General features: G+C 35.7%; 37 protein-coding genes. 23 read left to right on the forward strand and 14 right to left on the reverse strand.

Annotated features, from left to right (window positions below; all coding sequences use genetic code 11):
* The coding region (locus tag ACOVO2_RS00125; RefSeq protein WP_421768022.1) for a hypothetical protein at positions 1-941 on the forward strand (941 nt) is incomplete at its 5' end.
* A gap of 74 nt (positions 942-1,015) precedes the next feature.
* A complete protein-coding gene (locus ACOVO2_RS00130) occupies positions 1,016-3,121 on the forward strand; it encodes a PQQ-binding-like beta-propeller repeat protein (protein ID WP_421768023.1) in 2,106 nt (701 codons plus the stop codon).
* Between the two features lie 126 nt (positions 3,122-3,247).
* On the opposite strand, the gene ACOVO2_RS00135 is transcribed toward ACOVO2_RS00130, so the two are convergent.
* The 4 genes from ACOVO2_RS00135 to ACOVO2_RS00150 all read right to left on the reverse strand — a co-directional run bounded on the left by ACOVO2_RS00135 (position 3,248) and on the right by ACOVO2_RS00150 (position 6,378).
* On the reverse strand, positions 3,248-3,574 hold the full coding sequence (locus tag ACOVO2_RS00135) for a hypothetical protein (RefSeq protein ID WP_421768024.1): 327 nt from the start codon (positions 3,572-3,574) through the stop codon (positions 3,248-3,250).
* A 92-nt stretch (positions 3,575-3,666) separates the two neighbouring features.
* Positions 3,667-4,788 carry a flavin-containing monooxygenase gene (locus ACOVO2_RS00140; RefSeq protein ID WP_421768025.1) on the reverse strand — a complete coding sequence of 374 codons (1,122 nt, stop codon included), beginning with the start codon at positions 4,786-4,788 and terminating at the stop codon, positions 3,667-3,669.
* Positions 4,785-5,393: an aminotransferase class IV gene (locus tag ACOVO2_RS00145; RefSeq protein WP_421768026.1), complete on the reverse strand. Its 609-nt coding sequence runs from the start codon at positions 5,391-5,393 to the stop codon at positions 4,785-4,787. Before ACOVO2_RS00145 ends, ACOVO2_RS00140 begins: the two co-directional genes overlap by 4 nt.
* On the reverse strand, positions 5,377-6,378 hold the full coding sequence (locus ACOVO2_RS00150) for an aminodeoxychorismate synthase component I (protein WP_421768027.1): 1,002 nt from the start codon (positions 6,376-6,378) through the stop codon (positions 5,377-5,379). The genes ACOVO2_RS00145 and ACOVO2_RS00150 overlap by 17 nt, the downstream gene beginning before the upstream one ends.
* A 237-nt stretch (positions 6,379-6,615) precedes the next feature.
* Here ACOVO2_RS00150 and ACOVO2_RS00155 point away from each other — a divergent pair, with 237 nt between their 5' ends.
* A complete protein-coding gene (locus ACOVO2_RS00155; RefSeq protein WP_421768028.1) occupies positions 6,616-9,696 on the forward strand; it encodes an amidohydrolase family protein in 3,081 nt (1,026 codons plus the stop codon).
* 305 nt (positions 9,697-10,001) lie between these two features.
* Positions 10,002-12,710: a TonB-dependent receptor gene (locus ACOVO2_RS00160; protein ID WP_421768029.1), complete on the forward strand. Its 2,709-nt coding sequence runs from the start codon at positions 10,002-10,004 to the stop codon at positions 12,708-12,710.
* A gap of 70 nt (positions 12,711-12,780) precedes the next feature.
* Here the strand turns inward: ACOVO2_RS00160 and ACOVO2_RS00165 are convergent, their stop codons facing one another.
* Both ACOVO2_RS00165 and ACOVO2_RS00170 read right to left on the reverse strand, forming a co-directional pair.
* The gene (locus ACOVO2_RS00165; RefSeq protein WP_421768030.1) at positions 12,781-13,266 is read right to left on the reverse strand and encodes a GNAT family N-acetyltransferase; all 486 of its coding nucleotides are present in this window, start codon (positions 13,264-13,266) and stop codon (positions 12,781-12,783) included.
* Positions 13,263-14,009, reverse strand: a complete 747-nt coding sequence (locus ACOVO2_RS00170; protein WP_421768031.1) for a class I SAM-dependent DNA methyltransferase — start codon at positions 14,007-14,009, stop codon at positions 13,263-13,265. Before ACOVO2_RS00170 ends, ACOVO2_RS00165 begins: the two co-directional genes overlap by 4 nt.
* Positions 14,010-14,173: 164 nt before the next feature.
* On the opposite strand from ACOVO2_RS00170, the gene ACOVO2_RS00175 reads away from it, so the two are divergent.
* The 5 genes from ACOVO2_RS00175 (at position 14,174) to ACOVO2_RS00195 (ending at position 21,573) form a co-directional block, all read left to right on the forward strand.
* Positions 14,174-15,478 (forward strand): amidohydrolase family protein, encoded by a 1,305-nt coding sequence (locus ACOVO2_RS00175; RefSeq protein ID WP_421768032.1) that lies wholly within the window; start codon positions 14,174-14,176, stop codon positions 15,476-15,478.
* Positions 15,479-16,118: 640 nt separating this feature from the next.
* On the forward strand, positions 16,119-16,364 hold the full coding sequence (locus ACOVO2_RS00180) for a hypothetical protein (RefSeq protein ID WP_421768033.1): 246 nt from the start codon (positions 16,119-16,121) through the stop codon (positions 16,362-16,364).
* A gap of 323 nt (positions 16,365-16,687) precedes the next feature.
* Positions 16,688-18,880, forward strand: a complete 2,193-nt coding sequence (locus ACOVO2_RS00185; RefSeq protein ID WP_421768034.1) for a peptidase domain-containing ABC transporter — start codon at positions 16,688-16,690, stop codon at positions 18,878-18,880.
* A gap of 9 nt (positions 18,881-18,889) precedes the next feature.
* On the forward strand, positions 18,890-20,188 hold the full coding sequence (locus ACOVO2_RS00190; protein ID WP_421768035.1) for a TolC family protein: 1,299 nt from the start codon (positions 18,890-18,892) through the stop codon (positions 20,186-20,188).
* Between the two features lie 8 nt (positions 20,189-20,196).
* Positions 20,197-21,573 (forward strand): HlyD family efflux transporter periplasmic adaptor subunit, encoded by a 1,377-nt coding sequence (locus tag ACOVO2_RS00195; protein WP_421768036.1) that lies wholly within the window; start codon positions 20,197-20,199, stop codon positions 21,571-21,573.
* Position 21,574: 1 nt separating this feature from the next.
* Here ACOVO2_RS00195 and ACOVO2_RS00200 read toward each other — a convergent pair whose 3' ends face one another.
* Positions 21,575-21,901, reverse strand: coding sequence for a DMT family protein (locus tag ACOVO2_RS00200; protein ID WP_421768037.1), 327 nt, complete (start codon positions 21,899-21,901; stop codon positions 21,575-21,577).
* Between the two features lie 157 nt (positions 21,902-22,058).
* Here ACOVO2_RS00200 and ACOVO2_RS00205 point away from each other — a divergent pair, with 157 nt between their 5' ends.
* The 3 genes from ACOVO2_RS00205 (at position 22,059) to ACOVO2_RS00215 (ending at position 25,221) form a co-directional block, all read left to right on the forward strand.
* Entirely contained in the window at positions 22,059-23,315 is a 1,257-nt protein-coding gene (locus tag ACOVO2_RS00205; protein ID WP_421768038.1) for an NAD(P)-binding domain-containing protein, read from the forward strand.
* 50 nt (positions 23,316-23,365) lie between these two features.
* The gene (locus tag ACOVO2_RS00210) at positions 23,366-23,932 is read left to right on the forward strand and encodes a WcaF family extracellular polysaccharide biosynthesis acetyltransferase (protein WP_421768039.1); all 567 of its coding nucleotides are present in this window, start codon (positions 23,366-23,368) and stop codon (positions 23,930-23,932) included.
* 104 nt (positions 23,933-24,036) lie between these two features.
* Positions 24,037-25,221, forward strand: a complete 1,185-nt coding sequence (locus ACOVO2_RS00215) for a glycosyltransferase family 4 protein (RefSeq protein WP_421768040.1) — start codon at positions 24,037-24,039, stop codon at positions 25,219-25,221.
* An 806-nt stretch (positions 25,222-26,027) separates the two neighbouring features.
* Here ACOVO2_RS00215 and ACOVO2_RS00220 read toward each other — a convergent pair.
* Positions 26,028-27,377 carry a hypothetical protein gene (locus ACOVO2_RS00220; protein ID WP_421768041.1) on the reverse strand — a complete coding sequence of 450 codons (1,350 nt, stop codon included), beginning with the start codon at positions 27,375-27,377 and terminating at the stop codon, positions 26,028-26,030.
* A 269-nt stretch (positions 27,378-27,646) separates the two neighbouring features.
* On the opposite strand from ACOVO2_RS00220, the gene rbfA reads away from it, so the two are divergent.
* The 7 genes from rbfA (at position 27,647) to ACOVO2_RS00255 (ending at position 36,348) form a co-directional block, all read left to right on the forward strand.
* Complete coding sequence (rbfA, locus tag ACOVO2_RS00225; protein ID WP_421768059.1) at positions 27,647-28,021, forward strand: 30S ribosome-binding factor RbfA; 375 nt, start codon at positions 27,647-27,649, stop codon at positions 28,019-28,021.
* Between the two features lie 29 nt (positions 28,022-28,050).
* Positions 28,051-29,256, forward strand: a complete 1,206-nt coding sequence (locus tag ACOVO2_RS00230) for an ABC transporter permease (protein ID WP_421768042.1) — start codon at positions 28,051-28,053, stop codon at positions 29,254-29,256.
* 99 nt (positions 29,257-29,355) lie between these two features.
* Complete coding sequence (locus tag ACOVO2_RS00235; protein WP_421768043.1) at positions 29,356-30,528, forward strand: hypothetical protein; 1,173 nt, start codon at positions 29,356-29,358, stop codon at positions 30,526-30,528.
* Between the two features lie 22 nt (positions 30,529-30,550).
* Positions 30,551-33,049 (forward strand): M1 family aminopeptidase, encoded by a 2,499-nt coding sequence (locus ACOVO2_RS00240; RefSeq protein ID WP_421768044.1) that lies wholly within the window; start codon positions 30,551-30,553, stop codon positions 33,047-33,049.
* 38 nt (positions 33,050-33,087) lie between these two features.
* A complete protein-coding gene (locus tag ACOVO2_RS00245; protein WP_421768045.1) occupies positions 33,088-34,110 on the forward strand; it encodes an SPASM domain-containing protein in 1,023 nt (340 codons plus the stop codon).
* 12 nt (positions 34,111-34,122) lie between these two features.
* On the forward strand, positions 34,123-35,112 hold the full coding sequence (locus ACOVO2_RS00250; protein WP_421768046.1) for a Gfo/Idh/MocA family protein: 990 nt from the start codon (positions 34,123-34,125) through the stop codon (positions 35,110-35,112).
* 33 nt (positions 35,113-35,145) lie between these two features.
* Entirely contained in the window at positions 35,146-36,348 is a 1,203-nt protein-coding gene (locus ACOVO2_RS00255) for a nucleoside permease (RefSeq protein ID WP_421768047.1), read from the forward strand.
* Between the two features lie 92 nt (positions 36,349-36,440).
* Here the strand turns inward: ACOVO2_RS00255 and ACOVO2_RS00260 are convergent, their stop codons facing one another.
* Positions 36,441-37,661: an ABC transporter permease gene (locus tag ACOVO2_RS00260; protein ID WP_421768048.1), complete on the reverse strand. Its 1,221-nt coding sequence runs from the start codon at positions 37,659-37,661 to the stop codon at positions 36,441-36,443.
* Between the two features lie 114 nt (positions 37,662-37,775).
* Between ACOVO2_RS00260 and ACOVO2_RS00265 the strand changes: the two genes are divergently transcribed.
* The 3 genes from ACOVO2_RS00265 to guaA all read left to right on the forward strand — a co-directional run bounded on the left by ACOVO2_RS00265 (position 37,776) and on the right by guaA (position 41,961).
* Positions 37,776-38,729 (forward strand): hypothetical protein, encoded by a 954-nt coding sequence (locus tag ACOVO2_RS00265; protein ID WP_421768049.1) that lies wholly within the window; start codon positions 37,776-37,778, stop codon positions 38,727-38,729.
* A 449-nt stretch (positions 38,730-39,178) separates the two neighbouring features.
* Complete coding sequence (locus tag ACOVO2_RS00270) at positions 39,179-40,264, forward strand: MBOAT family O-acyltransferase (protein WP_421768050.1); 1,086 nt, start codon at positions 39,179-39,181, stop codon at positions 40,262-40,264.
* 167 nt (positions 40,265-40,431) lie between these two features.
* Positions 40,432-41,961: a glutamine-hydrolyzing GMP synthase gene (gene guaA, locus ACOVO2_RS00275; RefSeq protein ID WP_421768051.1), complete on the forward strand. Its 1,530-nt coding sequence runs from the start codon at positions 40,432-40,434 to the stop codon at positions 41,959-41,961.
* A gap of 374 nt (positions 41,962-42,335) precedes the next feature.
* On the opposite strand, the gene rpiB is transcribed toward guaA, so the two are convergent.
* Positions 42,336-42,764: a ribose 5-phosphate isomerase B gene (gene rpiB, locus ACOVO2_RS00280; RefSeq protein ID WP_421768052.1), complete on the reverse strand. Its 429-nt coding sequence runs from the start codon at positions 42,762-42,764 to the stop codon at positions 42,336-42,338.
* Between the two features lie 223 nt (positions 42,765-42,987).
* Here rpiB and ACOVO2_RS00285 point away from each other — a divergent pair, with 223 nt between their 5' ends.
* Entirely contained in the window at positions 42,988-43,716 is a 729-nt protein-coding gene (locus ACOVO2_RS00285; RefSeq protein WP_421768053.1) for a TIGR00730 family Rossman fold protein, read from the forward strand.
* Between the two features lie 93 nt (positions 43,717-43,809).
* On the opposite strand, the gene ACOVO2_RS00290 is transcribed toward ACOVO2_RS00285, so the two are convergent.
* From ACOVO2_RS00290 to ACOVO2_RS00305, 4 genes are all read right to left on the reverse strand, one after another.
* Positions 43,810-44,235, reverse strand: a complete 426-nt coding sequence (locus ACOVO2_RS00290) for a BrxA/BrxB family bacilliredoxin (protein ID WP_188766062.1) — start codon at positions 44,233-44,235, stop codon at positions 43,810-43,812.
* A gap of 125 nt (positions 44,236-44,360) precedes the next feature.
* Positions 44,361-44,675 (reverse strand): iron-sulfur cluster assembly protein, encoded by a 315-nt coding sequence (locus tag ACOVO2_RS00295; RefSeq protein WP_421768054.1) that lies wholly within the window; start codon positions 44,673-44,675, stop codon positions 44,361-44,363.
* A gap of 20 nt (positions 44,676-44,695) precedes the next feature.
* Positions 44,696-45,343: a Uma2 family endonuclease gene (locus ACOVO2_RS00300; protein WP_421768055.1), complete on the reverse strand. Its 648-nt coding sequence runs from the start codon at positions 45,341-45,343 to the stop codon at positions 44,696-44,698.
* Between the two features lie 12 nt (positions 45,344-45,355).
* Positions 45,356-45,772, reverse strand: coding sequence for a SufE family protein (locus ACOVO2_RS00305; protein ID WP_421768056.1), 417 nt, complete (start codon positions 45,770-45,772; stop codon positions 45,356-45,358).
* Positions 45,773-45,874: the final 102 nt, after the last annotated feature.

The raw sequence follows: 45,874 nt of genomic DNA on the forward strand, positions 1-45,874 counted from the left end.
TTTATAAACAAACACTTTTTGTTTCTCTGCAAAAAACGATTCGTAATAATTTGGATTCACTCAAAAAGCCAAATTCGAGTTATTTCCCATCAATCGGCGAAAACCAGTTTAAGATTGTCAACGACTATTTGACCGATATTTCTTCACCGTATCGCTTAGTAATTGTTTGTGATTACCGAAGTCCAAAGCTTTCTTATGTTCTTTTTGATAGTACCCAAGCCACAATTGTCGAAGAAACGCTCCCTAATAATTACGTTGATTTTACCATGTATGACCGAGCCTTCAGCCGAGATAGCCTTAGTCATCAACTCGATGAGTTTGCTCAACTGGCTATCATAGACCCAATGTCGAATACTGAAAAAGAAGATTTCATTGTAAATCTCCGAAAATTTTCAGTAAATGGTTTATCGGTTCTTGAAAATCTCAAAAACGTAATTGTCCAGTGCAATATTTGGGATGTAGCATCTTATAAAAATGTCTATCAATCAACCATTGATTCCTTAACTAAAATCTCAAAAAACCTATTTAAACCCACTCAATTGGTTGATAATTTCAAAAAAACGCTCAAAAAGAGCAACTACTCCGACCGCACATTCACTTACAGTTTCGTAATGCCCAATGGCAAAAAGTATGAAGAAAAGCAGTTTGTAAAAGCCCTATCGAAACCAAAAAACAAAAAAGATAAGATTGAATATGAGCTGTTTGACTTTGATACGGCTAAATTAACCGACCTCATCAACACTGCACTTAATGAAAATAATGTTGAGGGAATGTTCTATCAAATTTATTCCGATGCAGATGTCGAAGAATCAGTAGGTCCAAGGTTTATTTTCTTAAATTCTAAACAATATCGTTGGTTGAAAAACAAATATCCCGAAATCTTTGATTCGTACGACAACGAACAAGCTACCGATATCGACGAACGTAAGGAAGAAAAATGAAAATAAAATAAAGAATACACTCCGTTTCTCACAAAATGTTTCTTTAAATGAACTCTATTCAAACCCCTTAACTCATGAAACTAAAATCATTTATTGGCTTTTTAGCAATATTATTATTTGTTGGTGCATCAGCCTTACAAAGTAATTCTGAGGATGTTGATTGGGCTGAATATTTAGGTGGTGCCGATAGAAACCATTATTCAAAACTCACGCAAATTAACCCTGAGAATGTTAGTAAACTTCAAGTCGCTTGGACTTACTCAACGCCAGATTCAGGACAAATGCAGGTCAATCCAATCATTGTTGGTGGGGTGCTTTATGGAGTTACTTCTGCTGTTCAGGCATTTGCCTTGGATGCTAGCACAGGAAAGGAAATTTGGCGTTTTGGCGACCCACTCAAAAATTGGGCAAGCACCAGCCGTGGTGTAACTTATTGGCAACAAGGAGAAGATAAACGAATACTCTACACGGTCGGGCCAAATCTTTGGGCTTTAGATGCCAAAACAGGACAACCAATCGAAAGTTTTGGTGATAAAGGCAAAATTGATTTACACACTGGTTTGCCCGAGATTGCACAAAATAAATTCATCATTTCAAACACACCAGGCACTTTATTTGAAGATTTAATCGTAATGCCGCTCCGTTTATCAGAAGGTGCAGATGCTGCCCCCGGCGATATTAGAGCATTTAATGTGAAAACAGGAAAATTAGCTTGGACTTTCCATACGATTCCCTACCCCGGCGAGTTTGGATATGAAACTTTTCCTAAAGATGCTTACAAGAATACCTACACAGGTGCCGCCAACAACTGGGCGGGAATGTCAGTTGACCGCAAAAGAGGAATTATTTACGTACCAACTGGTTCGGCTGGCTATGATTTTTACGGAGGTAATCGCAAAGGCCAAAATCTTTTTGCGAATTGTCTTTTGGCCCTTGATGCCCGCACAGGTAAACGTTTGTGGCACTTTCAAACTACCCATCACGATATTTGGGATAGAGATTTACCAGCTCCACCTAATTTAATGACAATTACTCGATATGGTAAGAAGATTGATGTTGTGGCCCAAGTAACAAAGCAAGGCTATGTTTTTGTTTTTGATAGAGTTTCGGGAAAACCAATTTTTCCGATTAAAGAAATGCCAGTTCCACAATCGGCAGTAGCGGGCGAAACTACTTGGCCAACCCAGCCAATACCGACCAAACCTGCTCCATTTGCACGCCAGTCGAATAGTTTGACCGAAAACGATATTAGCCCTTATGCAGAAAATCGACAAGAACTCTTACAGAATTTTAGGAAATATAAGACTGCACTCTATCACCCAGGCACAAAAGAAGGAACAGTAATTCTTCCAGGCTATGATGGTGGTGCCGAGTGGGGAGGTGCTGCCGCTGACCCCGAAGGTGTTCTTTATGTAAATGCGAATGAAATGGCGTGGATTCAGACAATGGTTGAAACGCCAAAAGAAGATAAAACGGCCAATTTGAGTAATGGAGAAAAACTCTACCAATCGTATTGTACGACTTGCCATGGCACTGACCGAAAAGGAAATCCAAAATCAAATTACCCATCATTGATTGATATTCATAAAAAAAGAGATAAAGCATTCTTATCAAATATCATAAGTAATGGCAAAGGAATGATGCCAGGTTTTACGACACTTTCCTCTGCCGAAAAGCAAGCGATTGTATCATTTTTGCACGGTGATGAAAAAAAAGAAGTAGGATCAAGCACAACTGTTTCAAAACCCGTATATTTACGTTTCAAAAGCACTGGTTATAATAAATTTTTAGATAATAGAGGACTACCAGCCATTTCGCCACCATGGGGAACAATGAGTGCGATTAATTTAAATACTGGAGAATTTTTGTGGAAAATCCCGTTTGGTTATGAGGAGAAGTTAAAAGAAAAAGGAATTGACAATACTGGCGTTGAAAATTACGGTGGCCCGGTAGTAACAGCAAGCGGCTTACTTTTTATTGCAGCAACTAAAGACGGGATGTTTAGAGCTTTTGATAAAAAAACTGGGAAGATACTGTGGGAGACCCAACTTCCCGCCGCTGGATTTGCTACTCCATCTACCTATCAAGTAAATGGCAAACAATATGTTGTAATTGCGTGCGGAGGTACTAAACTCGCGACAAAAAAAGGCAATCAATACGTTGCGTTCTCGTTGCCTTAAAAAATCTTTTTTTTCATCATAGGTTAAATCAATAAACCCTTCATGTAATACGTGAGGGGTTTTTAATTAATAACAAAAAAATAAGGCCGAAAATTTTCATTTTGGGCCTTATCATCTATCAAAATCCTAGATATTTCTACGTTTTACTTTAATTACATCTTGATAAACACTCCCATCTGATACAATTTTCACAAAATACTTACCTTTCGGTAATTGACTAATGTTATATATTTTTTCGAAGTTACTTACATTATAATACCTTGTTCCATAAACCAAATTATCGTGTACATCTCTGATTTCAACTTCTAAAGTCTTAACTTTTTTCTCAGGTACTTTTACTTCAAATCTTTTATTAGAATATTTAATTTCTGGACGGTCAGCATCACGTGCGAAAGTAGATTGGCCAATCATGGCTGTTAATATCAGGGCAGGTAAAAGATTCTTCAATTGCATAATCGTGCTAGTTTTATAAGATGATATCGTTTTAGTAAAAACTAAAGCCAATATCATGCCAATGAAAACCTAATTACAAGATTTATTTTTAATCAAGAAATTGCCAGTTTTTCGGCAATTTTAGCCGAACTCAAATTAATATCTCTTAAAATACCAGTTAGTGGTAAATTGAATCCTAAAAAATATAAGCCCCGATACGGCTCCGAATCATTCCACATATCTTTCGGATAAGCTCGCTCGTTGAGTAGTGGGCCGACGTTCTTTATAAATGTTTCCAAATGTGCATGGTAACCCGTTGCTAACAAAACTACATCTATCTGGATACTTTGCCCATCTCTAAAAATCACAGAGTCGCTCGTAAACTCCTGTATATCAGGCAATACCAAAATATTTTTGTCTTTGATTTGCTGTAATGTTCCAACATCAATTACGGGTACTTTACCTTGCTTACGTAGTTGTTCGGAAGGTGCAAGCGGAGAAATAGGAATACCAGTATCTTTTAACGAACCCGTTGATATTCGCTTGAATATTTTTGAGATAAAGTCATAAAATGAATTACCAAATTTTGACAAAAAAATTGCCATCCCCTGCGTTGAACGACCTAAAAACTCTCGGTTTACGATATTCACTGGATTACGAATCGAAACAAAAGTATTTGCTCCACTTTCGTATAAATCAAGTGCTATTTCAGCTCCAGAATTTCCATAACCCACAACCAAAACATTTTTTCCTGCATAACATTTTCCGTTTTTATACTGATTGGAATGAATGATTTCGCCAGTAAATAAGGCATCATTGATAAAATGTGGAATCTTCGGTACACGATTATAACCGGTCGAAACTATTACGTTTTCAGCCAAAAACTCATTGGTTTGGGTCTGTACGTGCCAAATTTTTTCTTTTTTCTGAATATCAATTACTTCTTGCTTATATATTGGTTGTATTTTGAAATGCTCAATATAATTTTCAAGGTATTGAATATATTGCTCTTTCGGCACAAATGTTGGGTAGTCAGCAGGAAATGGCCAATGCGGCAATGCCGAATGAGCCTTGTCGGTATGTAAGCGAAGTCGGTCGTAATGATTTCTCCATTCGTTACCTACATTCTCTGATTTTTCTAAAAGAATAAACGGAATTTTCAACTGACTTAATCGTCCTGCAATTGAGAGTCCAGACGGCCCAGCACCGATGATGATATTTTTATGAATCGTCATTTTATCAGAATAATATTATTGTTCACTTCAAATTCATAACTCAAATCTAAATCTCGCATGGCGTTGATGAGTGCAATTCTTTTAAATTTTTTCAAATCTTTGACTGCAATCGCCTCTTCTGTAAGCAACTGATTATCAAGCAAATATGCTCGTTTAGTACCCAAAAGCAGATATGTGTTAGGAGTAAACCATTTTGTGCCATCAAAGAAAGCTAAATTGGCATAAGTCGCATCAGTAAGTAGGCCATTCTGTGCGATAATCACATCATCAGCTTGCGGATGAAGTTTTAGCAAATTCTGAAATCCGTTTCTATCTTCGTATTTAAAATCGTACTTAAAAGACTGATAATTATCTATTTGAATAACTTTCGGATGTTTGAATTCGTACTCAAAAAACTCAACTTTACTAATCTTTTCGCCGTAACTTACTCGACAACGATACAGCCCCTCGCCTACCCAATCTGGAATTTCGATAGTATTTTCAAAATCAAAATCATCTGTAATACCCAGCAAATTTTCGAGCGACCACCTCACACGATAATTGTGGTAGTGTAAATTGTGTAACTGCCGATTTTGGCATTTGATGGTCTCAAACAATAGGGACATATATTTTTTGAATCATTTCTTGGTATTCACTTTCGGCATGGCTTCTCGCCGTAATTCCACCACCACTTTTGTAAACTAAGCCTTTCTCTGTCTTTTGAATAAATCGAATCATTACACCCGAATCGAATGTTTTTCCATCAAATAGACCACAAATTCCTGTGTAGTAACCTCGTCCAGATTTAGTTAAATAGGTGTACTTTTCAGCAGCATTAATAATCTGTAAAGTTTTGTCTTTCGGGGCTCCCGAAATCGACCCAGCAGGTAAAAGTGAGAAAATAACATCACCTAAACAATCCCTCCAATTACCTGATAATAAGCCACTTACTTCTGAACTCACCTGTAATAAATCTCGATTCTCGCTTGTCTGAATCTTATCAATGTACCTAAATTTTTCGACCCAAACTTTGTTTGCAACTTTACTGATATCGTTTCTGATTAAATCAACGATTGTGGTATGCTCATAAAATTCTTTCTTATCAGCTAAGATAATTTCTTCGGCATTTTCAATACTTGCATCAATCGTTCCTTTCATTGGAAATGAGGAGATTCTGCCCACCTCATCAATTTTAACAAAAATTTCGGGTGAAAAACACACAAACTGTTCTTTCAAATAAATCTTATATCGGGCATCGCTTCGCTCAAAAACTTCTAACAAACTTAGCGTCAACTCGATTGGTGTTTCGCAGGTAAGATTTGTCAGAAAGCTATTTCCGAGTAAAATATTTTGTTGAACCCAATCAAATGCTACCTTATATCTTTCAAATGCAATTGGCATTCTTGAGAGCCGAACTGCATTGACTTCGGTTTGGGTATTTGAATGGTTTGTTTTACCATTTATACAATATTTCAATGCATCACTATCTAATTCGTTGAGTGGTTGCACGATCGCATTTTTCCCTTCAAAATCGCTAATAAGCAAAAATGGAACACCATTTACTGCATATTCATTGACTTTTTTTATACTCTCAGCTCTATTCGATTTCACTTGCATACAATTATTTCCCTCTATCCTAACCTACTAACCAAAACTTGTTTTAGTTCATTCAGTTCGGTTCAAACTTCAAAATATACTTAAACTTTTGTCGATTAAAATCCGTCTTATGCTATTGCATTTAGTTAATTCGGCTATTCTCAACACAAAAATACCAATAGTTTTGTTTATTGGGTAAAAATTGTCAATTTCGCAATATCATTCATTCATCAAACATCTTAAACCTACTCCATGAGAAAACTTCTTACTTTATTTATTGTATTATTTATCTCTGGCTCTGTTTTTTCGCAAGTCACATTCCAACGAAATGGAGTGTACGATGAGCGTCCTGGTCAATATGCCTTCAAAAATGCCACAATCGTAGTCGATGCACAGACTGTGCTTGATAATGCCATGATTTACATCAAAAATGGTTATATCGAATCAGTCGGCAAAGACCTACAAGTACCAGCCGGAACAGTTGTATATGACCTCAAAGGCAAAAGAATTTATCCTTCGTTGATTGATATCTACTCTGACTACGGAATGCCAGAAATCCAACGCCCTGCTGGTGGTCGTGGTTTTGGTGGAGCTCCTCAGCTTGAAAGTAATAAGAAAGGTGCTTTCGATTGGAATCAAGCAGTAAAACCAGAAGTAGATGCTACTGCCGAGTTTAAAGTAAACACAGCTAAAGCCGAAGAAATGCGAAAAATTGGCTTCGGAAGTGCAGCAGTTCACATCGCCGACGGTATCGTGCGTGGAACTTCGGCATTTGTATCGTTCGCATCCGAAAAAGAAAACGATGTATTATTGAAAGGAAAGGCATCTGCTCATTACTCACTCAATAAAGGTTCTTCAACCCAAACCTACCCTGTTTCGTTGATGGGTTCGGTGGCATTGCTTCGCCAAACTTACTACGATGCCGAATGGTATAAAAAAGGCGGCAAAGCACAAGAGCGTAATCTTTCGTTAGATGCTTTCAACGAAATGCAGTCTTTGCCACAAATTTATGAAGCAACTGATAAACTGGCGGTTTTACGTGCTGACAAAATAGGCAAAGAGTTTGGCGTTCAATACATAATAAAAGGTGCGGGCGATGAGTATCAAAGAATCGATGAAATCAAGGCTATTAATAGCTCGTTGATTTTACCACTAAATTTCCCAACTGCTTATGATGTGGAAGACCCTTTCGATGCGTCGATGGTTGCTCTCAACGAAATGAAGCACTGGGAAATGGCTCCAGCTAACGCAGGTTTGTTATCTAAAGCTGGAATTAACTTCGCTTTGACTACTTCGGGTTTGAGAAATAAAACTGAATTTTGGGCAAATATCCGTAAAGCAATCGAATACGGCTTGCCAGAAAACAAAGCACTAGAAGCCCTCACTTCAACACCTGCAAAATTATTGAAAGTTGATAACATGGTGGGAAGTTTGAAAAAAGGAATGTTAGCCAATTTTATCATTACTTCTGAAAGCCTTTTCAATAAAGATAATGTAATCTACGAAAACTGGATTCAAGGAAAACGTTATATTCTAAGTGATATGAACGTAACCGATATTAGAGGAAATTATGACTTGAAAATTGATGATAAAACTAATTTTAAATTCAATATCACAGGAAAGATAGATAAACCTGATTATCAGTTTGTTGCCAACGATACCGTAAAAACAACTCCAAAAGTTAGCCGTATCAGTGATTTATTGACAATTACAACAAAGCTTGATAAAAAAGATGCCAACGAGGCTCGATTAAGCGGATATTATGATGGAAAAAACTTCAAAGGTGAAGCAATTTTAGGTGATGGAAAACAAGTGAAATGGGAGGCAATCTTCAAAGAAGCTCCAAAAGCCGAAGTTGCCAAAAAAGATACAGCAAAAGCAAAAATTCCACAATTTGGAAAAGTTTTGTATCCCTTCACAGCATACGGAAGCGAACAAAAACCTCAGCAAGAAACCATGCTGATTAAAAACGCTACTGTTTGGACCAACGAAAAAGAAGGAATCGTGGCAAATACTGATGTTTTATTACAAAACGGTAAAATTGCACAAGTTGGTAAAAACCTTACAGCTCCAGCGGGTGCAAAAACAATTGATGGAACAGGCAAACATCTAACCAATGGTATTTTTGACGAACACTCGCACATTGCATTATTTTCAATCAATGAAGTACAAACCGTTTCATCGGAAGTTCGTCAAGAAGATGCTGTAAACTCAGAAGACATCAATATTTATCGACAATTGGCTGGAGGTGTTACCTCTTCACAATTATTACACGGTTCTGCTGACTGTATCGGCGGTCAGTCAGCCTTGATTAAATTAAAATGGGGCGAAAATCCGAATAACTTACTCATCAAAGGTGCCGATGGTTTTATTAAATTCGCTTTAGGTGAAAACGTAAAAAATGGCAATAACCCATCTCCGTCTGGTCGTTTCCCGCAAACACGTATGGGTGTAGAACAAGTTTACACAGATGCCTTCCAACGTGCAAAAGAATACGAAAAAGCATGGAAAGATTACAATGCCCTTGCCAACAAAACGGGTGTAACTCCTCCCCGCCGTGATATTGAATTAGATGCTTTGGTAGAGATTCTTAATAAAAAGCGTTTCATCACTTGTCACTCATACGTGCAGTCTGAAATCAATATGTTGATGAAAGTAGCAGAATCTTTCAACTTCAATATTAACACCTACACCCATATTTTGGAAGGCTACAAAGTTGCCGATAAGATGAAAACTCATGGTGTAAATGCCTCAACATTCTCTGACTGGTGGGCCTATAAAATGGAAGTTAAAGAAGCGATTCCTCATAATGCTGCTATCTTAACGAAAGTTGGTGTAACAACCGCGATTAACTCAGATGATGCCGAAATGGCACGTCGTTTGAATCAAGAAGCAGCAAAAACTGTACTTTATGGAGGAATGTCTGAAGAAGAAGCCTGGAAAATGGTAACATTAAACCCAGCCAAAATGCTTCATTTGGACAACCGTCTTGGAAGTATCAAAGTAGGTAAAGATGCCGATGTGGTTTTATGGAATAATAATCCACTTTCAATTTATGCTCGTCCTGAAAAAACAATCATTGACGGAACAGTTTATTTCGACATTGAAAAAGACGAACAAATGCGTGAAAGTGTGGCTAAAGAACGTAACAGAATCATGTTGAAAATGCTTGCCGAAAAAGCCTCTGGCAACCCAACTCAAAGAGCTATGCCAAGAAGAAATCAGCACATTCACTGCGATACAATTCTTGAAATGGGCGATACCGAAGAATGTAGCCGTTGTGCTTCTGGAGGGCGTGTATTTGGAGCTAATTTATTTCATGGTACTGAGTAATTTTTGCCATATCAAATTAAAGGTCTTGAAATTTTCAAGGCCTTTTTTTTTGCTTAATCACTCACAACATATTCAAAATTTCAATACCTCATTTTTTAAATTTTAACCAATCGTAAGGAGATATTTATTAATTAAATTTAAAATAACATCCACTTTAATAAAGTATCTATTCAAATGACAGTAGTTTTATTTTGCACTTTTTAATTTATGTAAAATTTTATTCCGAATATTTGCATTTTAAAATACTTTGAGGTTAACTTCGCGACTGTTAATCTAAACAAAAACCAAATAAACACTTTTAATTTATGATGAATCGTTTCACTTACTCAGTGTTAGTGAGCTTGCTTTTCCTAAGCACAACACTCTACGCACAAACTCGGACGGTTAATGGGTCCGTAAAAGATGCCTCAGGCTCTGGTATTCCGGGAGCTGGTGTAAAAATCAAAGGCACTACTAAAGGTACTTCAACAGATGGCAATGGAGCTTTTAAGCTTGACGCAGTTGCCGTAGATGCCATGCTTGAAATAACGGCTATTGGCTATGAAACTCAAAGTGTCGCTGTACCAGCATCAGGAGATGTAAATGTAACATTGAAAGATGCAGCAACCTCACTTGATGAAGTTGTTATTTCGGTAGGTAGCAGAAATTCAAAACGAACATTAACTGATACTCCTCTTCCGATCGATATTGTTTCAACCAACGATTTGAGAAGTACTGGTCAGCCAACGTTCGATAAAGCTTTGCAGTACCGCGTACCTTCATTTAATACAGTGCAAACACCAGTAAATGACGCAACATCTTTACTTGACCCTTATGAAATCAGAAATATGGGACCAAGCCGTACTTTGATTCTCATCAATGGCAAACGCAAAAACTCAAGTGCATTAACATATATTCAGACATCACCAGGACGCGGAGAAAGTGGTGCAGATATCTCGGCCATTCCAACTGAGGCTATCAAAAGAGTGGAGATCCTTCGTGATGGTGCTTCGGCTCAATATGGCTCAGATGCGATTGCCGGGGTAATGAACATTATCTTAAAAGACAAATTTGAATATGGCTCAGTAACATTAAATACCGGAATCACACACAAAGGTGATGGCGGAGTTGTAGGTCTTACTCTCAATAATGGTGCTAACTTTGGTAAAAATAGCTATATCAATTATACTGTAGCATTATCACATGTTGGACAAGCAAATCGACCTGGTATAGTAAGTGCCGAAGCAGAAGCTGATGATAATTTAGGGTTTGGTGCTCCGCTTTCACAGGTACAAGCATTTTTAAAATTAAAGCCGGATGCTGGCAATATTAATGGTGCTCCCGAAACTGCAGCTGCCAAATTTGCAGTGAATGGTGGTTTTGGTCTGACTGAAAACACTGAATTATATTACACTGGTGCATATGTATTCAAAAAAGTAAATAGTTTTGCTAACTATCGTACACCATATTGGAGACCAACCGATTTTGGCTTATTAACGCCAGCAGGTAGCCCATACCTAGGCTATGTACCTACTTTCGAAGGTGATCTAAATGATTACAATGCAACCTTGGGTGTACGTTCTGAAAAAAATGGTTGGAAATCCGATGTTAGTTTTACAACTGGTGGAAACAAGCAAGTTTATACTGTAAGTAACTCAGTAAACCGTGGATTAGGTAAAAATAGTCCAATCCAATTTAAGCCGGGTGGTTATTCTTTCAGCCACAATGTTGGAAATATCGACTTATCAAAATCATTAAGTGAAAGAGTTAATCTTTCTCTCGGTACTGAATTTAGAGCAGAAAACTTCACGATTATCGCAGGCGACACAGCTTCGTATGCTACTGCCCCTGGTGCAGATTCATTCCCAGGTACTAGTGCTGCCAATGCTAAAACATCAACTAGATATAACTTCGGAGGATACGTTGGTTTGGGATTTGATATCACAAAAGACTTTTTAATTGATGGAACTGCACGTGTTGAGAAATATAGCGATTTCGGAAATGCATTCGTGTGGAAAATAAGTTCTCGCTATAAATTCGCTGACGATAAAGTTACGCTTAGAGCATCAATATCTACAGGTTTCAGAGCCCCATCAATGGCTCAAAGTAATTTACAACTCGCACAAGCAAGTTTTGTACCTGGCCAAGGTATTCAGACAAAAGGTATCGTAAACAATTATAGCCCTCAAGCTTTTTTGTTGGGAGTTCCAAAATTAAAAGCTGAGAATTCTGTAAACTTTACTGCCGGTTTGGGACTAAATCCGAATAAAAACTTTAGTGCTACATTAGACTTTTATAGTATTAGAGTAGACAATAGAATCATTCTAAGCTCTGAAATTGCAGCCGGAAGTGGCCCACAGGCGGCAGCTTTAAACAAAATCTTAGCTGATAACGGAATCGTGGCTGTAAGTTTCTTTGTTAATGGTATGAATACCATCACACAAGGTTTAGATTTTGTAGCCAACTACAAAAATGTAGTATTAGGAAAAGGTAAGTTAGCTTTTAACCTGGCTGGAAATTACACGATAAAAAATGAAAAGGTTGGAGAAGCTTTGACCCCTTCTCTTATTAAATCTGCTGGACAATCAATCATTGATGCTACACAAGAAGCTTTATTGCTTACCTCACGCCCTAGATACAAAGCAATTTTAGGTGTTGATTATGTAGTTGGCAAAATGAATTTTAATCTAAATAACACTTTATTTGGCCCAACAACATTTCGTCAAAATGGTTTGAATTCAAACTTAAAGACGGTATTCGAACCGAAGGTTGTAACAGATTTAGGAGCCAACTTCCAAATTGGTAAGAGTGTAACATTAGGTTTAAATATCAATAACATACTAAATGTGATGCCTAAATGGAATTTAGTGGCTCTAAATGCAGCTGGTGAGGCCGTATTGAAGGATGCAAAACAAGTCTTTAATAATATAAACTTAATTACTTTCAACGGACGCTACTCAAATGTTACGTATGATGGCTCTCATTTTAGCCAATTAGGAACAACCTTTGCAGCTAACTTGAATTTTAGATTCTAAATTTTCTTTCTTTTGCAAACGCCACTGAAATTTCATATTCAGTGGCGTTTGCGTTTAAAATTGGTTCAAATTACAGCCACTGGTACATTACTAATGCATCTACCAATCCGAATTCTTGGTGTTTAAAAGCTTTCGAAAGCCTACCAACAATCTCAAAACCACATTTTTGCCAAACCCGTACAGCTACCTCATTTGTGCTAATTACGATATTAAACTGCATAGCCAAAAAACCTAACCCACGAGCTTCTTCTAACGAATATCGACACATAAACTCCGCAATTCCTTTTTTTCGATGATTTGGATGTACTAAATACCCAGCATTTGCCACATGTGCTCCTAAATCTGGTTGATTTTGTTTAATATAAAATATACCCACAATCTGATTTTCAATTTCGCAAACATAAGTGTACTTATCAGTATCATTCCAATATTTCATCATTTTTTCTTGAGATGAATCAGGAAAAAAAACCAAAGTATCACCTTTAGAAATAACTAGATTAATTATCTCCCAAACAAATTCAGCATCGGTGCTATTTTCAAATTTTCTAATTTTCATCTCCATATTTTTCTTGCAATATAAAAGTTATCATCCCATGCATAAGATTTCTTTGGTAATATTTCGACTAATTCAAAACCAGCTAATCTTAAAAATAGAGACAATTCTTCTTTAAGAAATGCCCTTAAGGTTGAAAAATCTTCTCCAATTTTTTGATAAATCTCTAATTCATTTTTTATAAAATATTCAGATTCCCAATCCCAGGTCCAGCCATAAGTAAGATTTTTTTTACTTTTACTTAATCTTTTATAGTGATTATTCCCAAAGCTTGCAGTTAATGTATCTAGTTTATCTGATTCAAAATCGTTAAACAACCTAAATGCATCAATCGCATCAAACATTAAAATTCCATTGGTGTTCAATGATTGATTGAGACAAATCAAAGCACTTTGAATATCCTCATTTTTAATAAGATAGCTAATCGTTCGCCCCGTTATTATGGCACAATCAAACTTTTTGTCAAAACTAAGATCTCTTACATCAGCTCGACAAAATTTAGCCGTTGGAGCGGTGATGCGTGCAATCGTTAGCATTTCATCAAATAAATCAACACCTAAATAATCATATCCTGCTGCAACAATCTTTTTTGCCAAATTTCCGGTTCCACAGCCTATCTCCAAAACTGATCTAATTTGGTTTGCCTGTAAATGTTTATCATAAAACTTGAACTCTTGGTCGTAATCAAATAGGGTTTGATATATTTCATGATAAACATTTGCTAAATTTGTGTATAATTTGCTCATAATTTCAATTTCAAATATCTAAATTACAAAGAAAGACTAAAAATAAGTTTTTTTAATAATTATCCGATCATTGCACTTGTAAAGAATAATTTGCTATTTGAAAATGAGATTTGGAATTAATTTTATTTTTGACAAAATTTGTTCATCAAACTAAAACCTACCGAATGAAAAAACAATTATCACTTCTCAGCATTTTACTAATTTGTATTAATGTTTTTGCTCAAAATCCGGCACCTGCACCTGCTCAATCAAAACCAATTGCTTTGGTTGGTGGAACAATTCACGTTGGTGATGGTAAAATTATTCAAAATGGAGTGGTTGTGTTTGACAAAGGCATTATTACTGCCATAGGCGACGCTAATACCAGCTTTGATAAAAACACAACCGAGGTTATAAATATCGCGGGAAAATCGGTCTATCCCGGTATAATTGCTCCTGCCGCTTTGTTAGGTTTAATTGAAATCGGATCAGTTCGATCTACTTTTGATCAAGCCGAAACTGGTCAGTTCAATCCAAATATACGCTCATTGATTGCACATAACACTGACTCGGAGGTTATTCCAACAGTACGTGGTAATGGTGTATTGATTGGACAAACAACACCTGAAGGAGGAATCATTTCTGGTACTTCATCGATCATGGAATATGACGGATGGAACTGGGAAGATGCAGCTTTGAAAAAAGATGATGGCGTTTGGCTCACCTACCCTACACTAATCGCACGTCAGTTTAGTGCTGAAGAAGCAAAGTTTGTGGTGAAAAAGAACGAAAAATACATTGAGCAAAAAAACGAATTACAAAGTTTTATAGCCGATGCATTAGCATACAGCGAAATAAATAACCCTAATCCTAAAAATGCAAAGTTGGAAGCAATGAAAGGATTATTTGATGGTTCAAAAAAACTTTATATTCGAACAAATTATGGTAAGGAAATCATCGAAGCATGCCAGTTGGCTCAAAAGTTTAAAATAAAAAATATTGTAATTGTTGGCGGAGAAGAAGCAGATTTAGCATTAGACTTCCTTAAGACCAACAATATCCCTGTAATTGTTTCGCCGACCCACCGTTTACCTAATACAACAGACGAGGACGTTTGGAATCCATACAAACTTCCAAATCGATTAATGAAAGCTGGAATTTTAACGGGAATGTTCTATACCGAAGAATTTTACAAAACTCGTAATCTTCCATTTGTAGCAGGCACTAGTGCTGCATTCGGCATGGATAAAGAAGACGCTTTGAAAATGATTACACTCAACAATGCGAAAATTTTGGGTATTGACAAACAAGTAGGCACAATCGAAATTGGTAAACTTGCTACTATTGCTGTTTCAGAAGGCGATATTTTAGATATGCGAACTAACAAAGTTGTTTATGCATTTATCAGAGGGAAGAAAATTGACCTCGATGATAAACAAAAAAGACTTTATAAAAAATACGCTGAAAAATATGGAATTAGCGAAAAATAGTTCTCACTTATTTAATAAAAAAGGGTTTGCTGATAGCAAACCCTTTTTTATTAAATCGAAGTGAATATCGTACTAATAGTCGAATAAAATAAATTTAGACAAAAAAACTTGCAAAAATGATTAAATGGTACCATTTTTGCACTATATATAAATATATAAGTTCATTTAATTAAAATCTTTTAAAAATTTTAATTAAATGAACAAATTAGAGCAATATCTATTATACTTACTAATCTAGCAAGTATTGTGCCAAAAGAGATAAGAATTAATACTATTTTTCACAGTAAACTATTTCGACCTTTTCTTTTAAATTGCAAATATTGTGCCAAGAACACACAACACATATAATCTATACTATTGAGTGATATAATTATTGAGTGAACCTTAAAAGTAAAAATGAGCAACTCATAATCCTAAAAGATTATGTTGTTTGAGTTGAATCTGATGACAAGTATGAATTTCTATATATATGGAAATTCATACTTTCTATGACTTCATATTTTGCCTATCAAGTTTCCTTCATTTTAACTATGCAATTTTTGTGCCATAGTACCTCTCAAATAGTTCTAAGCGATAAAAATTAGTTTATTTTTATTACATATAGTGAAATCTTTTTTTATAACCTTTAATTTCAAATTTAATGAAAAATTTTGACCAATTCGAAATGTCGAACAGTGAAATGAATAGTGTTGATGGTGGTACTTTTTTATTCGGCTTTAGCTTGAATTTCTGTGCTCCGAAACTTATTTCTTACGCTCCGAAGCCACTTTATTGTGCTCCAAAGCCAACTTACTGTGCCCCAAAGCCAACCTATTGCCCACCAACATCATACACAACTCCTGTAAAAAACTGTGTACCACAAGTTGGAAATTCGACAAACATTTAATGCAAGCATTAATCAATTTAGTAGATATAACAGGCAGTTTAGTAAAATTTATTCGGTTAATTGCCATCTATTAAAAGTTTGATTTCAAAGATATTTTTTTTTAATAAGTATAGTAATAAAAGCATTTTCAACTTTGAAGGTGCTTTTTTTTATTAGCTGTAATTTATTGTGCATTTAACTAACTTGCAATCTGTTTCAGATTTCATGTGGATCATCTTGGCTTAGTTTTTGTTTTTATATGATACAGATACATTTTTAGGTCAATGTAACCTTCATGCCTTTTATAATACGGTATCAATCCAAATCATTAAAATGTTTACTGAGTGAAAAAAGTTTTCCCACATTACCGTCAGCTTGATGCAGTCGATTGCGGCCCCACTTGCCTGCGAATGATTGCCAAGTTTTATGGTAAAAATTTTACCTTAGAATTTCTTAGAGATAAAACATTTATAACACAAACAGGAGTTTCATTAGCTGGTATCAGCGATGGAGCAAAGGCTATTGGATTTCGTACAAAAGCAGTTAAAATTCCTTTCAATATACTATTAGAAGATGCTCCAAAACCATGTATTGTATTTTGGCGTCAGCGACATTTTGTGGTTGTCTACGAAGTTACCAAAACCCATGTGATGGTAGCCGACCCTGCTCTAGGATTGGAAAAATATACTCACAAAGATTTTCTAGAAGCATGGCACAGTGGTGTTTATCCTGCTGATACGCCAGGAATTGCACTCTTACTCGAGCCCACACAAAAGTTCTATGAAAATGAAGATGATAAACAAGAAGGCCTCACTTTAAATTATTTTTGGAGTTATTTACGCCCATATAAGCGTTTTTTTATTCAAATAGGAATAGGAATGATATTGGGAGCTATCCTATCTTTCATTTTTCCATTTTTAACACAGGCCGTCGTTGACCGAGGCATTGAGTATCAGGATATGAATTTCATATACTTGATTTTATTCGGACAACTAGCTTTGTTTTTTGGCCAAATGGTATCAAACTTTATCCAAAACTGGATTTTGATGCTAATCAGTAATCGTGTAAATATTTCGCTGATATCTGATTTTCTGGCAAAGCTCATGCGTCTTCCGATTTCATTTTTTGAAACCCGAAATCAAGGAGATATTCTCCAAAGAATCAATGATCATACTATCATCCAAGACTTTCTGACGAGTTCTTCGCTGAGTGTTATATTCTCGATATTCAACATGCTGATATTCAGCATATTACTCGCTATTTTCAGTTTACCAATTTTTCTTATTTTTGTAGTTAGTATGATCCTGTACTTTGCGTGGATATATATATTCCTGAAATATCGCAAACGTATAAATCTACGAAGATTTGACAGGCTTGCCGATAATCAAAGTGCTTTGGTAGAATTAGTAACGGGAATCAATGAAATTAAACTTCAAAATATTGAGGACCAAAAGCGATGGCGATGGGAGAATATTCAGGCAAGATTATTTAAAATTGGCATTGAAGACCTCAAGTTAAGTCAATACCAAGAAACAGGAGCTTTTTTTATTACTCATCTCAAAGACATACTCATCACCTTTTTAGCAGCGAAAGGTGTTGTTGAGGGCGATATTACATTCGGAACAATGTTATCAATACAAGGTATTGTTGGTCAGGCTAATGCACCACTGGGCACATTACTCAATTTTGTTCATTCGGCACAAGATGCACGAATAAGCCTTGATCGATTGAATGAGATACATAAGAAAGAAGATGAAAATCCGGATGATGTTCAAAGAACTGCTCAGTTTTCCTACTACCGCGATATCATATTCCAAAACCTTAGTTTCAGCTATGGCGGTCCATCTTCACCACAAATTCTGAAAAATATAAATTTAGTACTCTCTGAGGGAAAAGTTACGGCTCTTGTGGGTAGCAGCGGAAGTGGAAAAACCACAATCATGAAATTATTACTAAAATTTTATGAGCCCACTGGTGGAAATATTTTTATCGGAAATCGTAAACTCCAAGATTATCATACCAGCTGGTGGCGAAAACAATGTGGTGTGGTTATGCAAGATGGATTTATTTTTTCGGATACGATTGAAAAGAATATCGTCGGTAGTGATGAAATAACTGACCCAGATCGGCTTAATTATGCCGTGTATGCGTCGAATATTTTTGATATAATTGAATCTTCACCACTTGGTTTAGCAACCAAGATTGGTGGTGAGGGCAAAGGATTGAGCGTTGGTCAGAAGCAAAGAATTTTAATTGCTCGCTCGATATATAAAAATCCACCATTTTTATTTTTTGACGAAGCAACTAGTGCACTAGATGCCAACAATGAAAAATTTATTATGGAAAACTTAAATCAATTTTATGCAGGAAGAACTGTTTTGGTAATTGCTCATCGACTAAGTACTGTGCGAAATGCAGATAATATTGTTGTGCTTCACAATGGCGAAATTGTAGAAGAAGGAAAACATCAAGATTTAGTTGAGCGAAAGGGGTTTTATTATGAGTTAGTAAAAAATCAATTGGAATTAGGAAATTAAAACCATTAAATGAACAAATTAATTGTAATACTATTAATTATGAGCCATTCGGTCTTGGCTCAAACTCAACTAACACTCGAAGAGGCAATCAGGATAGGCTTGCAGAATAATTTCCAAGTACAGATCTCAAAAAAACAATTAGAAATTGCTAGACTAAATCAACGTGTGGGAGTTACCGAACGTTTTCCAAATGTAAGCTTTGATCTTGGTCAAAATAATCTATATAGTAATAACAATTCTCCAATAAATTTCATTAGAGGCATCTACGGAGATAACAGCCTTAATGCTGATTTTAATGCAAACTATACTCTATACAACGGTAATCAACGAAATATAAAGACCAATCAGTTGAAATATATAAGTCAAGAAAACGAGCAACAATTAAAAAATACAAAAGCCAATATTATAAAAGAAATCATCGAATCATATTTTAAAGCCCTCATAGAAAAAGAAAAAAGTCAAGTATTGAGAGAAACCAAGAATTTATCAAAACTTCGTTTAATCGATACAAAATTGCAGCTTAGCTTGGGTAAAGCAAGTAATTTTGAGGTTCTAAGAGCCGAAAACTCGTTTTTAATTGATTCCTCTTCATACCTCCAGCAAGACAATACCTATCAAGTGGCACTCAATAAATTAAATATGGCTTTAGGTGCGGATAAAACCAAACCTTATATACTGACCGAAAAATTAGATATAGCAAAAGATGAGTTTAATATTGAGACACTACGCAATAAAATGATGAGTCAAAATAACGAAATCTTGGCAAAGCAGGTAGAAACAATATTGAATCAAAGCAAAATTGATTTGGTTAAAAGTCAGCGTTATCCAACCATTGGTCTGAATAGTAGATTTGGAAAAAGTTATTCAAGCACACGATTCGAAGGGAATACGCCGATCAGAGGAAACATCTCTAACTTCACGATTGGGCTGCGAGCTTCGATTCCCATTTACAACGGTGGTGAATTAAAGAGAGCAACCAATGAAGCCATTATTTTGAACAAAATTGGAGAATTACAATTGGGAGCTTTAAAACAAGAACTTTCAATTGACCTCATCAGTGCCTTCACAGCCTATCAGAATCAGTTGAAGGCGGTTAAACTTAATCAACAATTGGTAAAAAATTTAAATAGTAGTCTGCAACTCGTAAAAGGGAGATTAGAAAACGGTTTCTCTAATGCATTAGAGTATCGAACCATACAACTAGAATATGTTCAATCAAATTTTAACTATTTAGAATCAATGTATTCTCTAAAAAGTTATGAAATCGAACTTTACAGACTAACTGGAGAATTAGAAAAAAAATATTGAAGATAATTATGCCAAACGAAATTCAACCTTCCGGCCCCTCTCCTGTTCGTGTCTTGAATATGCCACGCCGCAGCGAGGAAGTAGATGAAATACTTTCCGAAATGCCAAGCTGGACTCTCCGCTGGGGGCTAACTGTTATCTTTGGTATTGTGGCAACTATCTTGATACTGAGCTATTTTGTAAAATATCCTGACGTAATAAAAGGAAAAATCAATATAACATCCAACAACCCACCCGTACCCCTTGTGACTCGAACAAGTGGAAATATTGTACTAATTGTGCCAGATAAGTCGATAGTCAAAGAGGATGAAGTGTTAGGGTATCTGAAAAGTGCTACTAAATTTAATGATTTTTTAAAATTAAAACAAAAACTAAATTTCATAAAAAGTAGCTCCACAAATTCCTTTAATCCAGACTCTCTTAGACAATTTACAGATGATTTACAATTAGGCGAACTTCAAGTTCCTTACAACAATTTTTTACTGAAAATTAAAGAAATCGGATCACTCAATATCAGACAACAAAATACTGGGCTACGTAAATTGAGCATCAATCAACAAATTGAAGAATATAGTCAGATTTCAGAACGCTTAAAGAGACAAGTACAGCTCTTGGAGAGTGAATATAATCTTCAGAAAAAAAATTATGAAAATCGATATAAAGCATTGCACAAAGCTGGTAGTATCTCAACCGAACAATTAGAACAAAAACAAGATGAGGTTTTTCAAAAATTAAAAGCGGTGGAGGCAGCAAAATCAAGCTACGATGAAAATCAGAACCGAATAATCACCTTACAAAGTCAAAAAATTGAGGTTGATTTCGAGCAAAAAGACCGACAATTAAATTCAAACAATCTACTGCTTGATGCTTATACAAATTTACTTAATCAATTGAATATTTGGGAACAAACGTACCTACTGAAAGCCACAATTGGAGGAAAAGTCAACTACCTTAGTTTTATCAAACAAAATTCTTATATCAACGAAAATCAAGAAGTAGCTAACATCATACCACCAACAGCAAATACCAACGCTTCTCTTTCGAGTTCTTATGTGGGAGAACTATTTTTAGAGGCATCTGGCTCAGGAAAAATCGCTGAAGGCCAGGATGTAAACATCATACTGGATAATTTTAGCAAAAAGGAGTTCGGTATTTTAAAAGGAAAAGTAGCCTCAATTGCCGATGTATCGTCCACGATAACATCCAATTCCGGTAGTCAGAGTGTCTACAAAGTTTATGTAAATTTACCGAACGGACTGACCACCTCATCTAAAAAGAAATTATCTTTTCGTCATGGAATGCAAGGTAATGCCGAAGTTATCACAAAAGACATTAGTATCTTAGGTAGAATTTTTGACACGATCAGAGCTGCTTTCGAACAATAAATTATTTCTTAAAAACAACCCAAACTGCCAAGAATATCAAACCAAAACCCAATAAATAATTCCATTTAAGAGGTTCTTTAAGATATAAAACCGCAAAAACCACAAAAACAATCAAGGTGATGGCTTCTTGAATTGTCTTCAGCTGAAAGGCATTAAATTGTCCATAGCCAAGTCGATTGGCTGGTACCATAAATATGTACTCAAAAAAAGCAATTCCCCAACTTATGAGTATCGCTTTCCAAATCGGAAGTTCGGGTCTTTTCAGATGCCCATACCAAGCAAATGTCATGAATGTATTCGAAATGAGCAGCAACAATATAGTACGCATAAAATAATTTAAGACTAGTGAATGAGCAAACGAGCTATTTTTTGTTATTTTGTAAATTACAAATTAAATAATTAATGTCTAATTTTTTAATTCTTCAGCTAATTATTCAATCTAGTAGAAACAAAAGATGAGCGGAAATCCGCTTTAAAATTCGTGTATGAAAATAGGTGTCATTGGTTTAGGCGATATGGGCAAAATGTTTGCTCGAATTTGGGCAAAGGCAGGATTCGAAGTATATGGATGTGACCTTCCACAAAATCGAGACATTATTGAAAAAGAACTAAGCAGTGATGGTATCCATATTCTTGCCGATGGAGTCGCTATTTCTCGTTTGTGCGATTTTATTCTCTACTCAGTAGAAGCAGAAAACATCGAAAAAGTAGTTGCCCAATGTGGTCCATCAACCAAATACGGTGCAATTGTGGCTGGGCAAACCTCAGTCAAAACGCCAGAAATCGCGGCGTTCGAAAAACATTTACCAAAAGATGCACAAATCATTACTTGTCATGCACTTTATGGTCCGGCCGTAAATCCCGTTGGGCAAACACTTATTCTCATTAATCATCGGGCCAGCGATGCGTCATTTTCTGATGCAACAAAAATTCTCAGCAAAATAGGTTCAACAATCCACCAGCTCGAAGATTACCATGCCCATGACCGTATGATGGCCGATATTCAAGCCGTTACACACATAGGCTTTGAAAGCATCGGGACGGCCTTCATGCATCGTAAAGTTTATCCTTGGGAAGACACCTCCCAACCAAATGGGCTTGACAATGTAAAACTTTTAATGACCCTACGTATTTACAGCTATAAGTTTCATGTTTACTCAGGTTTAGCATTACAAAATCCTTATGCTAAAAGAGACGTGCGAAATTATGCAAAAGCTGAAAGTGACCTTTTCGAGTTGATGATTGAGGAAAACGAAAAAAAGTTCAGAAAACGGATTTACACTGCTCGAGATAATGTATTTAAGGATAAGAATGAAAGGCTAATGCTAGACGACAAAATCATGAGTGAATTTAGCCTCAACCAAGATTTTGGACATAAACCAAATTCACATTTAAGTTTACTGGCAATGGTTGATACTTGGTATAGACTAGGCACTAATCCTTATAAAAGCCTTATTTGTCAGACTCCACCCTTCAAATTACGAGTTGGCATGGCTGAATATTTGTTCATGAACGAAGATTTATTGGAGGAGACCATTAACGCAGCCTTATTCGATAAAAGTATTAGGGGCGAAGATTTGGCATTTCATACCGCCGTACATGAATGGGCAAATATCGTTGAAATGGGAGATAAAGAGAGTTATCGCAAGCACTTTGAAGCCACAAAAGCCTATTTGTCAGAAAGATTAGAAGAAGGCAGAGCCAAAAGTAGTTTATTAATTGCAAAACTACAGCATTCCTGATATCATTAAACAGCTATAAGCATTGAATACCGCAAAATAAAAATTATCAAATGCAAAAAACGGATTTAACGAAATACAATAATGATTGGTACAAAGACTCAAATTTGACTAGAGGCTTCATAATATCTGCACTTTGGTATGTAGTTAATGCTTTGTTTATAAACTCGTATTTACTAATTCCAGCTTCCATAAAAATAAGTTTATTGCGTATTTTTGGTGCAAAAATTGGTAATAACGTAACGCTGAAACCCAATATTAATATCAAATATCCATGGAATTTGGAAATCGGTAATAATGTATGGTTGGGAGAAGAATTATGGATAGATAACCTAGGAAAAGTAAAAATAGGAGATAATTGTTGCTTATCACAAGGAGCCATGCTATTATCCGGAAATCATGATTATAAAAAAACAACATTTGATTTGATCATCAAAGATATAGTTCTTGAAGAAGGAGTTTGGATTGGAGCAAAATCAATTGTTTGTGGAGGTGTAACTTGTTATTCACATTCTATTTTATCGGTTAACTCGGTTGCTAATAAGTCATTAGACGCCTATTGTATTTATCAAGGAAATCCAGCACAACTTATAAGAAACAGAGAAATTACCTTTAGATAAATAAATCTCTAAAAAGATTTCTCTTTTTAAATTTTACATCGAAAAAAGTATTTATTTTGTATACTAATTACTAACAAAGTAAAATATCATTAAACTAAGTTCTGATGTTTCCAACATTTGAATCACTTATCCCAGATAAGCAAATCCAAATCTTAATTTCAGCAATAATCGCAATGTTAATCAACTTGCGTTCAATTCCTGTGATTATAAATATTAGCGGACTTCGAGGATTGATGGATAATCCTGTCAAACGGAGTTCGCACAAAACCCCAACTCCAACATTCGGAGGGGTAGCAATTTTTGCTGGGGTTTTAATCGGATACATGATTTGGAATTTTGGTGACGAAGGTATTTTAATCCATAAGGTATTTGCCGGAACAGTTATATTATTCTTCCTAGGTATTAAAGATGACCTCTATGCCCTCTCTCCTACCAAGAAAATGATTGTCCAAGTTTTGGCTTCAGCAATTGTTGTTATCGGTAGCGATTTACGTATTTCCGATCTATTTGGTATATTTGGTATCAATCATATTCCATACATCATAAGTATTTTACTCACAGTTTTTATCTTCGTTGCTATGATCAATGCATTCAATCTGATTGATGGAATTGATGGCCTCGCTGGTGGCATCGCGATGATAGCAAGTACTGGTTTTGGATTATGGTTTTTAGTAAACCACCACTATTCTTTGGCATGTTTGGCATTGTGCTTGGCTGGGTCGCTGATAGGTTTTCTTCGATTCAACTTCTCCCAAACACAAAAAATATTTATGGGTGATACAGGCTCATTAATTATAGGCTACATTATCACTGTATTAGCCGTTAAATTCATTCATTTAAACGTCATGCATGCATGGGAAGCTGACAGTTCATTTGTGAGTGCTCCAATCATCGCAATTGTTATCTTGATTATTCCAATATTTGATACAATCAGGGTGTTTTCGATTCGAATCTTACGTGGAAAATCTCCGTTCAAAGCTGACCGCTTGCACATGCATCACTTACTGATTGATAACAATTTATCACATATATATGCATCATTTGCACTCTATTTCACCACGGTTTTTCTGACAGGAATTACATATTTTGCAAGAAGTTACTTCAGTAACACCCAACTCTGCTTTTTTATTTTATTTTTGTTAATTTGCTATTTTGTTGTTGGAAATCTTTTAGAAATTAGAAGATTAAAATTAAAAAAAGAGGAATACAATACAAACGATAATGTATCCTCCACATCTTCCAATAACAATACAAAAGATAAACTGAGGCTAAGTGAAATAAGTAATTAAAGTCTCAACAAGAATGGTGAAAGGTTAGAACTATATAAAAGTTAATTATAGTTTTAACCTTTTTCTATTTCAACAGAATTTTAAATCTTAGAAAGCTCAATTTTGACATATTTTTATTTAAATATGACTTAATTTATCGCCAACCTCAATAGTACATTGTAATTTAAGTAAGTACAACATTTTTTTCGTGGCCCTCCCTCCCCGATGGGGAGTGTACTAAATCAAAACTTATACTTATTTAGTTTACAGTGTAATTAGTTTTCAAGCTAATCATATCAATGGTAGAGAGGATATTATTAAATTAAGCAGCTAGTGTTTTTAACTAACTTAACTTTATCAACAGAAGTGACACAGTAAATGTCCCCACCCAGCTAGCAGTCGTTTGGCCCGATTTTTATTCTATACAAAATAATTTTTCCGATTACCAAGCAGCTTCCTAGTCTTCCTTCATGAAAATAATGGAAGGATAGTCATTAAATCTATGCAACTCTCTTCTGCCTTAGAGGTTTAACTTCGCGAACTCAACAAATTTGCTTTTTTTCCCTCTAACCGCTGTTCATTCAAATTGCTAGCGGACAAATCAAACTAAATCTGAAAATATCTCTCGTTCTAATGCTTGACAAGCAGACTTCCACAACTTTGAAACTCCAAACCTTTTGGCATTTACAAAGAATATTTTAAATAAAAATACCCCAAATATTCCGGTATGTTGGAGTATTTGGGGCCTTACTGAAAAATCTCAATATTTAAAGTAATGTTAGTTCGGGACTTTGTATTTGACTCATGTACTAATTATAAGACCCTTTTTAAAACTTCCTCTGATAAATACCTTTTTCTTTAGTTACTTGATAATCAGAAGCTAAGGCTGGAATTCTCTTGAAAATCTTTGGAATCACATTCTGTTTATCAATAATAATTGTAGGCGGATCTTTCTTGAAATTATCGAAAATATTAATGATACTTTCGTAGTTATCAGGGTTTTCTAAATCAATTTTTGAGAGTTCCCAGTTTAGGTAGCAAGTTGCTGACTCACCATACGAATATTCATCAATCCTTTCGCCAATCACGAGCATTTTCTGGCCTTTCATTCTCTCTGGTATCTCTTTTGGTTTCACTCTCATATCGGCGAGTTGTTCAAAACCATTGCCCACAAATGGTGTAACTCCTTGATATTGAACAAATACTATAAAAAGAAACAGAGTTGTGAAAAGTAATTCAGGCAAAAAAGCCCCTTTCAAATGGAAGAAAAATCCTGTAATAAAATAGGCAAAAAACGGCACAAAAATAATGAATTGCATCGGTGCAACATTAGGAGATAAAAACAAGGCCAATAATGAAGCAATACCCCAAATGAGCATGATTTGTTGTGTGCGTTGCTGATAACTATTATAACGGCTTACTTGTGTTTGTCTCAGAAAACCAAAAACTGCCAAAGCCGAAGGAATGGTAATCGCAATAAAGGCACTTTTGAAGTCCTCTAAACTATATTGTTTGATTTTGAAAATACCATTAAACCAATTGTACTTAAATTCGTCGAGACTATCATAAAAGTAAAAATAAAGTCCGGCCAAAAATAGTGGCAATACAAAGCCTAAAATTGCCAAAAAGTGCTGACGTAGGTTGGCATTTGTAAAGAAAACAAGGCTGGCAATGCTCCAAAAAATAAAGACCATCGTTGGTTGGTGAAACAAAGAAGCTATACCAATGTAAAGTCCAACTTCAAATACTTCATCCGAAACCCCTTCGCGGCGTTCCATTTGTTTGACGAGCTTATTGAATGCAAAAAGCAAGAATGTTGTTGAGAGTAATATCGGAGAAAGTTTACTCATATCAAACGAAAGACTCATCAAAAGCACATAGATGAGACCAGGAGCGTAATTTTTTTCGAGATAAGTTTGGCGAGTATTACAAACAAAAGTAAAATATAGTGCCTGAAAATAAGTTATAAGAATAGCAATAAACTCATAAACAAATTGCGAACGTCCAAACGAAACATCAATCGCCCAATAAAGAAACGATGCCAAAGGCCCAACATTGGTCCAAACTTCTTTATATAAGAATTTACCATCATGAATTTTTTCACCGACCAACATCCATTCAAGTTCGGGAAGGAGCATCGGGAGTTTCTGCCCTAAAAATGGCAACTTGATTATCACGACCAGCAAAAGCAGTGAAAAAATATGAAAAAGAGAATTTAACCTAAAAAATGTTAACAAGGCTTTGAAAGATTAGTTTACAACACAAAGTTATGAAAAAAGTAGTTGATGTATGAAACTTTACTTTATTTAACCCGAAAATTTGCGGATATTTGCATAAAATTAATGATAGAATGATAGAATGGTAGAATGAAAGAATGAATTTCGAGCGTATTCATTTTTTCTATTCACTCATTCACTCATTCCATCACTCAAAATTATTAGTAATGATGGAATCGAAAAGACAAAGACAAGTAGCAAAGCAGATACAAAAAGATTTAGGAGAGATTTTTCAACGAGATTTGAAGCAATTATTCGATGGTGCATTTGTTACGATTACAGATGTGAAAACCACACCAGACTTGGCTATTGCAAGGGTTTATTTGAGCTTTCTGTTGGCAAAAGACCGGGAAGGTGTTTTGCAGATTGTTCGTGAAAATACAAAAGTTATTAGAAACTTATTGGGAGAAAGAGTTCGTCATCAATTAAGAATTGTGCCAAATCTCCAATTTTATATTGATGATACGGCCGAATACGCTCAAAAAATGGATGCTCTTTTTGCGGGAATTGTCATTCCGCCAGCTCCAGTTGAAGGTGAGGAATAAAATTAAAATCCACTAATATTCGTTAGTTCGTGAATCTTTCATTGCTAATTGCCAAAAGATATTTTTTTTCAAAGAAGAAAAAGAGTTTCATTAATTTTATTTCTATTATTTCGATGCTCGGAATTGGCATCGGAACAATGGCATTGGTAATTGTTTTGTCAGTTTTCAACGGCTTGGAGGATTTAAATCGTAAAATTTTTAAATCTTTTGATGCTGACATAAAAGTTTCGCCTAAAAACGGGAAAAGCTTTTTGATTGATCAAGGAAAGCTTACAAAGATAAAAGCTTTAAAAGATGTCTGGTACGTGACCGAGGTGATTCAAGATAATGCTTTGGTAAAGTATGAAAACTCTCAAATGGTTGTTACGCTAAAAGGCGTTGATGAAACCTTTCAAGCTCATAGTCCATTAAAGAAATCGTTGGTTGAAGGTAATTTTGTACTTTCCAAAGATAGCGTTGATTATGCTTTTATCGGTGGCAACGTTTATGCCGCATTGAATATTTCGTTGCAAAATATCATTGAACCAATAGAATTATGGTACCCTCGCAATCGAAATTCATACTCGTTAAATCCTGATGATAATATCAATCGTGAGATACTGAATATTTCTGGTGTGTATTCGTTAGAACAATTGCAACATGATAGTTTTGTTTATATTCCGCTTGAAGTTGCTAAACAGCTCACTGAATATGGCGATAAAAGAAGTGCAATTGAGATTCAGGCTAAACCAGAAGCAGATATTGCTCAAATACAAGCAGCAGTAAAGAATATTTTAGGAGAAAATTTCTTGGTGCAAAATCAAGATGAGCAAAATGCTTCATTGTTTAGAGCAATCAAAATCGAGAAGCTGTTTATTTTTATTGCATTGATGTTTATTATTGGTATTGCATCATTTAACATTTTCTTCTCTCTTACAATGCTCGTCATTGACAAACAGCAAGATTTAAAAACGCTTTTTGCAATGGGAGCAAATGAAAGTTTGGTAAAGCGTATCTTTTATTCAGAAGGAGCCTTAGTTTCGTTTATTGGAGCAATTGTGGGGCTTGTTGTAGGGGGAGTGATTTGTTTTCTCCAAGAACAATTCGGCATCATAAAAATTGGAATTGAAAGTTCATTTATTGATGCTTATCCTGTCAAAATGCAACTAAGCGATTTTGTACTGACCGCCATTTCAATTATCATCATCACACTTTTGGCTTCGTATTTGCCCGCAAAACGTGCTGCGAAGAATTGATACCAACGTCGGGCTTCATGCCTTGCCTACGTTAAAGTCTTATATAATTAGATTTCTATTGAGAATAATTCGCTATACCCGAATTTTGAATAACCCAAAATGAATAAACTTATTATAACTGCTGTTTTCTTACTGACGTTTCTTGAAGTTATTGCTCAACAAAACCCGCTCTTGGAAGCCTCTAATCGTTGGATTTTGGTCAATAACAAAATTGAAAAAAATGAAGTTTTCTTGACTTCCTATAAAAAGACAAAAGTTAAGTTGAATACTTTAGTGTTGTCTTTCAGTGAAAATGGAAAAATTGTTTACGATTACGAAACCAATTCAAAATACGCCGAAAATCCTACTATTAAGTATCTTGATATCAACACCAAAGAAAGTTCATGGGCGTATGATACGCTTACTAAAATACTTACGTTGACCATACAAGCTGGATACATCACACTCGATGATTTTAAGTTTCAACGTGAATATAAAATAGACGAAGTGCATGATGGCTATATTTTAATGAAATCCAAGCAGTTTTTTTATGAGGATTTAAGAAAAAAGCCAGTAGTTGTAAATCAAGTAAATAAAACAGCCACTCACCCAATTGCAATAACAACGAACGTTACAAGTGCTGATAAGGATGTTGCTGAAAATAAAATTGTGGTCGAAAGTCCAAAAGTTAATGTTGATACTACAAAAATTTTGGTTGCCACAAGCTCAATAGAGTCGGTAGAAACAGATTCGGTAGTGAAAAATACGTCTATTACCGAAGCAAAAATAACAGCCTCTGCTGAAAACACTAAAAGTATTGAAGTGGCAGTTACACCGCCTGTTAAAATTAATTATTTAGAACTCCATAAAGCTTTATTTGATAAAACTAAACGTTGGATTTTGGTCAGAAATAAGATAGAAAGAGGCGATATTTATCTAACACCTTACCATGAATCTAAATTGACTATCAATAACTTAGTGTTAAACTTATCGGATAATGGTACGATTGAGTATGACTACGAAAGTGATCCAAAGATAAAATTTTGTGCAGGTGTTGACTTCCTAGACATCGATACCGAAGAAACTTCATGGATTTTTGATGCTGATAGCAATATTTTTACCCTTACACTTAAAGGAGGCTATGCAAGTTTAGATGACTTTAAGTTTAAGAGAGACTACACCATTGAGGCCTTCGATGATGGCTTTGCTTTAAGAAGAGTAAAAGAACATTATTTCAATGATTTTCGAAAACCCGTAAAAACTTCGGGCAATTATCAAAAAAGACGAAAGTAATTTTTAAGCCCTACTTTATTCAATGAAATCTCTTCAAACAGCTATATTTTTCTTTTTCACTCTTTGCGTTTTTGCTCAAGAAAACATTGTTGTGGTTCCCGCACAGGGGCCGTACAACGCTTCAAGATCAATCGAACACGATTTGATTCATACAAAACTTGAAATCAGTCCAGATTGGAAAAAGCAGTATCTCTACGGAAAAGCAACACTAACTTTTAAACCTCATTTTTATTCTCAAAATTCGATTAGTCTTGATGCAAAAAGCTTTGATATTCAAGAAGTTACATCAAAAGGAAATTCGTTGAAATATGACTACGATAAAAATACCTTGAAAATATATTTAGGCCAAACTTATACTCGAAAGGATACCGTAACGATTCAGATTCAATATACTGCCAAACCTAATGAAAGAATAGCGGGTGGTAGTGATGCAATTACAGCCGACAAAGGGCTTTATTTTATTAATCCACTCGGCAACGAAACAGATAAACCTCAACAAATTTGGACTCAAGGCGAAACCGAGGCAAATTCTTGTTGGTTTCCAACAATAGATTCGCCAAATCAGAAAATGACCCAAGAGATTTTTCTGACGGTTGATTCAAAATTTACCACCCTTTCAAACGGCAAACTTATTGCTTCAAAACAAAATTCTGACGGAACACGCACCGATTATTGGAAACAAACTAAACCTGCTGCTCCGTATTTATCAATGATTGCAGTTGGAGACTTCAAAAAAGTAGTTGACCCAAATTTTAAAGATTTTGAGGTGAGTTATTACATCGAACCCAAATTCGAGAAATATGCACTCAACATTTATGGCCGAACGCCCGAAATGATTCGTTATTTCGAAAAGCTTTTGGGAGTTAAATATCAATGGGAAAAATATGCCCAAATTGCGGTTCGTGATTATGTTTCGGGGGCAATGGAAAACACTACGGCTACCGTTCATGGCGATTTCATCCAAAAAGATAATCACCAATTAGTGGATGATAATGATGATGGGGTTATTGCCCACGAACTTTTCCACCATTGGTTTGGAGACCTAGTTACGTGCGAATCATGGGCAAATTTGCCATTAAATGAAGCATTTGCCAATTATTCGGAGTATTTATGGGCAAATCATAAATATGGAAAAGATGAAGCCGACTTGGTATCTCATATTGCACTCAATCAATATTTTGATGAGGCCAAAGAAAAACAGGAGCCTTTAATCCGATTTAGGTATCTGGACAAAGAAGATATGTTTGATTCTCATTCTTATGCCAAAGGCGGACGAATCTTACATTTACTCAGAAGTACAGTGGGTGATGAGGCTTTTTTTGAAGCTCTCAGACAATATCTTAATCAATACGCCTTTAAAACTGCCGAAATAGAGGATTTACGATTAGTATTTGAGCGAGTAACTGGTCAAGATTTGAATTGGTTTTTCGAGCAGTGGTTCAAGAAACCTGGGCATCCTGTGCTTGAGGTTTCACATGATTTTGCGAATGGTAAACTGAAATTGAATGTTCAACAAATACAAGATACACTTTACTCAACGATCTATCGTTTACCAATAAAAGTGCTCGTTAAGTCGGATAATGAGCAAGTCTTACACGAAATTCTTGTTGATAAAAAGCAGCAAACTTTTGAGTTTTTATCAAAGTCTGCCCCCAAAATGGTCCTACTTGACCCTGACAATACTCTAGTAGGAAAAATTGAACACCAAAAATCACAAGATGAGCTTATTTATCAGTTCTATAACACCGAACACATTGCCACAAAACTGAATGTGTTGGAAACGCTAACCTATATCCCCGAAGACGATACAACATTTTATTATCCACCAGCCGAAAAAAAAATCAGAAAACTATTGATTGATGCCACAAAAGATAAATTTTGGCGAGTACGTCAATTTGCCATTCAAAAATTCTTTGATTATGATGGGGAAGATTTTTTAGAGGTAGAAAGAGCATTGCAATACCGAGTCATACACGACGAACGTTCGTATGTGAGAGCAGATGCCATTTTGGCAATGAAAGGCTTTCAGAATTCACAAAATGATAAACTTTTCCGTAATGCATTAAATGATTCATCATATACCGTGCAAGCTGCAGCTATAGAAGCTTTATTGGCAAGCAAACCCTCCGATGCCGTTGAGTTAGTTTTAAAGTTTGATACCTCGACCAATCCAAGTATTTTTGCGGCAGTAGCCAATTATTTTGCAGAAGAAGCTTCTCCACTTCGATTTGAATGGTTTCAAAATCATCTAAGCAAAATGAAAGGCAATGATTTATATCAAGTATTGGGTATATTCGGCACATACTTGGTCAAGTCAACGCCAGAAATACAACTAAAAAGTCTGCCTTTACTTTCACAAATAGCCCAAAATGACACTCAATGGTATGTAAGATTTGCCGGCATGCAAACGCTTAGCTTGATAACTGAACTCAAAGAAGTAAGAATTCTGATGAAAGAAATAATCACTCACGAAAAAGATGAGCGTTTAAAGAAAATTTATATGCAGTTTCGAGATATATAATTGTCAATAATCTACAGTTTTATTTTTTATCTATTCAAATGAATCGCAATCTTCAAGATGGTATTAATTTTTTTTCAAAGGTGACTTGGCCACGAGCTTGGAACGCCTTGAAAAACGTAAGTAGTTATCTTGAGTCGAAAATTTTTGGTCGAACGATTCATCGTGGTTTACCAATTGCTATTTCGATCGAACCAACAACTTCTTGCAATCTTCGTTGTCCTGAGTGTCCGAGTGGTTTACGTAGCTTTACACGCCCAACCGGTATGCTCCCAGAAAAACTTTTCAAACAAACCATTGACGAACTTTCCGACACTCTACTGTATTTGATTTTCTATTTCCAAGGCGAGCCTTATTTGCACCCTAAATTTTTAGATTTAGTGAAGTATGCTTCACAAAAAGGTATATACACCGCAACTTCAACAAATGCCCATTATTTGACCGATATTGCAGCAAAGCAAACAATTGAGTCGGGTTTAGACAGAATGATCATTTCGATTGATGGCACAACGCAAGAAGTTTATGAGCAATATCGTGTTGGAGGAAACTTGAACAAAGTTATTGAAGGGACAAAAAAAATTGTGCACTGGAAAAAAGTTTTAAAGTCCAAAACGCCGCACATCATTTTTCAATTCTTAGTGGTAAAGCCCAACGAACATCAACTTGAAGACGTAAGAAAAATGGCCAAGGAAATTGGTGTTGATGAAGTCGCTTTTAAAACCGCCCAGATTTATGATTATGAAGACGGTTCACCACTGATTCCGACGATTGAGAAATACGCCCGTTACGAAAAAAAAGACAATGGTAAGTATCAAATCAAAAATAAATTGCTGGATAATTGTTGGAAAATGTGGCATTCGTGTGTTGTTACGTGGGACGGCCTTGTCGTGCCATGTTGTTTCGATAAAGATGCCGAATACAGAATGGGAGATTTAAAACAAAAAACATTTAATGAAGTTTGGCAAAGCCCTCCTTATCAAGAGTTTAGAAAATCATTAACGAATGCCCGTGCCGAAATTGAGATGTGTAAGAACTGCACCGAAGGAACTAAGGTTTGGGGCTAATATTTTAAAAATATGAATAATATCAAGTCAATTAAATGGGGAATTATTGGAGCTGGTGATGTGTGTGAAGTAAAAAGTGGGCCAGCATTTAAGAAAATAAATGGGTCGGAATTGGTGGCAGTTATGAGACGAACTCCCGAGCTAGCCAAAGATTTTGCTCAAAGACACGGCATAAAAAAATGGTATTCAAATGCCTCCGAATTAATCAACGATCCCGAGGTCGAAGCAGTTTACATTGCCACTCCACCAAACTCTCATGCCGAATACGTCAAGCAAGTTGCCGAGGCTGGAAAGATAGTGTATGTGGAAAAACCAATGGCTCGTACTTACGAAGAATGTTTAAAAATGATAGAGGTTTGTAAGACCGCACAGGTTCCTCTTTTCGTGGCTTATTACCGTAGGTCATTACCAAATTTTTTAAAAATAAAAGAACTACTGGATAGAAAAGCCATTGGTGAGGTACGTTTTGTTAATGTTGTTGTACAAAAAACTGTAGAGGCTAAAGACCAAAACTTGAATAATTGGCGGGTGAATCCAGAGGTTTCGGGTGGCGGATACTTTTTTGATTTGGCATGCCACCAATTAGATGCTCTGGATTTTCTATTTGGTCCAATAAAAAAAGCAAGTGGGTTTTCGGCGAATCAGACAAATAGCTATGCTGGCGACGACTTAGTTGTGGGTAATTTTGTATTTGAGAATAGCATAATCGGAACTGGAGTTTGGGGATTTGCCACAAATAAAATAAGTGAGAAAGAGGTGATTGAAATAGTGGGAAGTAAAGGACAAATCTCTTTCCCTTGTTTTGGCGATAATTCAGTTACACTTGAAGTAGAGGGTCAATCACCAATGCGATTTGAATTTGATTTTCCTCAAAATATTCAGCTACCATTTATTCAAACTATAATTAATGAATTGAATGGTGTTGGCCTTTGCCCCAGCAATGGAGAGTCGGCCGCTCGAACCAATTGGGTGATGGAACAAATTTGTAATCAGATAAAATAAACTAAGCCAATTTTTTAAACAACACTAAAATATATGACTCTTACAACCAGAATTAAACTCATGTTGATGATGTTTCTCATGTTTTCGACGTGGGGAGCTTGGTACGGACAAATGGGTAAGTACCTTTTTACAACACTTCACGCAACTGGCGACCAAATTGGTAGTGCTTATGCTACATTTTCTATAGCTTCAATTGTAGCTCCATTTTTTATGGGAATGGTAGCTGACCGTTTTTTTTCAGCACAAAAAGTAATGGGCGTTTTGAATATCTTAGGTGCTGTTATTTTGTATTTCTTGATTCAAAACCAAGACCCTGATACATTCTTTTGGTACATTTTAGCTTATACGCTTACTTTTGCACCAAATTTAGCTTTATCAAGTTCGATTGCCATGAACCAGATGGAAAATCCCGAAAAAGAGTTTCCTTCTATACGGGTAATGGGTACAATTGCTTGGATTGTGATCACAAATATTATTGGCTTCTATGGAGTGGGCGACAAAGTAACTATTTTCCAAATTGCCATGTTTACTTCAATTGCTTGGGCGATTTTTGCCTTCACTTTGCCCAATACCCCACCCAAAGCAACAAAAGCTACATCGTTTGGTCAGATTCTCGGAACCGATGCTTTTGTACTTTTCAAAGACCGTTCGTTTTTGGTCTTCTTTATTTGTTCAATTTTGGTTTGTATTCCATTGTCGTTTTATTATGCCCACGCCAATTTGTCATTGACAGAATCTAATATGACGAATGTTGAAAATAAAATGTCTTTGGGGCAAGTTTCTGAAGTTGGTTTTATGCTCTTGATTCCGTTTGCTTTGAGCAAGTTTGGTATCAAGAAAATGCTAATTGTTGGCCTTATTGCATGGATCATTAGATTTGTGTGTTTTGGTTATGGCGATGGTGTTTCATCAGAATGGATGCTTTATTTAGCCATAATTCTACACGGTATTTGCTATGACTTTTTCTTTGTGACAGGGCAAATTTACACGGATAATAAAGCTGGTGAGAAAATCAAAAACTCAGCACAAGGTTTAATCACGTTGGCAACTTATGGCATCGGAATGGGGATTGGTTCGATTCTGTCAGGAAAAGTTTTAGATAAATACACAACCAAAGTAGGTGAAGTAAGTACGCACGATTGGACATCCGTTTGGATGGTTCCAGCGGCAATTTCGGCGGTTGTGTTATTAATTTTTATAATAGTCTTTAAGGATAATACAAGAGCAAAAGCATAGGGTTAGTCAATCAAATTTTAGGCTTCTACAAAAAAGACTTCGGTATCTCGGAGTCTTTTTTTTGTAGAACGGCCGATTGATTCATTGAGGCTTTAACTCTTAAACTTCAATGACTCTATTAATTTCATGCGTGAAACCACCAATGTCGGAATTGTAATAACTGCCAAAACCAACAAAACAGTAATTACATTGAGCACCAAAATCGTGAGCCAATCCATCGAAATCGGCACATAACTCATATAATAACTTTCCGAATCAAGAGGGATAATTTTAAATGTTTTCTGCAAAAAACAAAAACCAATACCAATAACATTACCATAAATCACTCCCTTGAGAATAATCATGAGGCCGTTATAAATAAAAATTTTTCGGATTTTCAGATTATCAGTACCTAATGCTTTTAGCATTCCAATCATCGGGGTACGTTCCATCATCATTACCAAAAGTACCGAAATCATATTAAAACTGGCTACTAATAAAATCAACGCGATTATGACTATGATATTTCTATCCATAAGGCCTAGCCAGTCGAAAATTGCCGGAAACATTTCTGTTACCTTCACCAATTGCATATCTTGATCTATCTCGTCAAAAATTTGTTTGGCTACCACATCTAATTGATCAAAGTTTTTCAAAAAAACTTCGTAATGTCCGGCAGTTTTTTTATCCCAATCGTTCATGCGTTGAACTAAAGCAATATCGCCGAGAATAAAATTTTTATCAAATTCTTCTAAGCCAGTATCATAAATCCCAACTACCTTGACAGGTCTGATTCGTGGTGGATTTTGAATAAAATAAATTCTGGCCTTGTCAGATAATTTAATTTTTAATTGATTAGCTATTTGTTTGCTTATAATGATTTCGTCTGAGTAAGTGGTGTCTTTAAAATTGATTGCTCTTCCTTCGATTAAATTTTCTTTGAAATTTCCCCAATCATAGTCTCTTCCCACCCCTTTTATCACAATACCCGTATGTTCTTCCGCAGATTTTAATAAGCCTGCTTTATTTGCAACAGCTTGAACGTGCCTGATTTCAAGGTTTTTTCTGTAATTTTGATAAAATTTTGTATTTATTGTAATTGGCGTTTCTTCAAACGATTGATTCAACGTAATTTTGCTGACTTGAATGTGTGAGCTAAGGCTAAAGAGTTTTTCTCTGATGGTTTGCTTAAAGCCAATTAATATACTAAACGATATAATCATTACAGCCAAACCAATAGCAATACTCGAAATACCTATTTTCGTGACCGTCGAAGTAAAAGTAGTGGAGGTGGTTTTCTGAATACGTTGGGCAATAAATCGAGGTAAATTCATTAGTTTCTGATGCTGATTTTTTACAAAACTATCAATTTATACTAAGATAAAAAAAATACAGACCGACTTGATTTATCAGGCGAAAGCTAGAGCATAGGTTCTGTCTTTAAAAATATGAATATAAAACAGTTTTTTATTAAGACTTTGTTGTTGGCAATCCTTTCATGGGGAACAATCGAAGCATTTTATTATTTTGATCCATACAAAAAACACGATTCAGAGACTTCGTATAATGCCATTATTATTGATAAAATTCATCGACTACAAAGCACACCTTCACCCAAAGTCGTTCTGATAGCAGGCTCTAATTTTGCTTACGGAATTAATAGCAAACTTATTGCCGATTCGCTCAATAAGCCAGTGGTAAACATGGCTATCCATTACGCTTATGGTGCAAAATTTATGCTCAAACAATTATTACCAGCAATGAAGAAAGGAGACCTTGTAGTTATGGGTTTTGAATACATTATTCAGAGTAAAGGAAATAAAAGTGAGCAGTTACTAATGGCAAGCTATTTTCCAAAGGCGAATGATTGGATAGAATTTGATGATATTTTTGAGCAGATTCGAGAAACCTCTCAATTAAAAATCAATAGGTTTAAAAATATCTTAGAGCGATTACTAAAAAATAAGGAATTAAACTATCAGGTTTCAGATACAACGAGTGTATTTTTTAGAAAATCGACTAATGAATACGGCGATTTGGTGAGTCACTTCAATAATCCACCAATGAAAGTTATTCCAAGAGCAATATTAAGTGATAAAGTAAGTTTGAAAGAGGCAATTGCTGATATGAATGAGTTTTACGAATCAATGCAGTCTAAGGGTGTAAAGGTTGTATTTGTTTATCCTACGTATTCACATTCAAATTATGTGCTTGATAAACCAATTATCGATAGATTTGAGAAAGAATACCAAACCTATGCGAGGTTTCCAATTTTAGGAAAACCATCAGATTTTGTTTTTGCCGATTCACTCTATCATGATATGGCTTATCATTTAACTCAAAAAGGTGGTGAGATCCGCACAAGAAAAATAATTGAGTTGTTGAATAAAACTAAACTTTAGTAAGAATAGCAGTATCCATGTAGTATTATTCATAATCATAGCGTCGAACCCCACGTCATTTTCCTGATCATATGCTTTTTAATTCAATTGAATTTTTATTGTTTTTTCCAATTGTTACTATCATTTATTTTGTGCTTAAGCATAAGCACAGATGGTGGTGGCTATTGGCCGCTAGTTGTGTCTTCTATATGGCCTTTAAACCCGAGTACCTTTTGATTTTGGGTTTTACAATAGTAATAGATTATTTTGCTGGTATTTGGATCGAAAATGCAGTTGGAAAAAAACGCAAACAATTTTTGATCTTAAGCCTGGTTGCTAATATTGGTGTCTTGGTATTTTTTAAGTATACAAACTTTGCCATTTTTGCTTTAGCTCAGGCAAATATTGCTCATTTCAAATTATTAGACTTTATTTTGCCTATTGGTCTGTCATTTCACACATTTCAAGCCATGAGTTATACGATTGAGGTGTACCGTGGAAATCAACAAGCCGAGAAACAATTTGGGTTATATGCACTGTATGTAATGTTTTACCCACAATTAGTTGCGGGTCCAATCGAAAGGCCACAAAATGTTTTACACCAATTTTATGAAAAGAAAACCTTTGATTATCAAAGAGTTACTAGTGGATTAAAACTAATGGCGTGGGGGCTTTTCAAAAAAGTGGTCATTGCCGACCGCCTCGCTTTATTCGCGGATAGGGTTTACAATAGCCCAATGGAATACGAAGGAATTCCGATTATTGTAGCCACAATATTTTTTACTTTTCAAATATATTGTGATTTTTCGGGTTATTCAGATATTGCTTTAGGTACAGCCGAGGTGATGGGGTTCAAACTTATGAAAAACTTCGATCGACCTTACTTTTCGAAAAGTATATCTGAATTTTGGCGTCGTTGGCATATTTCACTCTCTACCTGGTTCAGAGATTACCTGTATATTCCACTAGGTGGAAACAGGGTGGGAAAAACTCGACAATATTTCAATCAATTTTTTGTTTTTGCAGTGAGTGGCTTATGGCATGGAGCCAATTGGAATTTTATAATCTGGGGGGCATTGCATGGATTTTATTTGATTTTTGCTCGAATTACTCAAAAACCACGTGCTGTATTCAATAGAATTTCAGGTTTAGAAAAAGTCCCATTTCTACTTAAATCACTTCAAGCCTTCACTACATTTTGTTTAGTTGCATTTGCTTGGATATTTTTTAGAGGAAATTATCTCGAACAAAGTCAGTGTTGGCACTTAGTAAGTCATTTATTTTCAAATATGCCCACTTTGAAAGATTTTTTTACTTTTGCATACATTTCCGAAAATGTGTTTCTCAACTTCACAATAGTTGAATTTTTGATAGCCATTGGTTTGATTATCTTCATGGAGTGTATTCATTATCTACAGAGAGATAAAAGTATTCGCCAGATGATCGCCTCATATCCAACTGCCGTTCGCTGGACACTCTATTATCTTTTCATGATGGCGTTTTTTATCTTGGGCGTATTCGACCAACCGGCTCAGTTTATATATTTCCAGTTTTAAGCAGAATATGAAATAATTTAATAAGGGCCACGACGATAGTTTTAGCTAAAAATCACTTATAATCAACTACTTAGCTCAATACCTGGCTAACATCTGTTGACCATTTACCTTAACTAATTTGCACACAAAGCCATTTTCTTCTAACTTTGTATTTTAGAAATGTTACCATGACCGAACAAATACTTATTCTTGATTTTGGCTCTCAATTTACACAATTGATCGCACGCCGAGTACGAGAACTTAACGTGTATTGTGAAATACACCCCTTCAACAAAATCCCGCCAATTACAGCCGATATTAAAGGCGTAATTCTTTCAGGAAGCCCATGCTCTGTAAGAGACGAAGACGCACCCATTGTTGATTGGCAAGAATTTGCCAAGACATTGCCTGTGCTTGGAGTTTGCTATGGTGCTCAAATGATGGCTCAAACTGGCGGCGGAGAAGTAGCTCCATCCTCAATTAGAGAGTACGGACGCACCATTCTAAATAAAGTTGATAATAGATTCGCTCTTTTCAAAGATGTTGCAGATAATACCCAAGTTTGGATGTCGCACAGTGATACAATTGCTGCTCCGCCAACCAATGCCGATATTATCGCCTCAACCGATACTGTAAAAGTTGCTGCTTTTAAGTTAAAAGAAAAACCTGTTTACGGAATCCAATTTCACCCCGAAGTAACTCATACGGTTTTAGGAAAAACGATTATTAAAAACTTTGTGGTGGATATTTGCGAATGCTCGCAAAACTGGACCCCTGATTCTTTCGCTGAAGTTACTATCCAAGAGCTAAAAGAGAAACTCGGTGACGACAAAGTGATTATGGGCCTATCTGGCGGTGTTGATTCGTCAGTGGCAGCTACGCTGATACATCATGCGATCGGCAAAAACCTTATTTGCATCTTTGTTGATAATGGATTATTACGGAAAAATGAATTTGAAGAAGTTTTAGAATCCTATAAAGGTTTAGGACTAAATGTAATTGGTGTTGATGCTAAAGAAAGATTCTATGATGCTCTAAAAGGGCTGACAGATCCGGAAGCAAAACGTAAGGCAATTGGCAAAACATTTATAGATGTTTTTGATGCCGAATCACACAAAGTTCAGGGGGCTAAATGGCTTGGACAAGGTACGATTTATCCAGATGTGATTGAATCTGTGTCGGTAAAAGGCCCGTCTGCTACCATAAAATCACACCATAATGTTGGTGGTCTGCCAGATTTCATGAAGTTGCAAGTTGTTGAACCATTACGTTTATTATTTAAAGATGGTGTTCGTGAGGTAGGAAAAGCACTTAATATACCACAAAATATTTTAGGTCGTCATCCATTTCCAGGGCCTGGCTTGGGTATTAGAATTCTGGGCGATGTAACGCCAGAAAAAGTACAGATTCTACAAGAAGTTGATGCTATTTTTATTAATGGTCTAAAAAGTAGCGGTTTATATGATAATGTATGGCAAGCTGGCTCGATGCTTTTGCCTGTGCAAAGTGTTGGTGTTATGGGAGATGAGAGAACCTACGAGAGAGTTGTAGCTTTAAGAGCCGTAACAAGTATCGACGGTATGACTGCCGACTGGGCACATTTACCATATGAGTTTTTAGCGGATGTTTCCAACGAAATCATAAACAAGGTAAAAGGAGTAAATCGTGTTGTGTATGATATTAGTTCGAAGCCACCTGCTACGATTGAATGGGAATAAAATTGAATTATTGTCTTTATAAAAAAGGTGCTGTTTTGATGTTCAAATCAGCACCTTTTTAAATTACTGACGATATAGATTAGAGGATGTCTAAAAACACCTAATAACCTAATAATCCATGCTATAAACGCCTCGCAAAAATGCTAAAATAAAATCTCAGCTTCCAAAATCGGATATCGGCTAGATATCACTTTCTGGGAATTAAAGCATGAAAAAATAGCAAATTACGTACCCGATGAGCCACTCATAAATTTAGCAAAGATCTTTTCTCATTACTAAGTCATAGCCGATGCTTTCAAGCAAGCTTATACCTGTCACAAATAGACCATAAACAAAAACGGATATGATTTCTAACTCATAGCCGTTCTTATTTTTTAACAAGGAATTTTATCAGCTCGTCGAGCATGACGGCCACCTTCAAACTCTGTCTTCAAGAAAGTTTTTACACATTCAAGTGCTAATTCAACATCAATGAAACGTGCAGGCAAACAAATAACATTGGCATTATTGTGCTGGCGTATCAATTCTGCAACCTCTACATTCCACACTAATCCTGCTCTGATACCTTGATGATGGTTTGCGGTCATACAAACACCGTTTCCACTTCCACAAATCAAAACACCAAATTCATACTGCCCACTTTCAACCGAACTTGCCAATTGATGAGCTGTGTCAGGGTAATCGACTGCTTCGGGCGTATATGGGCCGTAATCGGCTGTTTCAAAATTTTGTTCTTGAAGCCAACGAAGAATGACTTTTTTGTACTCAAAACCAGCGTGGTCGCCTGCAATTGCAACTTTCATAATATTTTATTCCCCTAATTTTGTTTAAAAAAAATAGATCAAGAATTCTTCTTTTGGGGGATGAATTAGCCAAGAAAAATTCATTTTAAAATATTCTAAACTTTTTTCTGCAAATATACGTTTTCATTATCCAATTCTTTTTAAAAATTAGAGAAGAATTGTTTTATTCGACCAAATAAAAAAATAACTTCGGAAACTATTTCGTACCACAAACAAAAAAATTATGGCAGAAAAAGAGATAATACTAAATGAAGAAGAATTAATTCGTGAGGCATTTGTAGAAAAAGGATGGAATGAAATCCAAAGCCAAGATTCATGGCAAATATTAAAAACCGTTGCTGAATTTGTTGATGGCTTCGACCGTTTGGCAAAAATTGGCCCGTGCGTAACTATTTATGGTTCGGCACGAACAAAACCTGACCACAAGTTTTATTTACTTTCGGAAGAAATTGCTGCAAAACTGGTATCGAGAGGCTACGGCGTAATAACCGGTGGTGGCCCTGGTATAATGGAAGCAGGAAACAAAGGTGCAGCCGAAAATGGCGGAAAATCGGTAGGTTTGAATATCAAACTACCTTTTGAACAAGTTCCAAACCGATTCGTTGACCCCGATAAAAGCATCAATTTCGACTACTTTTTTGCAAGAAAAGTATGTTTCATGAAATATTCACAAGGTTTTATTGTCATGCCGGGGGGCTTTGGAACACTCGACGAACTTTTTGAAGCTTTAACCTTAATTCAAACTAAGAAAATTGCAAGATTCCCAATCGTAATGGTTGGAAGTGAATATTGGAAAGGGCTACTTGATTGGTTGAACCAAACAATGTGTGAAAAAGAAAAAAATATCAATCCAGAGGATATGAATCTTATTAAACTGGTTGATACCGCCGAAGATGCCGTTAAAGTTATCGACGAATTCTACGGTAAATACTTATTGAAACCAAACTTCTAAGAGTTCTGAACGGTCCGCCGTAGCGGGTAAGAGTTCTGAGTTATGAGTTTCGAGAACAACACTCATAACTCATAATTCAGAACTCTAAACTAATTACGCTTCTTCGCCTACGATTTCTTCCAAAGCAGCCGATAGGTGCATGGCAATCATTTCAGCCGAACGTCCTTCGATGTGGTGTCTTTCGATAAAGTGAGCCACTTCTCCATCTTTGAAAATCGCAATTGCAGGCGATGACGGAGGAAAAGGAATATAAGTACGCATTTGCTGTACTGCATCAGTATCAACACCTGCAAAAACAGTAACAAGCGAATCAGGTTTTGCCTCAGTTCTTTGAAGAGCCAATTTTACTCCTGGACGACAAGTACCTGCAGCACAACCACATACCGAATTGATAACAACCAATGAAGTACCTTTCTGATTGGCGATAAAATTATCTACGTCTGACGCAGAAAGTAATTCTTGAAAGCCTGCGTTTACTAAGTCGGCTTTCATAGGTGCAACTAAATGAGGAGGATACATAAATTTAGCCGCTCCCCCGCCCCTTAAGGGGAGCTTTTATTTGATGGTTATAAAATGTCATAGGGCAAAACTGACATTTTTATATAATTATTATCTAATTTGAGCAAAATACTCAAGTACGAGATTTACATAAACCCAAGTTCGAGCTTGGCCACTTCCGACATCATATCGGTTGCGTAAGGAGGGTCGAATGTCAGCTCTACGCTTACATCGCTCACTTCTTCAATTTCACGAATCTTTTGTTCGATTTCTACAGGAATTGATTCAGCCGAAGGACAAGACGGAGAAGTGAGTGTCATTAAAACATAAACATTATTCACTGGAAAAATCTTTATGTCATAAATCAAGCCCAGTTCATAAACATCAACGGGAATCTCGGGGTCATATACCTGCTTGATTGCTTCAATTACTTTATCTTTTAATTCTTGCTCGGTAGTCATAAAATTATTGTTAAAAAACACTAAATACGGACAATATTTGCATCATCATCATCATTTTCACCTTCGGGGTGATAAAAAACTTCGGTTAAATCAATCGAAAGACTTGGAAAAATAGTTGGTGAAATTACATCATCATTGGCATATTGTCCTGCATATTCAAATTTATCTGATTCATTCAAAATAAATTTTGTGATTGATTCTTCATAAGGATAAACAAGCCAATATTCTCTAACGCCCGACTCTTCATACAAATCAAACTTGATTTTCATCTCACGTTTACTGTTTCCAAGCGAGAGAATTTCAATAATTAAATCTGGAGCCCCCAAACAACCTTTCGTATCTAATTTATTTTTGTCACAGATGATACAAATATCAGGTTGCACCACTGTAAAAATATCATCATTGACTTTTAAAGACTTTTTCTTGTCATAGAGTCTTACATCAAATGGTGCATTGAAGACTTGACAAGGGTGTTTTCTATCAAAATAATTAAAAAGTTCCTTACAAAGTTGCCTTGAAATCTCTTGATGTTTCACACTTGGTGCAGGCGACATTTTCAAGATTTTGCCACGAATAAGCTCAACACTTTCTTTAAAACGCCATTTCAAATAATCAGCGTAAGAATAGGTTCCATCAAGGTCAAGTTGAGAAAGAGATGTAATTATCATACAAACTTCAATTTATATACTCGAATATGCCACCGCATAAGCTCGCATTTGCTTCACCATAGATGCTAATCCGTTGGAACGGGTCTGTGCCAAATGACTTGCCAAACCTACTTTATCAATAAAATATAAATCAGACTTTAATATTTCTTCGGGTGTATGATTGGTCATAACTTTAACAAGCATACTCACCAAACCTTTCACTATAATTGCCTCACTATCAGCTTCAAAATGTATTTTTCCGTCTTGCTTGTAGGCATGAAGCCACACTACTGATTGGCAACCTTTGATGATATTATCTTCGGTTTTAAATTCATCTGAAAGTTTAGGTAGTTTTTTACCTAAATCAATGATGTACTCGTATTTTCCTTCCCAATCATCGAAGAGTTCAAATTCTTCAATGATTTCATCTTGTATTTCGTTTATGGTCATATTTTATAATTGCAAAATCATAACTGGCTTACAAAACCATTTTCTTAACCTTATGAATGCCCGCAATCAATTTGTCAATTTCTTGCTTTGTATTATAAACAG

The sequence above is a fragment of the Emticicia sp. genome, from assembly GCF_049241225.1.
Classification (GTDB): domain Bacteria; phylum Bacteroidota; class Bacteroidia; order Cytophagales; family Spirosomataceae; genus Emticicia.

Excerpts from the sequence above, each read along its gene's own strand:
- ACOVO2_RS00130 (WP_421768023.1), top strand. The coding sequence starts at position 1,016 with ATGAAACTAAAATCATTTATTGGCTTTTTAGCAATATTATTATTTGTT.
- ACOVO2_RS00135 (WP_421768024.1), bottom strand. The coding sequence starts at position 3,574 with ATGCAATTGAAGAATCTTTTACCTGCCCTGATATTAACAGCCATGATT.
- ACOVO2_RS00140 (WP_421768025.1), bottom strand. The coding sequence starts at position 4,788 with ATGACGATTCATAAAAATATCATCATCGGTGCTGGGCCGTCTGGACTC.
- ACOVO2_RS00145 (WP_421768026.1), bottom strand. The coding sequence starts at position 5,393 with ATGTCCCTATTGTTTGAGACCATCAAATGCCAAAATCGGCAGTTACAC.
- ACOVO2_RS00155 (WP_421768028.1), top strand. The coding sequence starts at position 6,616 with ATGAGAAAACTTCTTACTTTATTTATTGTATTATTTATCTCTGGCTCT.
- ACOVO2_RS00160 (WP_421768029.1), top strand. The coding sequence starts at position 10,002 with ATGATGAATCGTTTCACTTACTCAGTGTTAGTGAGCTTGCTTTTCCTA.
- ACOVO2_RS00165 (WP_421768030.1), bottom strand. The coding sequence starts at position 13,266 with ATGAAAATTAGAAAATTTGAAAATAGCACCGATGCTGAATTTGTTTGG.
- ACOVO2_RS00170 (WP_421768031.1), bottom strand. The coding sequence starts at position 14,009 with ATGAGCAAATTATACACAAATTTAGCAAATGTTTATCATGAAATATAT.
- ACOVO2_RS00175 (WP_421768032.1), top strand. The coding sequence starts at position 14,174 with ATGAAAAAACAATTATCACTTCTCAGCATTTTACTAATTTGTATTAAT.
- ACOVO2_RS00180 (WP_421768033.1), top strand. The coding sequence starts at position 16,119 with ATGAAAAATTTTGACCAATTCGAAATGTCGAACAGTGAAATGAATAGT.
- ACOVO2_RS00190 (WP_421768035.1), top strand. The coding sequence starts at position 18,890 with ATGAACAAATTAATTGTAATACTATTAATTATGAGCCATTCGGTCTTG.
- ACOVO2_RS00195 (WP_421768036.1), top strand. The coding sequence starts at position 20,197 with ATGCCAAACGAAATTCAACCTTCCGGCCCCTCTCCTGTTCGTGTCTTG.
- ACOVO2_RS00200 (WP_421768037.1), bottom strand. The coding sequence starts at position 21,901 with ATGCGTACTATATTGTTGCTGCTCATTTCGAATACATTCATGACATTT.
- ACOVO2_RS00205 (WP_421768038.1), top strand. The coding sequence starts at position 22,059 with ATGAAAATAGGTGTCATTGGTTTAGGCGATATGGGCAAAATGTTTGCT.
- ACOVO2_RS00210 (WP_421768039.1), top strand. The coding sequence starts at position 23,366 with ATGCAAAAAACGGATTTAACGAAATACAATAATGATTGGTACAAAGAC.
- ACOVO2_RS00215 (WP_421768040.1), top strand. The coding sequence starts at position 24,037 with ATGTTTCCAACATTTGAATCACTTATCCCAGATAAGCAAATCCAAATC.
- rbfA (WP_421768059.1), top strand. The coding sequence starts at position 27,647 with ATGGAATCGAAAAGACAAAGACAAGTAGCAAAGCAGATACAAAAAGAT.
- ACOVO2_RS00235 (WP_421768043.1), top strand. The coding sequence starts at position 29,356 with ATGAATAAACTTATTATAACTGCTGTTTTCTTACTGACGTTTCTTGAA.
- ACOVO2_RS00240 (WP_421768044.1), top strand. The coding sequence starts at position 30,551 with ATGAAATCTCTTCAAACAGCTATATTTTTCTTTTTCACTCTTTGCGTT.
- ACOVO2_RS00245 (WP_421768045.1), top strand. The coding sequence starts at position 33,088 with ATGAATCGCAATCTTCAAGATGGTATTAATTTTTTTTCAAAGGTGACT.
- ACOVO2_RS00250 (WP_421768046.1), top strand. The coding sequence starts at position 34,123 with ATGAATAATATCAAGTCAATTAAATGGGGAATTATTGGAGCTGGTGAT.
- ACOVO2_RS00255 (WP_421768047.1), top strand. The coding sequence starts at position 35,146 with ATGACTCTTACAACCAGAATTAAACTCATGTTGATGATGTTTCTCATG.
- ACOVO2_RS00260 (WP_421768048.1), bottom strand. The coding sequence starts at position 37,661 with ATGAATTTACCTCGATTTATTGCCCAACGTATTCAGAAAACCACCTCC.
- ACOVO2_RS00265 (WP_421768049.1), top strand. The coding sequence starts at position 37,776 with ATGAATATAAAACAGTTTTTTATTAAGACTTTGTTGTTGGCAATCCTT.
- ACOVO2_RS00270 (WP_421768050.1), top strand. The coding sequence starts at position 39,179 with ATGAGTTATACGATTGAGGTGTACCGTGGAAATCAACAAGCCGAGAAA.
- guaA (WP_421768051.1), top strand. The coding sequence starts at position 40,432 with ATGACCGAACAAATACTTATTCTTGATTTTGGCTCTCAATTTACACAA.
- rpiB (WP_421768052.1), bottom strand. The coding sequence starts at position 42,764 with ATGAAAGTTGCAATTGCAGGCGACCACGCTGGTTTTGAGTACAAAAAA.
- ACOVO2_RS00285 (WP_421768053.1), top strand. The coding sequence starts at position 42,988 with ATGGCAGAAAAAGAGATAATACTAAATGAAGAAGAATTAATTCGTGAG.
- ACOVO2_RS00290 (WP_188766062.1), bottom strand. The coding sequence starts at position 44,235 with ATGTATCCTCCTCATTTAGTTGCACCTATGAAAGCCGACTTAGTAAAC.
- ACOVO2_RS00295 (WP_421768054.1), bottom strand. The coding sequence starts at position 44,675 with ATGACTACCGAGCAAGAATTAAAAGATAAAGTAATTGAAGCAATCAAG.
- ACOVO2_RS00300 (WP_421768055.1), bottom strand. The coding sequence starts at position 45,343 with ATGATAATTACATCTCTTTCTCAACTTGACCTTGATGGAACCTATTCT.
- ACOVO2_RS00305 (WP_421768056.1), bottom strand. The coding sequence starts at position 45,772 with ATGACCATAAACGAAATACAAGATGAAATCATTGAAGAATTTGAACTC.